This is a genomic window from Paraburkholderia nemoris, from assembly GCF_905221015.1.
GTDB classification, from domain to species: domain Bacteria; phylum Pseudomonadota; class Gammaproteobacteria; order Burkholderiales; family Burkholderiaceae; genus Paraburkholderia; species Paraburkholderia nemoris.
This window is the reverse complement of sequence record NZ_CAJNBO010000020.1, coordinates 1-57,671: the sequence shown is the minus strand read 5'-3', so window position 1 is coordinate 57,671 and position 57,671 is coordinate 1. Positions and strand designations below refer to the sequence as shown.

Below are 57,671 nucleotides of genomic sequence, written 5' to 3'. Positions count from 1 at the left end.
CGGACAATCCTCAACACTTCTCAAATTCACGGAGGTAATCAGATTTGTTGAGGGATATACAAATCGCATTTCGCTAAATTAGGCGAATGCGATCGGTTGCACCCTGTGGGTTGCACTCGTGGTCGCGCTGCTGATTCAGCGGATCGAAATGCCATGGTCGCTCACGCCTTCGGCGTGCGCCCATGCCTTTGGATCGCAAGAACCGGCACATTCACGAGGAGTTGAGCGATGTTCACGGCCGCCTATTTCCCACTCGCGTCCGCACTCACGGTGCGAGGCCTGCCCGATGGCTTTCTCGACAAGGTGTGCGACGGCAATTTCAGTGCAGCCCGCACACGGGCGAGCCGCTGGCTCGAAGACGGCCACCGGAGCGCCGAGCTGCCGTGGTTGCTGCAGCTTCGAGCCGACCTGGAGATGGTGAGCGGGATCGGCGATGACCTGGAGGAACAATATCGACGCGCGCAGAAAGCGATTCGGTCGCCGCGCCATGCGATTCGCGCGGCGTCGTGCCGCAACGCAGGCTGGCAAGCTTTCTTTCGGCATCGGCTCACGACGTCGTTCTCGTGCTTCACGCGCGTCATGGACGAGAAGGAGATCGATCCGTTGCAGCAGTTCGAAGCGCGCTTCGGCATCATCTGCACGCTGCACCAACTCGGCAGCTCCGGCGAGGCGTCCGATGCGCTTGGCGAACTCGCGCAGTTGGTCGAAGCGTCGAGCGAGAGCGGCGCCGATCATTGGCGTGATCTCATCGCGACGCTGCGCTTCGACCTCGCCGTGCAGCGTGAATTGCTCGCTTGCGCGTCACTGGTCGATCACGTTTATTGGCGATCGGGGATGGTCGATGCACGCGCATCGGGCAGTGCCGGTGCGGGCGATAGCGCCGATTTATGCGAGGCGCAAGCCATGCGCGTCACTACGCCGTTGCTGCGCCAGCGGATCGGTTACCTGCGCGGCCTGCGCGAACTCGCGGCCGGCAGTCGTGCAGCGATGGAAGGCGTGATCGCGCATCTGAACTGGGCGCAGCGGGCCGGATTGCATGAGTACGCTTACACGACCCGGCTCGAGGTCGTGCTCGCGGCGCTTGTGCTGGAGGCGCCGCAATTGGCCGAGATGCTGATGGAGCCGCTGCATCGCGTCGATTACGCGGGCGCCATCGGGCGACGCCAGCTCGAATACTTGTACTGCGTCTCGAAGTTGCGCCAGGCTCAAGGGCGCACGCGCGAATCAATGCAGTACTACAGCCGCTACGCATTGATCACCACGCAATGCTTGCGCGACGACGCATTGGCGATCGCGCCGTTCGCGAACCGCGCCGCACGTACGGCGCCGCAACTGGACGACGTTGGCGCGCGGCTACCGGCGAAATACCGGCGCGCGTATCGGTATCTGCAAGAGAATCTCGATCGTCACGATTTGTCGGTGCGCGAGGTGGCCGCCGAGATCGGCGTCACCGAACGCGCGCTGCAAAGCGCATTCAAAAACTTCCTTGGCGTGTCGCCGACCGAATTGATTCGGCGTCAACGCATGGAGCGCATTCGCGCCGAACTGTTGAACGACCCCGCCGTGAGCGATCGCAACGTGCTCAACGCGGCGAACAAATGGGGCGTGCATAACCGTTCGACGCTCGTTAGCGGTTATCGCAAGCAGTTTCAAGAAGTACCTTCCGAAACGCTAGAACGATAAGTCCGGCAGTTCGGCGAAAGGCTTTCGCCGGTTCATTTGCAACGCCGCGGCGTCGGTGTCGCGGTCCACTTTACGATCGGGGAAACAATGAAGCAAAAACGGCTCATGTGCGCAGCCTGGGTGGCGGCGTGCCTTTCGTTGCTCGATATGGGTAAAGTCGCCGATGCGGCGCCGATCAGATGGCATGGCAATATGGTCCACGTGGTCGCGGACGGGCAAGACGTCAAAGACGTATTGCGCGATCTCGCTGCCGGCCAGGGTGTACCGGCAACGGTCTCCAGCGACGTGCACGGAACGGTGACGGGGCATTTCGACATGTCGCCCCAGCGCTTTCTCGATACGCTGTCATCGACCTTCGGCTTGGTTTGGTTTTACGACGGCGTCGTGCTGTCGATCAGCGATGTCAATAGCGTGACGCGTCAGGTGATCAAGCTCGATCATGCCAGCACCGACGAGTTGAGCAGCGCGCTTGCGCAACTGCATATCGAGAGTCCGCGTTTTCCCATCGTCTATGACGCGGGTCAGAGCACGGCGCTCGTGAGCGGGCCGGCGCCCTATGTGCAACTCGTGGCGGATATTGCGAAGCGGCTCGACCAAAACGCCGACCGGCGCTCAGGCTCGGTGATTCGCGTGTTCAAGTTGCAGCACGCGTGGGCGGCCGATCATAAGGTCGAGATAGACGGCAAGTCTGTCACCGTGCCGGGCGTCGCGAGCGTGCTGTCGGGCATGTATCACCCGAAAGGCACGAGCGGCCCGGGGGTTGGCGGCATCGACGGCTTCGACTATCGCGCAGCCAAAGAGCCGACCATGCAGCGCATGCAGCCGATGCAGGATGTCAGCGGCAGCGTGGCCGGGAACGGTCTGACCGGAGGCATCAATCCCCCGTTGCCGAACGCTATGCCCGGCAACGGCAGCGTCGGGACGGGTCTGTCGGGCCTGCTGAGCGGCATGGGAGCAGGAGGTAGCGCCTCGTCCGGCATGCCGATGCTGTCGGGTCTTTCCAACTCGCTTTACGGCGCCGACGGCAGCAGTGCCAGCGCCGACATCTCCGGAGGTGGACCGCAATCGCTGCCGGTGGTGGAAGCCGATCCTCGAACGAACTCCGTGTTGATTCGCGATGTGCCGCAACGCGAGGGGCAGTATCAGGCTTTGATCGACCAGCTCGACGTGAAGCCGAAGTTGATCGAAATCGAAGCGCACATCATCGAGATCGACGACAACGCCCTCAAGCAGATCGGCGTCGACTGGCGCGCGCATAACAGTCACGTCGATTTGCAGACCGGCACGGGCACTGCCCAGCAGAACGGCTACAACGGCAACATCCAGCCGACGTTCGGCACCCAGACCTTGGCGGACGGCACGACCGTCATCGATACGACGCCCGTGGGCGCCTCGCTCACGGCAGTGCTCGGCAATGCGGGCCGCTATCTGCTCGCGAGGATCGATGCACTACAGCAGAGCAATCTGGCACGGGTCGATGCAAGTCCGAAGGTCGCGACGCTGAACAACGTCGAGGCGATCATGGACAACCAAACACGCTTCTTCGTGCGTGTTTCGGGCTATACGTCCGCCGATCTTTACAGTGTGTCGACGGGCGTCTCGCTTCGCGTGCTGCCGCTCGTCGTCGAAGAAGACGGGCGCATGCAGATCAAGCTCAACGTCCACGTCGAAGATGGCTCGCTGACCGGTCAGAGCGTCGACAACATCCCTATCATCACGACGAGCGCGATCAATACCGAAGCGTTCGTGGGGCAGGGCGAGAGTCTGTTGATCGGCGGCTACCGGCTCGACAGCGCGACTAACGGCGAGACCGGTGTACCCGGGTTGTCGAAGATCCCGTTCATCGGCGCGCTGTTTCGCACGCGTAACGACCAGCACAGCCACATGGAGCGCCTGTTCCTGTTGTCGCCGCGCATCATCGAGTTCTGAGTCCGGCGCGGCAGCGCTTGATCAACTATCGCGCCGGTACTGCGAACGCGAGACTTCGGGCCATATGTGACATATGGCCTTTGCCGTCCCGGCACTGCATGCGGCGCGCACGGCCGCCGCTGCGGGATCGGGCCATGACGGCGCGTTGCGCGCGGTCTCGCTGTCGGCGGGGTGGATTTCCGCACAGGCTGCGTGATGCAGCACGCGCTCGGTTTTCTCTGCGCACGCTACGAGGGGCGAAACATTGCCTGGTGCGAGCGCCACCGGCGAAATATCCTGATTAACGTCTTTAACCTCGGCCATTTCGACGCGATAGCCATGGGCATACATCGTGCGCAGATGGATGCCGTGCTGGCCGCTCAAATTGAGCTTCTTGCGCAACTTGTAGATGTGCTGCTCCAGCGTGCGTCCCACGATATCTTCCGAACTGCTCCATACGGCGCCTGCAATATGGCGGCGGCTTGCGTATTCACCGGGACGCGAAAACAGCAGCCACGCAATCGCGAACTCACGGGTTGTGAGTCGGATGGGTTCACCTTCCACGAAGACGGTGCAGGTGCGCCGGTCCAGTCGATAGGCGCCGTACTCGAGGCAGTCGTCCGCGTCGCCCGGCTGCGCAGGCTGAAAGCGTCGCAACGCGATATGCACGCGCAACGCGAGTTCGCGTGGATCGATGGGAGAGAACACGACGTCGTCGGCGCCCGCGTCGACCAATTGCGCGATGCTGCTTCGGTCATCGGATGCGCCCACCACGATGAGCGGCGCGCGACGGTCCGCATAGCAGGCACGCCGAGCAAGAACCGGAAGCATGGGATCAATGCCCGCGGCCGCGTCGACGAGGATTGCACCGTAATCCTCGCGATACACCGCGCGCGCAAGCGCGACGTGGTCGTCAAACCGGCTGCACTGGGTGTCCTCGGCTTCAAGGCACTGGCAGATCAGGTTGAACAAGGCGGTGTCTTGGGTCATTACTGCGAGCATCATTTTTCCTCCGAGTGAATTCGATCGTCAGACGGACTCGCGCGCGAAGAGAACTGCAACCCGGCGATCGAGTTCGGAGCGAACGACGCAATAGTAGAGGCGCCGCATTTATCATGTTTGTAACTCTTTGTAGCATGCTGAGCGCTGCATAAAATCGGTAAAGTTTCGCCGCCGCACCCATATGAATGGGTATTTATTTCGGTTGGCTTATTGTTAGCTTGTCCGCCGAAATGAGCGAAGCGAAGGCAAAAGAATCTACTGTTTTCCGTAGAAAAACTCATCTGAGAATTGTTGAACGTATTGCTACGGCGCCTCCTTATCATGGACGCCACGGATATGCCGCCGCACATTTCTCGATTGGCGCGGCAATTGACGCGGGGTTCACTTATATGGCGTTTCTTCACAATGCTTGGTATGTCGCCGCCTTCAGCAAGGAGGTCACGGCCGGCTCGCCTTTTTCGCGCACACTGCTGGACCGGCCAGTCGTGCTTTACCGCGACGAACACGGCGCGGTGGTCGCACTCGATGACCGTTGCCCGCATCGCTTTGCTCCGTTGTCGCATGGGCGCGTTATCGACGGCGCGCTCGAGTGTCCCTATCACGGGTTGCGCTTTGGAGCCACGGGCAATTGCGTGTTCAATCCGCATGGCGACGGCAAGCTCCCCTCCGCCGCGGCCGTACGGCGATACCCCACGCGTGAGCGTTATGGGGCGGTATGGATCTGGCCGGGGAAACCTGAACTCGCCGATAGGGTGCCGCTACGAGATTTCCCGTTTCTCGATCCGGATCATTACTTCACGAGCGAAGGCTATCTGCTGACGCAGGCAAATTATCAATTGAGCGCCGATAACCTTCTCGACTTGAGCCACTTTCAATATTTGCATCCGAACACGCTGGGCAGCGACGCCATGGCTCGCGCCACGCTGCGACACGCCGACGATAACGACAAGGTGTGGGTGTGTCGCCAAACGAGCGCGGAGTTGCTTCAGCCGTTTGTCGCGCAAGCGTTCAACGTGGCGCCGGGAAAGAGGGCCGATCGCGGGCTGGATGTGCGCTGGGAGCCGCCGGGGCTGTTGACCATCATTGTTCGCGTGCGCGAAACGGATGCGCCGCTCGAGGCGACGCGCGTTGGGATATCGGCGCATTGGCTGACGCCGGAAACGGAGGCCAGCACGCACTACTTCTTTGCATTCGGCCTGCCGCGCGAAATGGGCGAGGCAGGCGCGGCGCTGGTCCAAAACTCGGTCGAGGGCTTGATGGCGCCGTTCCGCGATGAGGATCTGCCGATGCTCGAGGCCCAGCAGCGGGCCATCGGGGCGCGCGAGTTCTGGGCCATGCGCCCCGTGATGCTGTCGATCGACGCCGGTGCGATCCGCGCGCGACGGATCATGGAGCGCCTGATCGCGAACGAGTCGGCTGCGGGCGATGCCGGCGTCTCCGATGTCTTGCAGCGCGTCGTCGTGCGTGCCGATGTGGAGGTGGGTCAATGAGCGAGTCCGCTGCGGTTTTCCACAGTGAAGGTGACGACTCCGCGCAGGCTACGCCGCTGTCGTTGAACGAAGTCTGGTTGCGGTGCATCGTCAACGCGGTGTGTGAGTTCGGTGTCAGGCGCGTGGTGCTTTCCGGTGGAGCGCGGGCATCGCTGTTGTGCATCCTGTTCGACGCCGACACGCGCATGGTTCAGCGGGTGAACGCGGTCGATGAACGCAGCGGTGCATTCATCGCGCTAGGAATGGCGAAAGCGACCAGCGAACCGGTCGCGATCGTCACCACGTCGGGCTCCGCCGTCGGCAACCTGGTTCCGGCGCTGATCGAGGCCCACGCATGCAATCTCCCACTTGTGGTTCTGAGTTGCGATCGGCCGCGCCATCTGCGCGGCGCGGGGTTCGGCCAGATGTGCGATCACATCGGGGCGTGCCGGGCATTCGTGCGCAGCCAGCTTGACTTGCCTGATCCGATCGACGAGCCCGCGGCTATCGCAAGGATGAGAGAGGAGGTGGCGCGCACGGTGGCGGCGTGCGTCGACGGGCCGGTCCACCTCAACCTGCCGCTCGAGGGCGTGTTCGATTCGAGCGAACCTTCGCCGGTGAGCGTACCCACGCGCGACGCCGCAGCGTTGCGTGGCGCGCAGCCGATACGTTGGGATCCACAGGGGAGGCGCAAACTGGGTGTCGGTGAGACGCCAGGTCAGATCGTCGCGCGCGTGCTCGCGCGTTCCTCTGGCGGCAGCGGGTCGCTGCGCGGGTTGATTGTCGCCGGACCGGACCCCGCGGTTGCGCCCGCCGCGATTCTCGAACTAGCGCGCACGAGCGGGTTTCCCATTCTTGCCGATGCGGCGAGCGGGGTACGCGCCGGCCTGGCCGGTCGCCGGCACGACGACGCGCTGGTCGTCAATGGATTCGATGTCGTGGCCCAGGGTTCGCCGCTGGGGAAATGCAGGCCCGAATTGATTATCCGCCTCGGTCTTGCGCCTGTTTCGCCGCCGGTGCTTGCGTATCTGAGCGCGCACCCGGCACCGACAATCAAGATTGCGCGTGGTGCTTGCGAACGTGACTATCTGCATCCGACGCTCGATCCGCGCGACGTGCTCATTGCGCCGTCTGCGAACGATCTTGCTATGCTTGGCGATGCACTGATCGAGCAGATGACCGGAGGCCGCCCCGATGCGGTTGAAGCGGGGTGCGTCACTCGCGAGTGGCGCGACGCCTGGGCCGCGCTTGCCGAGCGCGGGCGCTCGATTCGACACGCGGTAGTGCGAGCCCTACCTTGGGGAGAGGTAGTGGCCGCCCAGGAAATTTTCGCCACGCGCGGCTTCGCGTTCGTTCACATCGGCAACTCATTGCCAGTGCGGCACGCCGATATCCTCTACGACAATCGCGAAGATGCGCAGGCGTGCTACGTCAGTCGTGGCGTATCCGGTATCGACGGCACCTTGTCGACTTTTTGCGGCGAAGTGCTCGGGCGCGGAGACGTGGGGTTGCTCGTGATTGGCGACCAGGCTTTTTTGCACGATTTGCCTGCCTTGAGTAGCGCACAGCGGCTGACCACACCGGCCTGCGTCTGCGTGATGCACAACCGTGGCGGGGCGATCTTCGATTTTCTGCCCATATCGACCGCACCGGGCTTTGAGCGGGCAATCCGCAATCCGTATCGCATCGATTTTGGCGCGCTGGCGCGTGGCTTCGGGCTGAACTATGCGCACGCGAGGGATCGGTTATCGCTGAGGCAAGCCCTTGCAGCGGGCCGCGCCCATGCGGGCGTCACGATCGTCGAAGTCGATGTGCCTGCGCATTCGGCTGTCGAACAGTTGGATGTGCTCGCTAGCACGCTACAAGCGCAAATGCGATGAACGCCCCCCTATCCGAGGTCGCCGATCGGCGATCCGCCGCTTCCCTTGCCGCGCTGCAACGCTACGAGCGCGCAGATCAACCCGAGGCCGTGTTTCTTGCGGATATGCTGGCGCGCATTGAATCCGCACGCGGGCGCTCGCGTCGCGAAGGACTCGCCAACCCGTCGCCAGGCACGAGGCCGGACGGATCCTTGCGCGTGCTATTGCTCAGTTATGCTGGCGCGGGCAACACCGGAGCGGATCTGCGTACGATCGAAACGATTCGCCAATTGCACCATCTGTTTGCGCCGCGTCGCCTGGACCTTGAACTATTCGTGCTCGGCGGCCTATTCGATCATCCCGTGTTGGCGTCGGTCCGCAAAATGCCGCTGCACGCCGCTTACGTCCCCGATGCGCTCGACCACGCGATGCCGGGATATGACCTCGTGATCAACGTTGAGGGGTCGACGTACACCTCGAAGTTTTCAGACGCACTCGCGGGCATCCTGATCGGCGGAACCGCGCTTGCGGTCGCCCATGGAGGGCGCGCTTTCGCGTACGGGGTGGATAGCGGCAAGATGACCGACGCACTCACTCGATTTGCTCAGCAGAGCGCGAACGACGTCGACATCCTCTGTCGGAACGACGCAGCCAGGTGTGATCTGGCCGCGCTCGGTATTGTGGCGCGGTCCGGCGCGGATTGCGCGTGGACGTATGTGCCGTCGCGTACGGCACGCGTTGCGGGGCTCGGTGAGAAGGTCGCGGCGTTATGCCCAACTAATCCGTTCTGGTGGCCGGTGACCGCGCGCGGTGTGCCGGCCGCGGTGGACTTGGTCGAGGGCATCGGTACCCCGCCTCGCTATGCCGGATCTTATTTCCACTCGTGGGACAAGGAGCGCGCGTTCGCGTACCGCGAGTACGTCATCCGCTTCGCACGAATCGCGGTGCAATTGCGCGCCCGAGGCTTCTCGCCGGTACTGGTCGCGATGGAGCAGCTCGACCGTCCCGCGTGCGCCGATATCGCGGCGCGGCTTGGGTTCGAACTGCCGATCGTCGCGCGCGGCGTCGCGACGCTGGAGGATGTAGCCGGCGTCGTCGGGCACGCTACATGCGTGATTACGACGCGATATCACGCGGCGGTGCTGGCGCTGGCGCGCGGCGTGCCGGTGTTCGGCCTGACGTTGGACGAACGCGTGGAACGGTTGCTGATGGAAGCCGGACTAGACGGATGGTATGCCGCGTGTACCGATGCCGACGGTGATGAGAAGGCGCTGGCGCGGCTGTTTGACGATGCGCAGAGCTGGCCCGCGTTGCGGGCGCATTGTTTGGCGTTTGCGAGTGGCGAACGAGCGCGCTTCGCGCAGATGGGCGCCGAGCTGGCCGCTGCCATGGCGCGATGAGTATCAAGGGGCTGCTAACGAGTTCGGCATCGTATCGTCGGACGCGGCTTTGGCCGCACGATAGAAAAGGTACGTCGCAGTGTACGGCACGAGCATCGATTGTCCTTGCTCGCTGCAGGCGGCGACAGGTGGCAGACCACCCGAGGTCAGCACGCGCTGCACCGAGGTGACCTTTGCAAAACGGCCACGATTGCTCCGCGCACCGGCCTCGTCGCGCGCGACGAGGCGTTCCCATGTCAATGCGCCTGCGTTAACGATCTCCTCGCCGGCCGCGGCGCCGACGAATTGACTGCCGTCGTACGCGATGAAATAGCCTCCGGGCGTGACCGTGCCTACGCTGTGCCGCGCCTGATCGACCAGTGTCGCCTCGGAGCCCGTCGGGGTCCAGGACAAGCGCTTGCCATCGCTTCGGCATTCGTACGTCGTCTCGCCGACCGCGCTCAGCGCATCTTGCAAGACTTCCTGCGGCGTCGCCCGCAGCGAGGCAGGCAGCGTGTCGTTCGAAGGGGGAACCCGATCGCTTGAAGGGGGAAGTCGTTGTGCCGAGGGCGGGGCGGTACAGCCGGCGACAGCACTCGCAAGCAGCGCGATCGATGCCGCTCGATTCGCAAGACGAGCGAAGAGGGACGGGGCGCAATGTTTCATTTCCGGCTCGGGCTCATATGGGGACACGTCGCATGTTAACGCGACCGATGTTTTCAGTTCGGTTTTCGCGCAAGAATTTCGTTTTTCCACGCACCGGTGCGCGGGTTGCACCTTTCGCGATCTGGATTGGCCTCATAGTAGGTTGCCCGTGACTTAGAGCCGCGTCGGCGGCGTATGGCAGACCATGCAACGGGACCCTTTAACTACGCCGAGGAAAATTCATGTCAATCGGAGACATTCTCAGTGGCGCAGTGTCGGTGGTGGGCGACGTGACCGGCATCTCGCCAATCGTGAACGGAGCCGAGTCGCTACTAGGCATCGGTGGAGCGGACGGCAGTTCCGGCTCGAGCTCGCTGGACGGAGCGCTGAGCAGTGCGCTGATGACGACGATGATGTCGATGTCGGCGGCAATGGGCAGCGGCGGGGCAGGCGGCTTCAGTGCGGCATTGAAGAAAAGCGGCCACAGCGATGACAGCGACAGCGACGGTGACGAGAGCGCTTAGAACACGGTGGTTTGCGCGCAACGACGCATCGTTGCTTCACTAGTTTTGCATATGCATGCATCCCCGTGCGCGAGCCACGTCGTTCTATCTCGTGAATTGCCGCCGGCTGGAAAGGGTGTTCGTTTTTGTGCCACGCCGACGGATCGCAGCGATCTATCGGGCGCCGGCAGCTTTATTTCATTTAAGGGATAGCCATGGCAACTAGCGCAATTTCGTACCTTCCTGCGACATTCACCAAGACGCCGGAAGCCTTGCAAGAAACGCCGGACTCCTCGCAGGGAGACTTCGCCTTATGGGAAAAAGAGTGGAAGGAAGTCAATTCGTCCTCGGGCGCCAGCGGGAGTTCGAGCGCGAGTTCCGCGGGCAGTTCGCTGGACAGCGGGATGATCAGTGCGCTGTTGCCGATCCTGTCCGCCTTGATCGCCTGGATGAGTAAGGCGATGTCATCGGATGGCGAAAGCGGTGGTGATAACGGTGGCGGCGTCATGCAACCTTTGAGCTACTCCACCGGCGGCAGCGGCGGCCAGGGCGATCCGAACGTTCCCAAAGTCAGCGGAGACAACCCGGCGGCGATTGCTGAAGGTTTGAAGGGGCGGTCTGCCGACTCGATCGTGGCGAATCAAGACGTCATGATGGACCACGGCATCTCCGATCACGAAGACTGCGCGAATTTTGCGTCCGGCTGTCTCGTCAAATCGGGCGAGATTTCAGCGTCGCAACATACGGACAGCGTCGCGACGCTTCATGATGAACTTCTCTACAAGGACGGCTGGCACAAAGAGAGCAAGGGTCAGGTGAAACCGGGCGACATCTGCATCATTGGCGGCGACCAGCACGTGGAGATCGTGGCCGGGATCAAGAACGGCCAGGTCGAACTGGTGGGTTCGAACAATACGCGCGCGGACGGAAGCCAACAGGTCGGATTCGACGCCTCCTCTGGTAACCGGGGCAACGTCGAATTCCTTTCCAAATAGCAGCAGTTCGGCGCGCATCACCCGCGCGCCTGTCACGCGCGACTCCCCGGCCTCGAGACCCGAGTCGCGCGGTAGTAATCGAGGTTGCTACTAGCACTCCATCAGATTTCGAGAACTCAAAAAGGAGACGCGTATGGCGTCGCGAAAAGTTTCTGGTCCGAACTCATCCGGCGCCGCTCGATCGTTGACAACAACTAACGGCTCGACCTCCGACCCGGGTGCTACGCCGCCGCTCATCGCGCCGGAGGTGCCCAGGCGAGCGGGCTTGCTGCGTGGGCTTCGCAGGCACAAGGGCAACGATGTTGCCGACTTTTCCGCTGATTTCGCGCGTGCCGTCGATGCGCATTTCGAAAGCGCGGCCGGTTATTCGTCAGTGCCCTTTGGTGACGAAGGCATATTGGCGGACGAGGAATTAACGCGCCAAACCATCGTTTCGTGCTTCCCGGGATTCGACGAGACGAATCCCGAGCATGCCGAGCTTGCATCGACGCTGCTCGGCATGGAAGCACCTACCGGGCAGCGTTTCTCGAACGCCGTAATGGTCGCATTCGTTCTGGCGAACGCAACGCACCAAGATCCTGATCGCGCAGCGGCGGCCGTGCGCAGTTGGCATCATCCGGAGCATGCCGACGTGACGACGCAGGCCGATATCTTCGAGGCCCACTGTCTGCTAGCCAAAACGCCGTTGGGTTGGAAGGTGCTCGAGCAGATGGCGCCGTCGCCTTGGGTGAAAGCGGACGATACCGACGAACAACGGCTGCGGACGACGACCGCGCTGAGCGCGGCGGGACATTTGCTGGCGCACGGCGCCCCGACCGAGCGCCTGACCGGCCTGGAAGATGCCGCCATATTGGCGCAGCAGGCGCTCCGTCCCGACACCCCGGGATTCGAGCGCAACGCCTTGGCGGCCAGGGCGCTGCTTGCCGCGCAGTCGGACGATCCGACCGATGAGCAACGCGAAGCCACGCTCCTGTTTCGCAGTGAGGGCGTGGCGGACACGGTCACCCTGTCTAACGTGCGCAAAAAGGTGAGGGGAATACTCGGTCGCGGTGGCCAACCGCCGCGGTGGATCGCACGGGCATTCAAAGGTGAGCCGTTTCCGGTCAATGATCAGCGGCTCATGGATGCCCTCGCGCAGCAGACCATGAGCGGCATTTCACAGCATGCGCGAGCCCGATTGCCGTCAGCTGGCCAGACGCCGGTCAACCTGGACGCCGATGCGATTCTCGATGCGGCATGTGTCGCCAAGCTCACCGTCATGAGCGAGCGAATCGACCGCAAGGGGTTTCGTGCCCCCATGAAGGTCGGTCGTCTTGCAGCAGGAAAGATAGAAAAGGCGACAGCCGAGTTGCTGCATGTCGACCGGAAAACGCTGCAAAACCATCCGGTGTGGAAGGACATCGCCGACGATGTTTCCGAGCCGCTTGACATCGAGACGCTTACTTCGTTGGCGCGCGTGCGGGACCTCGACAACGATCCGGTCGTCGGGGATCAGATTAAAGCGCTGACCAGGCTGAACGAGGGCTGGGCGAGCCGGGCCGAAGGGTTTGGCAGCCTCCTCGGCCCTATGGAGCCGGGGTCCGAAATCGAATTTTCGGCGAGTGGCGTTCGCGGCACGAACGTAACGGGATGGGCTAATTTCGTTGCCGACGCGCTTAGCTACTTGCCGTGGGTGCCGAGCGTCTCGCCCTTGCCTACCGTCGCGCGTCTGCGTGGGCGCGAAAGCTCCGTCTCGCTGCGCACGGACGAGGGGCCGGATGGGGCATACGTCGACATCACGGTTCGTTCTGTCGATCGGCGCGTGCGCACCAACGTGATGGGGCTGGTCGCCCAATGGAACCTCCTGCCGAAGGTCGTCACCGGGTATGCGGTTGGCGAAATCGGACTGCATTCGGAGGAAGCGAAAGGCGAAGTGGTGACCATCCGCATCACGGGCGACAAGGGCGATACGTTCGACGAAGTGAAAGCGCGAGCGGGCAAGGCAATCGAAGCGCTCGCGCAGGGATCGTGGGAGGGACTGACCAAAGAGGCATGGTTGGATCCTCACGTTTCGGTCATTCCGGGCAGCGTCGCGGAGAAGTCGAAAGCGAGGTTTGCGTTGTTGACTGGGCTCGCGGGAGTCAATGTCCCTTACCATCCGACGAACGGCTGGCTCGGCCTCGGGCTACAGGCGGGGCTTTCGCGAGGAAACAAGTCCAGCCGGCAGCAGGGCGAGGCAAACATCACCAGTTTGGAGGATGACTTCGCGAAAAGCCGCGGCTTGTTCGGCGTGAGTCAAAACGTGCCGGGGGCGTCGCTCGGCACACACGGTACCGCTGCGGGACCGGTTACCGGCAGCTTCGGGCTCGGCGCGTATTTCCATCCCTTGAAGAGGCGCCATGAAGGGCTGTTCTCCCGCAATCTGACACTCAGCATGGACGACACCGGCCGGGTGTTTCGCCAGGTCACGATGGATCCGGAAACCTACGAGAAATGGCGGACCAATCAGTCTGGCAGCGCTGTGCTGGCGCCGCCGCTCGCTCCCGATTTGGCGCTGCCGCCGGGCATGCCGCTTGAGCGCGGCGCGCGCAGCGTCGAGGTTCGACAGTATGCCAGGCCGGAAGAGCAAAGGAAAATGGCTGATCTTCTCGATCTCGCGAAAACGATAACGGCGGCCGGGGGTGATTCTGGAATGGTTTCGGCCGCCATGCGCGACGCGGTGGCCGGCGAGAATTTCTGGGGCGACTACCAGATCTCGGAGCAGCGCACCGTGCATGCGGAAGTGGCCGGTGGTCCGGCAGCTTATGTCTATTTCCTGAAGGCGATCCGGGGCATGAAGATGCGATCGAGCGAGCGTGTCAGCGCACCGGTACGCCCCAACAGATTGGACGGCACGACGCCGGCGGAAAGATTGACGCCGCCCGAACAACTCGCGCGGTTACGCAAGAAAAACGAGCCCACGCGATTCGCGCCGGCGGCGCCGGGCTTCAAGTTCTCGCCGATGCAGGAGCAGTTGCGCACTGTGTTCAGTCGTTACCCGAAAGCGTGGCGAGTCGAACCGAAACTCGTGCCGACGCATGCGGATACCTACGGCGATCTTTTCAAGTTGGTGCAGCTTCGTACCGACATCCATCCCTCGGACAGCGCGATCGGCCAGCGCCTGAAGGCGTTCTTCGACGGCGATGACAGCATTGCGTTCATTACGTGCGTGCCCAAGCGCGACCCTGCGAACATCATGAGGGACTTCAACAAGCTCAAGGCGGACTATTGGCTCAAGAAGACGGGGCGGCTTGGGGGGGAGGACGTCAAGATCGACGAGCTCGATCTCGACTCGCTTCGAGTCTGGTCCGAGTTCGATCCGACAGACTTCCTCGAGGCGAACTTCACCCGACAGGTGCCTCCGGGTGAGGCCTGGAAGTATGAACCCTATCCGGCCGTGCCGATGGGCGCGCATATCGAACGGATGCGGGAGCAAAACGTCACGGACATGCGTTTTCCGCCGATGGGCGCATCCACGAGAGCGTTGCCTTATCAACCGCAGCCCGTGCCTTCACGCCGGTTCTGGTTTGCTCGCTATGGGTGGGACAGCATTCCCACAGTCAAAGGTCTGCTGGCCGCCGGCAGATTCGACCGCGCCCGCATTTGCCTGGACAACGATGCTTTCGAAATCGAGGAGACGGGGGAGGTGCATAACGGCAACGAAACACAATACAGCGGGCGCGTGCAGCCCATGTCGTTTACGCTCAATGCCGGTGACTATGCGACGGCCCTCGGTGATGACAGTCACCTGGTGCCATACCTCCAGGCCATGATGATCGAATATCGAAATCGTCAGAGAGGGATCGACGAGATCACGGCCGGGCACGTGTTCAACGGTATCGCGATGACGCCGGAGGGCGGGGTCGTACTCAGGAACAGGGACTATGCGAACGGACCGCGTCCGGAGGGCTTTGTCGAGGATGTGAGAGCCGCACGGGAAGGGTTGAAGCAAGGCATCGATCCCGAGTTCGTCTACGCGCACTTCCGACATAGCGCCGCGAGCGGCATTGATATGAGCCTTGCGCATAACAATCCGGACGACGGTCGCCCGGAATTGCCGCTCATGGCCTCCCTGCAGGAAAACGCGCACCTCGCCCAGGCGGAAGGGGTCATCATCCGCGCACTGAAAGCGGCCGGACATCACGACATGGCTGAGCAGGTTCAGCAAGTGCATGACCTGCGAATCAAGGCGCTTCGAGACGCGTTTATCGAGAAGACGCCGGATGGCCGGGTCAATGTCGGCGCCTACCTTCGCCTGCGCGAAAACGAGCTTCACCCGCTAGACACGGCGGAGATCGCCAATGCGCTTTGGGCGGGCATCGCCACAGGCGAGGAAACGCCGGAAGCCGTCGAGGCCATCACGGGCATGCTGGAGCGTCTGACCACGCCAGGCGGTCTTGGATCGACAGCGGCGGACCTGAGCCCGGAACAATGGGACACGCGCAAGCGGATATGGGCAATGCACAACCTGAAGGCCGTCGAGGGTTTCGAGCGTATCGGCGAACACGAGAAGGCCAGGTCGCTTGCAATTGCGTTCACGGAAGGAGCTTGGGCGACCTACGTGCTGACGGGGCATACGTTCGAGAAGAATGGCTACGACGGTACGCCGGGCGGTGGCGGCGAGTACAAGGTCGAAGCCGACATGACGATGACCAACGAGGCGCTCGCCTACTTTGCATCGCGCTATCCGGAGTGCCAGGCGATCCTCGATCGTCCGATGCAAGCCGAATCGACGCTGCAGCACCTGCGCGAATTCCAGGCAAAGACGCATGCCTATCAAAACGCGCATGGCCTGGCTAGATCCGATGACGATCCATTGAATCTCGCCATCGAACAGCTCGATCTCATGGCGCAGCAGCAACGCCAGATGACCGAGCGCATGAGGTCGGCCTTCCGGCGCCCCGGCGAGTAGTAAGCGCAAGCGTTTGAGCAAACGCTCGCTGTTGTCCGGGTTGACCGAAAACAACCTGCCGAAGAGTGAATAGGAGAACGAGATTAATGTTTAAAGCAAAACTGTCAGAGGTCGCCGCGCGGCTGTCGGCAAGAGCGAGTCAGAAACCTGGCTTCTCAGTCGATCAGCACTGAGAGGTTAAGTTAAGCATTCGCATCTGCATCCATTGAATAGAAATTCGGACCGGCCGGCAGTTTCGACGGCCGTCTTGCCGAAGACTTGCGTTATCCATCAACCCTCTCTTTTAAGGATATTTATATGGGAATTGTTAGTCGCCTTGCTTCTGCTGTTACGGGCAGAAGCGGTTCTTCGTCCTCAGACACGAGCGGCACCCAGTCAACCTCGTCCGGCGGAAACCCCACGAAACGGGAAACGCCGGCGCACCTCGCTGATCTGCCGGGTCAGGCTGAGGCGGAGGAAGCCGCAAAGGATCAGTTCAAAGGATCAAGATTCAACAACGGCCATCGCCGTATCTAGGCATGCAGCTAAATGGACGTTGCCACGAGGTAGATGCTCTTAAATGTCCGGAGCTCCGGCCTGAGCAGGTTCGATGAGCGTCGGGAGGTCCGCCTAAGCGTTCACGTTCTGCTCAATCAAGCGAGTTTGAACGTGCGCATTCGGAGGACGGGGCGGGTGCAGGGCTGAGCGTATTGATCGAGCAGCCCGCATCCCTTCGCGGAGGCAGCGCGTGCTTCGCGGCAACCGCATGCACATCGACCATCGACGCGCATGATCTCTCTCTCTGATAAGAGAACTGCGCGATTCGATTCATGCCCTTTTTCATTCCGAATCCCGACGAAAGCCATCCAGCCCCAGGCTTTCCATCGGTTACTTTCTTAAAGAACGCCATTGCGCGCCCCAACATTTTCGTCGGCGATTTCACTTACTACGCGGACCGCAACGGTGCGGACGCCTTCGAGCGAAATGTGCTGTATCACTTCGAATCAATCGGCGACAAGTTGATCATCGGGCGCTTCTGCTCGATCGCCGCAGACGTCAGGTTTCTGATGAACGGCGCCAATCATCGCCTCGATTGGTTCAGTAATTTTCCGTTTCATCTATTTGCGCAGGACCCGCAGGATATTCCCGGAGCGAAGCTCCAAAACAAGGGCGACACCGTGATAGGCAACGACGTTTGGATCGGCAATAGGGCGACATTCCTACCCGGCGTGCAAGTCGGTGATGGCGCCATTATTGGCGCCAATGCCGTGGTCACCGCCGACGTTGCCCCTTATGCGGTCGTGGGCGGCAACCCGGCGCGCGTGCTTCGCTATCGGTTCGACGAAGAGACGATCGCCACGCTCAGGTTGATCGCCTGGTGGAATTGGTCTCCCGGGAAGATTGCACGGCATGTCGCGGCGCTGTGCAGCTTAGACCTCGACGCGCTGGTTCACGCTCAATGAATCCTTTGCCGAACAATGTTCGCAGTTCACTTGCGGCATTCAGCGAGCCGAATTCAACTGTGGACAGCATTATCCCGTTGATTCTAGGCAACGGCACGAACGATCCCTATCCGATCTACGATCATCTCCGCAGGACTGAACCGGTGTATCGAGACGCCAGCGGCGTATGGCTGATTTCGTCCCACGAGATCATCGTCAGAATCCTTCAAAATTCCGACCAGGCGTTTCGCACGCAAGTGACCTCGAAGCACCCGGCTTGCCTGAAGGACATGATTCTGCTGCAAGGTCAGGCGTCGCACGATCGGCTGCGCAGGCTGATGACGCCGCTTTTTTGCGCCGAAGCCGTGAGCGATCTTCAAGCGTTCGTGACTCAGGACGTGGCGCACCTGCTTGCACCGCTTGCGCATTTGTCGCGATTCAATCTTGCCGAGGTCGCGCTGGAGTTGCCGATTCGCACGATTTGCCGGATGCTCGGGATTGCGCCACAACAATCGTCCGTCTGGCTTCGTGCGTCCGGCCCGGCAATGCAATTGATGGGTTCACTGTTCCTGACCGACGCCGAACGTGCGCATCTGGAGCAGGGCACGCAGCACTTCGTCGAGATGTTGGAATCCTATATCGACAGCGTCGATCGGGACGCGACGCCAGACCATCCGGTCAGCCGCTTTCTCCGGCTCGAAGAACAAGGGGAGATCAGCCGCTCGGAAATAGTGGGTAACTTTCTCTTTCTGTTCGTCACGGGTTTCGTCACCACGACGGTGTCGATCGGCAACGTGATCGCGCTTGCACTCAGAGACCGGAGCATTTGGCAAAGGTGGTGTGCCGACCGCTCGTCGATCCGCTCGACAGTACGCGAATTGATGCGCTATGACACCGCCGCGCACGCGATCATCCGATATGCCTCTCGCGATATCGAACTAGGCGGCCGGCAGGTTAGGCGCGGCGACAGGATCTTGTTGTTGCTAGGGGCCGCCAACCGTGACCCTCACGAATTCGAATCTCCAGATGAAATCGACCCGAATCGAAAAGAGGGGCGCTGGTTGACGTTCGGGATAGGGGCTCACGCTTGCATTGGTCGGATGTTGTCGATCATGCAGATCGAGGTGCTCGTCGGCGCGCTCATCGATTGCATGCCCGAGCTCAGCATCGACGAAGACAAGAGCAAGCGTTGCCAAAACGGCCGGGTGCATGGTTATCGAGCGCTTTGGCTGAACAATACGCAGATGGCGGAAATCCCATCGTCCCCTTGATCGAAAGTGCAAGCGGACTCGCGGCTCGGTGATCTTTCGTTCGAAAGGGACTGGCGGATTCAACCGGCCCCGCCAGCGGATGCCGAATGAAGCTGTGCGATTTTTTCTCGTTCTTCGTTCCAGTGAAGCGGCCTTCGTATGCGGAATGATCTAGCGCGTTCTCCCGCGCTAGAGTTTCACGAACCCGTTTCAGGGCTCCATATCACTATTTTTTCGTCATTTATTGGTGCGGCCGGTGATCCCAGCTGAAGAGCGATTTCGAATTCAGGCATTCGTGTATCGCCGCCGTACCAGAACATTCTCTCGACGCCGGTCGCAAGCAGCGACAGATGCGTTCAAGCGGGAAGCTGTAATAGCGACCGCGGAAGAACGTCTGAGCATGCAAGTCGTACTCGTAACGATGGTCGTCGACGAAGCGCTCATCGCGCGAACGCGGCAGCAAACGGAATCGATAATGGATCAACAAACTTCGGGCGGTAATCGAAATGTCCAGGGTTAGAAGAGGTGCTGGCGCAGCGGATGCGGCCGGTCATGGCGCAGGCAATGGCGCCGGAAAGTCAAAATCGGTGAAGGCGAAGGCGTCCAGGCAGGCCAGCTCGCCGGAACTGAGCGGCATGGACGCACAAGCGCTCCAGAGCACGAGTCCTCCCGCGGATGCCTCGCGCGCCACGCGGCGGCGCATGAACATCATCCGCGCGAAAAAGGAAACGGCGCCGGTCGAGACCGCTTCAGTCGGCTTTACGTCGGAGGAGGCGATCGACGCACTGATCGACCACTTGCTGGCTCAACGCGAAGAACTGGGTATCGTGCCGCAGCCGCTTGTCGTGCGCGAGGATCTGAAGGCGAATTTACGCAAGGGAGAACGTTTACCGTTTTTGCCCGACCACGAGGTGTGGACGGGCGTGCTCGAGCGCTCGGGAAAGGTTCAGTCCAACGACCCTCAACTGATTCGGTTAATGGAGCAGGTCGACATGTCGAAGGTTGATCTCACCGACATACCGAACGTGGGTTTGCCTATTGCTGTGCGTGCAAGGACCCCTGCGATAACCGACGAGTTGCAGACGTTTCTCGAGGGAAGAGTCATCGAACACTTCGGCGCGGAAGGCGAAATCCCGCTGAGTAACAAAGGGAAATTCCCGCTGCGCAAGAAGGACGATACGTTCGAGTTTCAGGAAACAGTGGCCTGGCCTTTTTTCCGCGAGCTCATCGCGGGTAGGCCGCCGATGCTAGCCAACCGCCACTTGGTCGACGAAATTGCGGTACTGCCAGCGTATGAGATCGTCGCTCCGGGAGTGGGGCAAGGAACACTTGATGCGTTGACCAAGCAGATGGCGGCAAAGAGACTGCAACTGTTAGGCGTCGATCTTGCCGAATTGCAGTACTCGGGACGCGCCGACCCCATGGATACGGTGCGCGTTCTGTCTCTGTCGACATTGGGCGGCACAGGCGGAGACCTGGTCATTCGAGCGGTGTTCCCCGAGGACCTGCCGCCGGGCACCGGAGCCTACATCGCGGCGAGCGCTGCCCGCACCTTTGTGCTCGTGATCGCGGACGCTGTCGACAACTTCATCGGCGAGTTGGAAACGGCGCGCGGAGATTTGGCCGCGAACAATTTGACGCCTTCGCTCAAGGCATTGACTGGCCAAGAGAGTTTGCGTGACGTCGCGATGAAAGTGGTAAAGCGTGAGGGCATTTTCAATGGCGATGGCGGTATTTTCGCCAGACGCGCGGTCAGGGCCGGCATGAAAGGCGCGGGTACCGGGGCTGCGCTTGCCTTCCCGCTTGGACTCGTGCTTTCCACGCCCGACATGAATCCCGGGTTGAGAGCGGCGCTTGGCGGTGCGTTATCGGTGGGCTCGGCATTGTCGATTCCGTTCGATTTCCGTGAGGCCGTGAAGCAGGTCCAGTCTGCTGCGTTGGCCTTGATGGATGAGGGCAGGATCCCGCAGCCCGAAGGCGGTTTTGCCAACGAGAGCGAGAAAACCGAATACGCTCGCGCCATTGCGGTTCAAGAACTCGTGGCTCGGCAAAGCAACAGTTCTTCCGCCAAGGCGTTTTCGGCGAGTTGGCTCGTCAATGCGGGGATATTGGGAACGGAAATGATCGGTGTTCCCCGCGCGGTGGCGGAGCCGGCGTTTGTGGGGCTTTCGCCCGTCATGGAAAACCTGTTGAAGGCGGGATATACCGTTGCCGATCTCAAGCGAGGGCGTCCCAACAAGATGGACGGCCTGAGGCAAATGGTGCTGGCCAATCCAGGCCAGATCAATGGCGCGGACGAGGAAAAGCATTTGGCGCATGCGTTTGCCGGCCGCTGGCCCAAGGGCGTCGCGCAATTCATTACCAGGGGCGCCAAGGCGCCTCAGCAGGGACCGGCGGATGCGGCGGCATTGTCAACGTGAGCGGAATGGAACGGCCCGACGGCTGGTGTGACGACTATCAGAAAGCGGCCGCCGGATTTTGGATGAGTTCGACTAATTCGCGCCAGGCGACGAATCGGGCAGCGAGATGTTTGCGATAGAGCGAAGCGCGTAGCAGATGGCGCTTGAGTGCGAAATGTTGCCGAATCGGCCGGAAGCACGAGAGAAATTGCTGTGTGCGTTTCGGGTCGCCCAAGCTCAACTGAAAGCGAAAATACCAGCGCACGGCGCAACTGACGACCGCGGTTGGAAAACGGTGGCCATGTTAGAACGATTTAGATTTCTTCATCTCGCCATCTTACGTGACCGGACCGACAACCTGACAATGCCGGACCACGTCACGCGTTGCGCCGACGTAGCGTGGATGCATTGCATTGCATCACCCGGTACGCAGCGGGTCGGCTTGCGCGGAGCACGCGCAGGCAGACGCCCTCAGGTATCCGGTTGCGATCGAGTTTAGCGGGGACAGTCAGGAGAGAACCGAGGGCGCCTCGTAGCGTCCGGGACACTTTGACGGCTGGCGGCGCGCCCGACTACGAAACGCCCAAACGGCGCAGCGTTGCCGCTGCCATGGGTCTCTTACACCGTGACGCGCCGCGCGGCCAGATAGGCGAGTTGCGCGCGGTTCTGCACATTGAAGATGCGTTCGAGCATCTGGATGTGATAACTGACCTTGTGCAGCGAGGTCTGCAACGCGTCGGCGATCTCCTGGTCGGACAAGCCTTGCACGAGCCGCAGGAGTACCGCTTCCTGCTCGGGTTCGAGCGCGATGACATGCGTGGACCTTATGCGCTCCTCCAGAAACGGCTGTGCGAAGCGATGCACGGCGAGGCTGACAGCGAGCGCCGTGCCGATCACGCGATCGTTGATCCAGTCGGAGTCGTGCAGTTCGGAGGTGAGCCCGACGCTGACGTTCAGACCGAGTTGCGGAGCCGACAGGCTGAAGATCACGCCGCTATTCATCGCATGCGCCCGCAGTGCCGCGACGAGTGCGAGCTTGCGCCGGTCGCCGCTGCGTTGCGCGTCCTCGTCGATCTGTTCGAGCCGCCACGCGACAGGGAAACCGCTTTGCTGCACTTCGGCGAAGCGCGGATCGACTTCGTACCACATGCCCTTGAAGTACGGTTGCGCGAACGACACCGGCGCGAGGTCGCGCAGCAGATGAGCGTACAACATGCGGCTGCCGATCATTTCGAAGGCCCCGTAGCTCAATGTACTGAAGCCGGCCTGCCGCAACTGCGTGCGGTATTCGCTGAAGTCGGTGAGTGATGGGTCGAATTTTCCGGCCGCTTTAGTGGAGTCGGTAAAAACGAAGTGATCAGGCGTGCGATTTTTCGTAGTGGCTTGCGTGATGGCAGCATTGTGACGCGGCTTCATGTACGCAAGCACATCGGCCTGCGAAAACCATTCGACCGCGGGAGAGCCGTCTGACGGTGTCATTGGGGTGGGTTTCCTCTTGTTCTAGTGGACTACGAATCAAACCCCGGCACGTCACTGGTCTTTTTTATTGCTTCTTCCACGCGCGCTTTGCTTGCGCTATCGTTCTGCAATGATATTACGATATGTTTCGTGAACGGTCAGTGGCTATTTGAAAACCCTGCGCGCCGCAACGTTTTTCTTATGTTTATCTCGTCACCGTTTTTCGCGCCGTAGTTCGTGCTGAGCGAAATCTGCGCCGCTGCGTTGAGGAACCGATGTCTGACATTGCGCTAAGCGAAGATAACCCTGTAGACATCCCGCCGGCGGCGAGCGCTCCTGGCGCGTCGCGCGACGCGATGCAGCGCGCGCGTGCGATTCCGGTGGTCTGGTACAACGACTCTAAACCGGCGGCGGTCGAGCAGAAAGATGCGCCGCGCCTCGGCGTGGCTGACATGCTGGCCAGTGCGCAGAGCGAGGCGGAGCGCACGCGCATTGTCGCGAGTTTGCTGCATCTGACGGGCTTCTCGACGTTCGCTTATTTCGCGCTCGAATTTTCCCGTGAAGGCGTGCAGCGGCTCTTTTTGCATGAGGCGTTTACGCCCTCGACCTATCGCGGCGAGTATGTGGATCGCCATCATGTCGATGTCGATCCACGCACCTTCGACGCACGCCGCTGCAACATGGCAATCGTGTGGGATCTGCGCAACCTGCGCCGGCCTGGAGGTCACGATGTGTCGGCGCCGCCCGAGGCACTCGACGACTTCCTGCACACCATGCGCGACGACGGCATGTGCAGCGGCATCATGTATTCGATGGCGATGCCGGGCACGCGGCTGCATGCATTCATGAGCTTCACCGCGCCGCGTCGCAGTCGCGAATGGATCACGCGGGTCACCGTGGAGCAGGCGTTGTCGATCGGCTTGTCGGTGCACAAGTTCGGCTCGCCGAAGTTGATCTCGGCAGCGCGCGAACACTCGGCGCACGGACTCACCGTGTTCGAGCAGAAGCTGCTGACCGGCATCGCGGAAGGCGCGTCCGATAAGGAAATCGGCAGAAGACTCGACACGAGCGCACACAACGTCGACTACCACCTGCGCAAACTTCGCAAGCGCTTCGGCGTGGCGAACCGGATCGAACTGACCTATCTGACCTCGAAGATGGAGTTGATTTGAGGGTTTGCCGGGGCGCGCTTTGCTGGCGTCGATTGTCCTGTTGAGCAAGCGGTGGGAAATGATTTGAAGGCATGGAAGAGGGCGCTGCGGCGCCCTTTTTTATGTGTGCCGGGATGCTCAACAACCGCGGTGATCTTGTTGCACCGGCCGGTACTTCCGGCTCGTTGAGCGATTCCACGTTGTCATCGATACTGTATGAATGTACAGTATCGTGCGTGGACGGCCAGTGAGCGGAAATTCATTGGGCGTGAACGGGCGCGAGGACATGGGCTGTGCTGAACCTCGCCTCGTTGGGTCGTGAAAATTTTCAGATGCGTGGGCAAGCCCGCATCGATGCGAGGAGATTCTTCGAAATGTCTGCGTCACCCATTCAGGCGCGCCATGCCTGAGCAACTCTGGCTGCCCGGACTCGAGGCGCCACCTGTGCCAACAGACGGCCTGTTCTTTGCCGTCTTTCCAGATACGCGCACGGCAACGGGGATTTCGAAGCTGGCGCAACAGCTCTGCTCAGAGACGCGCTCGAAGAGCAAACCTCTCGCGGCCAACCGTTTGCACGTCACGTTGCTACACCTCGGGAATTTCGCGGGCGGCTTGCCGCCCGCGCGGGTGGATGCAGCCATGAGCGCGGCTGCATCGATCAGCATGGAGCCTTTTAGCGTCGAGTTCGACAGCGCGGTCAGTTTTGCGCTGAAGCCGCGACCGGGGCCGCTGGTGTTGGGTGGAGGCGAGGGCGTCGTTGGACTCCACGCGCTTCACGATGCACTTGGACTGGCATTGCAGAACGCTGGATTTGAGGATCGCGCAGTCTCGCCGAATACGCCGTACACCCCGCACGTGACCCTCGCTTACGGCATGCCCTGGATTGCAACACGTCCTGTCGAAGCCGTCAGTTGGAACGTGCGTGAATTTGCGCTGGTGCACAGCCTGCTCGGCCGTACCCGGCATGTCGTGCTGGCGCGTTGGGCATTGACGGCCGGGTGAAGGCACGGGTCCGCGTTGGCCTTCGTGATGCGATGCGGTGCAGGGGCGGTTCGTTCACGATGAATCGCGAAGGCGTTGCTGTGGACTAGAACCGCATGCCGGTTGCGCAACCGCCGGCAAAGCCGCCGCCGCTTCCACCCGCACCTCCGCAGAACACGCCGCAGCCTGATAGCGCAACCGACATGGCAATGGCCGTCATTGTCGCGCGTAGATATCGTTTGAAAGCGCATTTTCGAAGCCGCGCTGTCAATGCGCTCAGGCGCGGATCGCAGCGCGCGGCGCAAGCTTGAAGTGCCGTGTCGAAGCGGTGGTCGGTGATTCCGGATTGCATAACGTAAGTGGACTCCATGAAAGGGGCAATGGCAGGGCCGAGTGGCCGTTTTCGCGGTGCAAGCCGAAAGATATTCTTAGGTTTTTGCGGGCGCGAAGCGGCGGCGCCGGCAACCCTCCACCCTAGTCCACACCATGCGCCCCTCAAATACGCAGAATCTGAAAACCAGGGGGATTCGTCGGTCAGACAGCCAGAACCGTCGCGCGCTCCCTGATAGAATGCTTGGGCCGCAACGTAGTGGACTGCAGATGAAATTGCTTGATGCGTTAGTCGAACAGCGTATTGCCGCCGCCGCCGCGCGCGGTGAGTTCGATGATTTGCCGGGCGCGGGCGCGCCGCTGCCTCTCGAGGACGATGCACTGGTCCCGGAGGAAGTGCGCGTCGCCAACCGGATTTTGAAGCATGCGGGCTTCGTGCCGCCGGCTGTCGAGCAGCTACGCGCCTTGCGCGACCTGCAGGCGGAGCTCAATGCCGTGAGCGACCGGAGCACCCGCTGCCGTCTCCAGGCGCGCATGCTGGCGCTCGATATGGCGCTTGAATCGCTGCGCGGCGGCCCGCTGGTCCTGCCGCGCGAGTACTGTCGCCGCATTGCCGAGCGGCTGTCGGAGCGCGTCGGCAACCTTTACATGGCCGATGCGGGTTCGCAGTGAGCGAGCCGCTTGCCCGCTCCGCCTCGCGAGATCCGGGGTCTGTCGAGTCCGGCGAATCGGCTGAGGCGGCAACACTGCCTGCTGGCCACGCCGGGTTCGTTGATCCCGACGCTCTAGCGCCCGCGGCGTGTGATCCAACGCCAACCGCGGCCGCCACGATGCTGATCGATACCCCCACACCTGACGAATCACCCGCACCGCTTGTGTCGGAGCGTGATCGTCGCTTCATGGCGCTCGCCCAAGCCGCAGCCGAAGAGGCTCGCGCAGCGGGCGAAGTGCCGGTCGGCGCGGTGCTCGTGCGGGGCGACGAAGTCATCGCCAAAGGATTCAATCATCCGATCGGTGCGCACGACCCGTCGGCGCATGCTGAAATGATCGCCTTGCGCGCAGCCGCGCAAGCTGTCGAAAACTATCGTCTGCCGGGCTGCGAGCTCTATGTGACGCTGGAGCCTTGCCTGATGTGCGCCGGCGCGATCATGCACGCGCGTATCGCACGCGTCGTGTTCGGGGCGCGCGATCCGAAAACCGGCGCGTGCGGCAGCGTTGTCGATGCATTTGCGAATCCGCAGTTGAACCACCACACCACGGTGACCGGCGGCGTGCTCGAAACCGAATGCGGCGCCGCGCTCAAATCGTTCTTTGCCGAGCGGCGGCGCGCAAGCCGGGAAGCACGCGCGGCAGCACGGAGCGAAGCGCATGTCGTTGCCAGTAGCGAAGCACACGCCGGCGTGCCCGTCGAAACGCACACCGAAACGCACACCACAGCACGCAGCGAAGCACACGCTGAAGCCCATCCCGACTCACGCCTCGACGCACACGCCGATGCACGCAACGAACCGGGGCCGGCTGAGCCGCTCTAAAACAACAACGTCCAACAGGTCTTGCCAATGACCGTCCATCGCACCATTGAGTTGATCGCGCCGTCCGGGTATCCGCATGATGCCGAGGTGTTGCATCGCGCGTTGCATCGCTTGCATGCGCAGGGGCATCGCGTCGAAGGTGTGGAGGCGACGAAGCGCCGTTACCAGCGCTTCGCCGGCACCGACGGCGAGCGTGCCGCCGATCTGAACCGGCTGGCGGACCCCTCGCGTGAGTTGCCCGACATCGTGCTGGCCGTGCGTGGCGGCTACGGCGCAGCGCGCATTTTGCACGGACTCGACTACGAAGGGCTGCAACGGCGGTTGACCGATCAACCGGTCGCGCTGGTGGGGCATAGCGATTTCACCGCGGTGCAGCTTGCGTTGTTGGCACGCGCCGGCGTGAAAACTTTCGGCGGCCCGATGCTGATGAGCGACTTCGGCGCGGAAGATCTGAGCGAGTTCACCATGCAGCACTTCTGGTCCGCGCTGACCCGGCCGACCATGACGGTGACGAGCAATGTGCCGCAAGCGCAGACCGCCGATGTAGCCGGCATGTTGTGGGGCGGCAATCTGGCGGTGGTGACATCACTGATCGGCACGCCATACATGCCGCCGGTACAGGGCGGCATTCTGTTCCTCGAAGACGTCAACGAGCAGCCGTTCCGGCTCGAGCGGATGCTTTATCAATTGCACCTCTCCGGCATCCTCGCGCAGCAGCAGGCGCTTGTGCTCGGCGATTTCTCTGGTGGCAAACCATACGAGTACGACAACGGCTACGATCTGCACGCAATGATCGAGCAGGTGCGCTCGGTGATCGGGATTCCGGTCATTACCGGTCTGCAATTCGGCCATATTCCCAACTTGCTGACGCTGCCGGTCGGCGCGGACGCGCACCTCGTCGCCAACGCGCACGGGTTCAAACTGTCGTTATCGGGCTATCCGACCCTTGCCTGAAACGATGTGGGGTAGGGAAGCGGGCATTTGCCCGCTTTCTTTTTGAGCCACATACGCAACTAACGGTCAATTATTAAGGGCAACTCCTAACAGAACGGCCCCATGGCGGTCTCTCACTTTGTTGACAAAAACCGTCTCCAATAGACGACCATCCCATACATTAATTAAACTGGTAGTGAAGCTGAGTAAGGCCTGCGCTGGCTGTCCGCCAAGCCACAGCACGGCCCGGGCATCACGATTGTCGAAATTAAAGACAAAAATTGTTGACAATCTTTATGTCCATCCTATGATGACAACCATACCGAGACGCACATCATGTCCGACACAGATTCCGCCGCCGCGAATGGTCCGAAAGCCGAAACGATCGCCGAGCGCATCCGCGCCGCGATCCTGGAGCATCGGCTCGCGCCTGGCGCCAAGCTGACAGAAGCACAGTTATGCGAAGTATTCGGCGTGAAGCGCGGCCCGATCCGGCAAGCGCTCGCGCAACTGGCCACCGACCACCTCGTCGACCTCGAACCGAATCGCGGCGCGTTTGTTGCCAGCCCGTCGTTGCAGGAAGTGCATGAAGTGTTCGAAATGCGCCGGATCATCGAACTGGCCGTGGTTGAAAAGATTTGCGGCGGTCATGGCCTGCGTCGTTTGAAGAGCATCGGCAGCATGATCGGCCGTGAACGCAAAGCGTTCGAAACACGTGATTTTCCGGCGTGGATTCGCATGTCGGGCGAGTTCCATACCGAGTTGGCCGGGCTCACCGGCAACGCGGTGTTGTGCGACTGCCTGAACGGACTGGTGGCGCGCTCCACGCTGATTTCGGCACTGTACGAGTCGCTCGGACGCAGCCCTTGCTCGTTCGAAGATCATGAAGCGATTCTCGCCGCGCTCGACGCCGGCGATGCCAAAGAGGCGGCGGCATTGATGTCGCGCCATTTGCAAAGCGTCGAGTTGAAGATGCTGGAGCGCCCCGCACGTGGCGCGGCGGATCTGCATGAAGTGTTTGGCGCCCTTGGCGGCGCATCGAAGGAAGCAGCTAGACCCAAGTCCGCGCCAGGCTGAGGCAAGCGGCCGGTGTGCGCCCGTTGCTGGTGCGCGCCGCACTGAATTGAACTGAACCGAATCAGGCGTTGCAAGGCGGCTCTGCGTGAGCGCTGCCGGCTTGCGCACGCGTGGCCGTCACGGGATGACAGCCTTGGAGTAGTAGCGCATCGCCGGGAATTCGCGGCGACAGGCGGTGCGATAACCACAAGTACATCAAGTACGGAGACATCCGCGGCACGGTTAATCAGTCGGCTCGAAGCTCCCGTTTTCCAATCGGGGAGAAGAGGGTCGCTGGCATGGCCGATGCAACGTCCTTCGATTCGCTATCGATGGTCCCTATCCCAAGGAGGAATCATGGCCCAGTTCAGTGCAGCGCCCGGCAATCCCGCAATTCCCAGTTACGCAGACGGCGGCGCGCCCAGCGATCCGTCGATGCCAGCAGGCTACAGCGAAAGGCTGTACAACGAAGATCTGGCGCCGCTGCGTCATCAGACCTGGGGTGCGTACAACATCTTCGCGTTCTGGATGTCGGACGTGCACAGCGTAGGCGGCTATGTATTCGCGGGCAGTCTGTTCGCGCTTGGGCTGACGAGCTGGCAGGTGCTGATCGCGCTGCTGGTCGGCATTACGATTGTCAACCTGCTCTGCAACCTGATTGCCAAACCGAGTCAGGCGAACGGCGTGCCTTATCCGGTGGCCTGCCGAGCGACGTTCGGCGTGCTCGGCGCGAATATTCCGGCCGTGATTCGCGGCTTGATCGCGGTGGCATGGTACGGAATCCAAACTTATCTGGCTTCGAGTGCGCTGGTGATCGTGGTGCTGAAGTTCGTCCCGCAACTGTTGCCATACGCGGACATGCATCACCATGGTTTCATGGGCCTCTCCACCTTGGGCTGGGCCGGTTTCATGTTGCTGTGGGTCCTGCAGGCGCTGGTGTTCTGGCACGGCATGGAGACCATCAAGAAGTTCATCGACTTCGCCGGCCCGGCGGTCTATGTGGTGATGTTCATTCTCGCGGGCTACATGGTGTATCGCGCAGGATGGCGAAACATCGGCATCAACCTGGGTGGTGTCAAATATCACGGCATGGAAGTGGTGCCGGTGATGATCACGGCAACCTCGCTGGTGGTCTCGTACTTCTCCGGACCGATGCTGAATTTCGGCGACTTTTCGCGCTACGCCAAGAGTTTTCGCAGCGTGCGGCGCGGCAACTTCTGGGGCTTGCCGGTCAACTTCCTCGCCTTCTCGCTGGTGACGGTGGTCACGACCGCGGCAACGTTACCGGTGTTTGGTCAACTGATCACGGACCCGGTCGAAACGGTGGGGCGTATCGACTATCCGACCGCGGTGATTCTCGGTGCGCTGACCTTCACGATTGCAACGATCGGCATCAACATCGTCGCTAACTTCGTGTCGCCGGCCTTCGACTTCTCGAATGTCGCGCCGCGTCTGATCAGCTGGCGCGCGGGCGGCATGCTCGCGGCGGTGGCGTCGATTTTCATTACGCCGTGGAACCTGTTTAACAATCCCGCTGTAATTCACTATACGCTCGACGTACTGGGAAGTTTCATTGGACCGTTGTATGGTGTCCTGATCGTTGATTATTTCCTCGTGAAGCGTCAAAAGATCGTGCTCGATGATCTTTACTCGGTTTCACCGAGCGGCTCGTACTGGTACAAAAACGGTGTCAACTACCGCGCGGTGGCTGCCTTGTTGCCGGCTGCGGTCATCGCCGTGATCTGCGTGATGGTGCCGACGCTCGACGGGCTGGCCAATTTCTCGTGGTTCATCGGGGCTGGATTGGGTGCTGTGTTCTACCGCGTGCTGGCTCGCTGAGCCGGTGCCGCAACAGGAGTCGCTATGCGCATCAAACTGATCAATCCGAATACGACGCAACGCATGACCGAGGCGATGGGCCGCTGCGCGCGCGATGTCGCCGCACCCGGCACCGAGGTGATCGCGGTCAATCCGACAATGGGGCCGCCATCGATCGAAGGCTATTACGACGAAGCTCTGGCGACACCCGGTTTGCTGGCCGAGGTCATCGCCGGCGAACGTGAGGGCTGCGACGGCTACGTGATCGCCTGCTTCGGCGACCCCGGCTTATACGCGGCACGCGAGTTGGCGCGCGGTCCGGTGATCGGCATCGCTGAAGCGGCGATGCACGCCGCAAGCGTGCTGGCGCCCGGGTTCTCGGTGGTGACCACGCTGGCGCGTACCTGCGGCATGGCGTGGCATCTCGCCGAGCGCTACGGCATGAAGCGCTTCTGCCGCAACGTCCGCGCGACCGACGTCGCCGTGCTCGATCTCGACAAGCCCGGCTCGGCGGCGCGTCGCATCATCCTCGACGAATGCCGGCGCGCGCTGGAAGAGGACGGTTCGGACGCGATCGTGCTCGGATGCGCCGGCATGGCCGAATTGTGCGCGGAGATCGAAGATGCGCTGGGCGCGCCGGTGATCGAGGGCGTGACGGCGGCGGTCAAATGGACCGAGGCGCTGGTCGCGCTGCGGCTGTCGACAGCCAAGCGGGGCGACTATGCGCGGCCGCTGGCCAAGCGTTACGACGGCGCACTGGAAGCCTTCAGTCCGACCGATGCGGACCCAAATCCGCAGCCACCGCGCGGCTCAGCCGCGAGCGGCACGGAAAGTGCAAATTCGAGTGGTTTACTGCGGGTAAACACCACGGAACGCCCGGTGGGGCTGGCTTCGCACATACATCCAGTCTGACACGCACTATCTGCCCGGGTGTATGGGCGCACCCGGGTGTTTTCGCTACACTGGTCCCACTCGGCGCTGGTACCTGAACGCTATTTTGCTGCTGCTTCTGGTGCCGCTTTTTCAGGGCTGTTTCCGCCCGCGCCGGTCTGCTTGCGAAGCAACAACAGCAGGAAAACGCACGCAAACCCACGTGCATGTCACGTGAGTGCCGCGCGAATTTTACGGTCCGTCTCCACGCTTTCGTCAAACCATGCCACTCGACTCGAACTATCCACGTGATCTGATCGGCTACGGCCGCCACCCGGTGCAGGCGAACTGGCCGGGTCGCGCGCGTGTCGCGGTGCAATTCGTCCTGAACTACGAAGAGGGCGGTGAAAACTGCGTGCTGCACGGCGATCCGGGCTCGGAGCAGTTTCTGTCGGAAATCGTCGGCGCGGCGTCGTATCCGTCCCGTCACATGAGCATGGAGTCGATCTACGAATACGGCTCGCGGGCAGGCGTGTGGCGCATCCTGCGCGAATTCGAAAAGCGCGGCCTGCCGCTCACGGTGTTCGGCGTCGGCATGGCGATCGAACGGCATCCTGACCTGGGCCGCGCTTTCGTCGAGCTCGGTCATGAGATCGCCTGTCACGGCTATCGCTGGATCCACTATCAGGACGTGTCGCCGGAAAAAGAGGCGGAGCACATGCGCCTCGGCATGGAAGCGATCGAGCGCATCACCGGCGAGCGGCCGCTTGGCTGGTACACCGGCCGCGACAGTCCCAACACGCGTCGGCTCGTCGCCGAATACGGCGGCTTCCTGTACGACTCGGATTACTACGGCGACGATCTGCCGTTCTGGATGGACGTCGACGTGACGGGCGGCGCCAAGACCCCGCAACTGATCGTGCCATACACGCTCGACACCAACGATATGCGCTTTGCAAGTCCGCAAGGCTTCAACACCGCGGACCACTTCTTCACGTACCTGCGCGACGCATTCGACGTGCTGTACGAAGAAGGCGATGAAGCACCGAAGATGCTGTCGATCGGCATGCACTGCCGTCTGCTCGGCCGTCCGGGGCGCTTCCGCGCGCTGCAACGTTTCCTCGACCATATCGAACAGCACGATCGCGTGTGGGTGACGCGGCGCGTCGATATCGCGCGTCACTGGCGCGAACATCACCCTTACCAACAAAACAACCGCGGGGCAGCGGCATGAAGGCGATGCAATACACTCTGGATCAACTCAACAGCACCTCGACCGACGCGTTCGTCGCAGCGCTGTCGGGCATTTTCGAGCACTCGCCGTGGGTCGCGGAAATTGCCGCGCTGCAACGGCCGTTTGCCAGCATCGACGAACTGCATAGCAAGATGTCGAACATCGTCGAGACGGCCGGTGAAGAGAAGCAACTGGCGTTGATCAATGCCCACCCAGAGCTCGCCGGCAAGGCTGCGGTGCGCGGCGAACTGACGGCCGAATCCACGCGTGAGCAGAGCGGCGCGGGCCTTGCCCAGTGCACGCAGGAAGAATTCGACAGGCTGCTGGCATTGAACAGCGCCTACCGCGAGAAGTTCGGCTTTCCGTTCATCCTCGCGGTGCGCGGTTATGACCGCCACGGCATCATCGCGAACTTCGAGGCGCGCGTGAACAACAGCCGCGCCGACGAATTGCGCGCGAGCCTAGATCAGATCTACCGCATCGCACGTTTCCGGCTCGACGACCTGATCGACGCGTAAGGTTTCAACTACGCGTCGCGGACCTCGAACCGAAACGTTTTTTCAGTACCAACAAACATTAAGGAAGACAAAGATGGCACTCCCGATTCTCGACCCCAACGCACCGGAATTCACGCGCCGCTATGTGAACCTGGCGGACCCGCGTCTGGGCGCGCAGGCGCTCGAGGCCAGCGACGATTTCTTCGCACCGAAGGAACGCATGCTGAATCCGGAGCCGGCCGTCTTCATTCCGGGCAAGTACGACGACAACGGCAAGTGGATGGACGGCTGGGAAACACGCCGCAAGCGCGCCAACGGTTACGACTGGTGCGTCGTGAAGCTCGCGCGTCCGGGCGTGATCAAGGGTCTTGACCTCGACACCAGCCACTTCACGGGCAATTTCCCGCCGGCGGCTTCGGTTGAGGCTGCGCGCGTCGTGGACGGCGTGCCGAACCAGTCCACGCAATGGACCGAAATCGTCCCGTCGACCACGTTGCAAGGCAACAGCCACCACTATCACGAAGTCAGCGACACGAACGCCTACACGCACCTGCGCGTGAACATCTACCCGGACGGCGGGATTGCGCGTCTGCGTGTGTACGGCCAGCCGCAAGTCGACTGGGCAGGCGCCAGCCGCACGGAGCAGTTCGATCTGGCCGCAATGGAAAACGGCGCGTATCTGGTCGCGGCGAACAACCAGCACTTCGGCGCTGCATCGACGATTCTGATGCCGGGCCGTGGCGTGAACATGGGCGACGGCTGGGAAACGCGTCGCCGCCGTGAACCGGGCAACGACTGGGCGATCGTCGCGCTGGCGCAACCGGGCGTGATCAGGAAGATCGAAGTCGATACGGCCCACTTCAAGGGTAACTATCCGGACCGTTGCTCGATCCAGGCCGCGTATGTAACGGGCGGTACGGACAGCTCGCTGATCACGCAAGCCATGTTCTGGCCGGTGCTGCTGGGCGAACAGAAGCTGAAGATGGACAACCAGCACTATTTCGAAAGCGAAATCGCTGCGCTGGGTCCGGTCACGCACGTGCGCTTCAACATCATTCCGGACGGCGGCGTGTCGCGTCTGCGTCTGTGGGGCACGCTCGCATCATGAAAACGCTGGCGATCGAACCGTTGACGAAGGAAGCGTTCGCCGCATTCGGCGACGTGGTCGAACTCGAAGGCGCGAAGCAGATTCCGATCAATCTCGGCACCACGATCCGCTATCACGACCTTGCGAAAGTGGACGTGACCGACGAGAACGGCCGCACGCTGGTGAACCTGTTTCGCGGTCAACCGCGCACGTTGCCGTTCGAAGTGAAGATGCTCGAACGTCATCCGCTGGGTAGCCAGGCCTTCGTGCCGCTGAACGACAAGCCGTATCTGGTGGTCGTGGCGCCGGCGGGCGAGCTGGACCCGAAGCAGATTCGTGCGTTCGTGACGAGCGGCTGGCAAGGTGTGAACTACGCGAAGGGCGTCTGGCACCATCCGCTGATCGCGTTGGGCGACGTGAGCGACTTTATCGTCGTCGATCGTGGCGGAGATGGACTGAACCTGAACGAGCAGGATCTGGCCGAGTCGCTCTGGCTTACCGAAGATGCGTTGAGCGCGGTGACCGTTTGAGGTCGTTGCCGCAGGTTGCTTTAGCGTAGTACGTTGAGCAGCTTAGTCATAAAAAAGCCCACAGTGCATGCTGTGGGCTTTTTCATTTGCGGGCTATCGCACTGAGGGGCGCGACTTAGTACGTCGAGCCTCATGAGTCCGCGTCCGGCATGCGTTGTTCAGCCAGAATATCTTCGAGCGTCCGGCCGTGACCGTGGGCGACGAACTTGAGGTCGTAGCCGGCCGCTTCGAGCAGGCGCACGAGCACGGACACGCTCATATCGTTTTTGGCCAGCGTTTCCATACGCGCGACGGTGGTGCGCGCGACGCCTGCGCGGCGCGCCAATTCCTCTTGAGACAGGTGGCTTTCGCGCCGAACGGCCTTCAGCATGTCCGATACGTCGGCGAGATTGGTCATTTGTAGCCCCAGGGCATCAAATTGGCAAATGTTAGCCATATTGTAGCCCATAAGGCACAATGTGTTATTTTTATTTTGTGCCTTATGGGCTACATTTCCTGAGAATTCACAGATCTTGTGTCTCCTGGGCTACAATTTGGATTGTCCTTCTGACAACCCATCCGAATCGAACGATCAACAAAAAAGCGGGCTTCCCGCTCACGCGAAAAGCCCGCTTCATGTTCTGCCAAGGTCCTGCAAAGCCGGGTGCAACACCCGGCCAGTGCCTTACTTCACCGCACCGCCTTCGAACCACGCGGCGATCTTCATCCGCTCGTCGTCAGTCATGTGCGTGACGTTGCCCAACGGCATCGCCTTCAAGGTCACTGCCTGCTGGTAGATCCGCTGTGCGTTCTGCGAGATCTCGTCCGGCGTATCCAGCAACACGCCAGCCGGGGCGCTGCCCATCATCGTCGGATGAGCGGAGTGGCATGCCACGCAGCGTTGTTGCAGCACCGGCGCGATATCGGCCACCTTGATGCTCGGCGCGTTCGCAGCTTGTGCTTGCGGCACGACCGGCTTCGGCATCGTCGAGAAGAGGGCGGCGAACATCAGCACGATACCAACCAGCGGCAGATACCACAGCACCTGGCCACGGTGACGCATCACGAAGAACTGGCGAATCAGCGCGCCGGCCAGCATGATCATCAGCAACACGATCCAGTTGAACTTATTCGTGTACGTCATCGCGTAGTGGTTCGACAGCATCGCGAACACCACCGGCAGCGTGAAATACGTGTTATGCACCGAACGTTGCTTGCCGCGCTTGCCGTAGATCGGGTTCGGGGTCTCGCCCTTGAGCATTGCGGCAACCATCTTGCGCTGACCCGGGATGATCACGAAGAACACGTTCGCCGACATGATCGTTGCCAGCATCGCGCCCATGATCAGGTAAGCCGCACGGCCCGCGAAGATATGGCACGCCAGGTACGCCGCGATCACCACATAAATGCCGACGCAGATGCCGAGCACCTTGTCTTTGTTGCCGAGCAGACGGCACAGCGAGTCGTACACGATCCAGCCTGCAGCGAGGAAGCCGAGTGCCGAAGCAACCGCGACGACCGGGCCCATGTCGAGCACGTTCTTGTCGATCAGGTACGTGGACGGCGAGAGCAGATACAGCACCGTGAAGAGGCTCGCGCCCGACAGCCACGTGGTGTACGACGGCCACTTGGACCAGTGCAGGTCGTCCGGCATTTCCGGCGGCGCGACGGTGTACTTCTGCATGTTGTAGAAGCCGCCGCCGTGCACGTGCCACAGCTCGCCGAACACGCCGCGCTTGCGCTGGTTCGGGTCCGTCGGCGGTTTCAGGCTGTTGTCGAGCGCGACGAAATAGAACGATTCGCCGATCCACGCGATGGCGACGATGACGTGGAACCAGCGCAATGCCAGGTTCAGCCAGTCAGTGATAAAGCCTTCCATGAAACTCCTCCACTTCTGATTCGTTGTACGCGCAACGACGCTTGTGCCTTGATTACGCCTTCGGTGACCCGGCTGACGGGTCGTCGGCATGCACGGTGTCGCTGCGCAGACTGCGGGGTGAGAGACGCGGTGCGCTCAGTTCGCACAGCGCCGTTTTTTATTGGAACTTCGGGTCGAGTCGCTCGCGTTCGATTGCGCTTCGCGGGTGTCTCCAAAGATCCGCACAGTGCAATCGGGCGCGCTCGCAAATACAGCGCGACTTCAACCTCGTCTTCCTCCAACGCCTATCGATACGCTCCGTTCAGCTTAGCTGCCCCGATAGGTGCTGTACGACCACGGCGACACCAGCAGCGGCACGTGATAGTGCGCACCGGCATCGGCCACGCCGAAGCGCAACACGACGCGATCGACAAAACGCGGCTCCGGCACTTTCGTGCCGATCGATGCAAAGTAGTCGCCGGCGCCGAATACGAGTTCGTATTCGCCCGGGACCAATGCGTCGCCTTCGAGCAGCGGCTGGTCGCAGCGGCCGTCGTCATTGGTGGTGGTGGTTTTGAGCGCGCGGCGGGTGTCGCCGGAGAGCGCGAAGAGTTCGACCTTGATGCCCGCGCCGGGACGGCCGTTCGCGGTGTCGAGCACGTGGGTAGTGAGCTTTCCCATTCGCAATTTTCCTTATGTGAATGCGAGGTTTCGGCGGCGGCCCGATCCAGAATACGTTGCGGCGGATCGAGGCTCCACGTCAGTGGCTACATACCCGTCGGCGAATTGAAGCGAGCGCCGTGGCAGCCATTGTAAAAAGGATGTTCACGTCAGCGCGCGCGAGATAGGAAAGATAATACCTGGCGCATGACAGACAGCCTGTTGAAAGCCACATTGAGTCGATTCATTCGACTATTACCGTGCAATTCGATCGTACCGGCGCCAAAAAAGGCCCACTATATCGGCAGCGTGAGGTTGGGTATCGCACTGGTGCGAGTTGTCAGCATTATTTTGACCGTTGAAGGTTACACCTGTGCGCCGCAGCAAACACAAGCGAAGCGCGGCACACCCCGAAGACGGCGGAAACACGCTGGGTAACCGGGCCAACGGCGTTCGACGGGACGCGGCGGCACGGTTGGCGTGCCGTCACATCGCGTTCGAACGGCTTTGCACGGAAGCAATGAAGCGGAGAAACGAATGACGATGGAGCAGGCGGCTATCAAGCCGAAGAAAACGATGTTGGTGAAGCACGCGGACGTGCTGGTCACGATGGACGGCGCCCGGCGCGAACTGCGCGACGGCGGCATGTATATCGAGGACAACCGCATCGTCGCAGTCGGACCGACGGCGGAATTGCCGCAAACGGCCGACGAAGTGCTGGACATGCGCGGCCACCTGGTGATCCCGGGTCTGGTGAACACGCATCACCATATGTATCAGAGCCTGACGCGCGCGATTCCGGCCGCGCAGAACGCCGAGCTATTCGGCTGGCTGACCAACCTCTACAAGGTGTGGGCGAACCTCACACCGGAGATGATCGAAGTCTCGACCTTGACGGCGATGGCCGAGCTGTTGCTGTCCGGTTGCACGACTTCGAGCGACCATTTGTATATCTACCCGAACGGCAGCCGCCTCGACGACAGCATCATCGCGGCGCAACGGATCGGCATGCGTTTTCATGCGGCACGCGGCAGCATGAGCGTGGGGCAGAAGGACGGCGGTTTGCCGCCGGATTCGGTGGTCGAGCGTGAAGCGGACATCCTGAAGGACACGCAGCGGCTGATCGAGACGTACAACGACGAAGGACGCTACGCGATGTTGCGTGTCGTGGTCGCGCCGTGCTCGCCGTTCTCGGTGAGCCGCGATCTGATGCGCGAATCGGCGGTGATGGCGCGGCATTACGGTGTGTCGATGCACACGCACCTGGCGGAAAACGTCAACGACATCGCGTACAGCCGCGAGAAGTTCGGCATGACGCCGGCCGAGTATGCGGAAGACCTCGGCTGGGTCGGTCACGATGTATGGCATGCGCACTGCGTGCAACTCGACGATGCGGGCATCGAACTGTTTGCTCGTACGGGTACCGGTGTTGCACATTGCCCGTGCTCGAATATGCGGTTGGCGTCGGGAATTGCGCCGGTCAAGCGGATGCGCCTGGCCGGTGTGCCGGTGGGCCTGGGCGTCGACGGTTCGGCCTCGAACGACGGCGCGCAAATGGTCGCCGAAGTACGTCAGGCGTTGTTGCTGCAGCGAGTCGGCTTCGGGCCGGATGCGATGACCGCGCGTGAGGCGTTGGAGATCGCAACGCTAGGCGGCGCGAAGGTGCTCAATCGCGACGACATCGGCGCACTGGCGCCGGGCATGGCAGCGGATTTCGTGTCCTTCGATCTGCGTCAGCCGCTGTTTGCGGGCGCGTTGCACGATCCGGTTGCGGCGCTGGTGTTCTGCGCGCCGTCGCAGGTGAGCCATAGCGTGATCGGCGGCAAGGTGGTGGTGAAGAATGGTCAGCTGACGACGCTGGAACTCGGACCGGTCATCGAGCAGCACAACCGGTTGGCGAAGACGCTGTACCAAGCGGCCGCCTGATGACGGAGTAAGGGCAAAGTAGAAGAAGCAGCTCTATCGGCATCCGCAAAGATGCCGATAGAGCGCAGAGAAAAGATTAAGGCTTGTCGATCAACGTCTTGGTCGCCTCGGCAACCAGGCTGCGCAGCCAGCGTACTTCATCGGAGTAATGCACACGTTCGTGCCACAGCTGGTAGTACTGCATCGGCGGGAAATCGAGCGGTGCGGGTACCACGGTCAACGGCAGGAACTTGGCGTAGTAGTCGGCAAACAGGCGCGTCGTCGTGAAGATCAGATCGGACTTGATCAGCACGTAAGGCGCCAGATTGAAGTACGGCAACGTGACGACCACGTGACGCTTTAACCGCTCGCGCGCGAGATGCACGTCGATCGCGCCGCGTTGGCCCACCGAGTAAGGAGTAGGCGCAAGATGCGGGGCATTCAGGTACTGGTCGAGCGTCAAGCCGCCGCGTTTGGCGAACGGATGCGCATTGCTCATCAGGCAGACGATCTGATCGACGAACAGGTTCGACAGGTGCAATTGCTCCGGCGGTTCCGGCCAGTTGCCGACCACGATGTCGAGCTTGCCGTCCTCGAGCGCGAGTTCGTAGTCGAACGCCGGCCCGAGCGAGTGAAACTCGAGCGTCGCGTTCGGCGCCGCCTGACGAAAGCGTTCCACCACCGTCGGCACGAACAGCACGTTGAGGTAGTCCGGGCAGCCGATCCGGTAGCAACGAATGGACGTGGCGGGATCGAAGTTGTGCTGCTGGAACTTGATGCGTTCGATTTCGCGCAGCGCGTTTTGCACCGGCTCGAGCAGGCGCAGGCCGTACTCGGTCGGCACCATGCCGGATTTGCCGCGCACCAGCAGCGGGTCGCCGGTGATGTCGCGCAAACGGCGCAGGGCCGCGCTGATGGCGGGTTGCGATTGATTCAGTTTGACGGCCGCGCGCGTGACGCTGCGCTCCATCAACAGGGTGTGCAAGACGCGTAATAGATACGTATCGATCGCCTCGCGTTGCTGACTCATGACTTCTCCGAAATATATGTTCTGGCTGATCGAGCGGGCGTGGGTGTATATGGCTTTTAATATGAACACAAAGCCACGTCAAGAGTGGGATACCCGCAGAGCACGCTGCGACGGGGGTTTGCGGGGAATTTTGACGGCTCGACTGAGCCGGTCGATTTAGGTATTGTCATCCGGTTGTGGTGACGGATCGTCCGCTGACAGGGTGGACGGACGCGCTGCAACCGGCAGTCTCTGACGTACTACGGAATCACATGAGCGACTCTTCTTATAGCGACGGCGCCGCCGCGCAGCCGGCAAACAGGCCGGAACAGGCGGCGCCCCGGTTGATGCTTCAGGGCATCACCAAACAGTACCCGGCCGTACGCGCCAACGACGACGTCACGTTGATCGTCGCGCCGGGTGAAATCCATGCCGTGCTCGGCGAAAACGGCGCCGGCAAAAGCACGTTGATGAAAATCATCTACGGTGCGGTGCGGCCCGACGCCGGCGAGATCCAATGGGAAGGTCAGCCGGTCGAGATCGCGAGCCCGGCGGCGGCGCGCAAGCTCGGCATCGGCATGGTGTTCCAGCATTTTTCGCTGTTCGAGACGCTCACGGTCGGCGAAAACATCGCGCTCGCGCTCGACGAACCCTTCGATCTGAAGACGCTCTCTAAACGCATCCGCGAAGTCTCCGCCGACTACGGCCTCGACATCGACCCGCAACGTCACGTGCATAGCCTGACGGTGGGCGAGCGGCAGCGCGTCGAGATCGTGCGCTGCCTGCTGCAGAATCCGCGTCTTCTGATCATGGACGAACCGACTTCGGTGCTCACACCGCAAGCGGTCCGCAAGCTCTTCGCGACGCTGCGGCGTCTCGCGGCGGAAGGTTGCAGCATCCTCTACATCAGCCACAAGCTCGACGAGATCCAGGAACTGTGCGACACCGCCACGGTGATGCGCGGCGGCCGCGTGACTGGTCACGTGAAGCCGAAAGAAGAAACGCATGCGTCGCTCGCGCAGTTGATGGTCGGCCATTCGCTGCCGGATTACACGCGCCGTGAACATACGCCGGGTGCGGTCCTGCTCGACGTGAAGCAACTGTCGGTGGAAAGCGACGATCCATTCGGCACGTCGCTCAATAACGTGTCGTTCGGCGTGCATGCGGGCGAGATCTTCGGCATCGCGGGTGTGTCGGGCAACGGCCAGGCCGAATTGCTATCGGCGCTCTCGGGTGAAAAGCGCGGCGTGCGTGCCGATGCGGTCACGATCTGCGGCAAGGCGGCAGGGCGCCTCGGCGCTGGCGGCCGGCGCGCGCTCGGTTTTGGTTTCGTGCCGGAAGAGCGTCTGGGTCGAGGCGCAGTGCCGGCGATGACCTTGTCGGAAAATGCGCTGCTTACGGCGCATCGTCAGCAGATGGTGAACTCCGGCTGGATCAAGGCGGGCGCAATGCGTGCCTTTGCCAAGCGTTGCATCGAAGCCTTCGACGTGCGTTGCGGCGGCTCGGAAGCGTTGGCGCAAAGCCTCTCCGGCGGCAATCTGCAGAAATACATCATGGGCCGCGAGATTCTGCAGGCGCCCAAGGTGCTGGTGGTCGCGCAGCCGACCTGGGGTGTCGACGTCGGCGCGGCGGCGTTCATTCGTCAGCAGTTGCTCGATCTGTCCGCCCGCGGCGTGGCGATTCTGGTGATCTCCGAAGAACTGGAGGAGTTGTTCGACATCTGCGATCGCATCGCGGTGCTGGCCGGTGGCAGACTCTCGCCGGTGCGTGCCACGGGAGCGACCAATGCCGAGGAAATCGGCCGCTGGATGGCGGGCCTGTTCGGCGACCGCGAGGGCGCGGCGCCGTCGGCGGAACAGCCGGCGCATGCCTGAACGGATCGATGCGCGATCGGATAGCTGATCGACGCTAAAGCTCCATAAGCACCAGAACCAGATACAAGCACTCACATAAGCACACGCTCCCATGATTCTTCCGTATCGACTCGAAGCACGCACGACGCCCTCGCGCACGATGCAGGTCGCCGTGCCGCTGATCGCCGCGTTGCTCACGCTCGTGATCGGCTTCCTGATCTTCAGCCTGGTCGGCCGTGATCCGCTCGCAGCCATGCACGCGTTTTTCATCGAACCGCTCTCCAGCGTGAACGGCTGGTCCGAACTGCTGCTGAAGGCTTCGCCGTTGTGCCTGATCGGGCTTGGCCTCGCGATCGGTTATCGCGCCAACGTCTGGAACATCGGCGCTGAAGGGCAGATGCTGCTTGGTGGCATTGCCGCCAGCGGCGTCGCGATCTATTTCGATCAGGCCACCGGCTGGTGGATTCTGCCGACCATGATGATCGCAGGCGTGCTCGGCGGCATGGTGTGGGCCGCGATTCCGGCGCTCCTGAAAAGCCGCTTCAACACCAACGAAATTCTCGTCAGCCTGATGCTCACGTATGTGGCCACGCAGTTGCTGATCTATCTGGTGAGCGGTCCGTGGCGCGATCCGCAGGGCATGAATTTCCCGCTTTCGGAGATGTTCAGCGGCGACGCGCTGTACCCGACCTTTTCCGGCGACTGGCACTGGAAATGGCTGCGCGGCACGCGGCTGAACGCATCCGTGTTCATCACGTTGATTGCGATTCCGTGCGTGTGGCTGTTCATGCGCAAGAGCTTCGCGGGCTACCGGATGAACGTCGGCGGTCTCGCGCCGCTCGCTGCGCGCTACGCCGGGTTCTCCGACAAGAAAACCATCTGGACGTCGTTGCTGATCAGCGGCGGTCTGGCGGGTCTCGCCGGGATGGGCGAGATCGCCGGTCCGATCGGCCAGTTGCAGGCGACATGGTCGCCGGGTTACGGCTTCACCGCGATCATCGTGGTGTTCGTCGGACGGCTGCATCCGGTCGGCATCGTGCTCGCGAGCTTGCTGATGGCGCTGCTGTACCTCGGCGGCGAAGCGGTGCAGACCTCGATGCAATTGCCGCAGGCGCTCTCCGGCGTGTTCCAGGGGCTGCTGCTGTTCTGCCTGCTGGGTGCCGACCTGTTCGTGAACTACCGCGTGCGCCGGCGCTCCGCCGCCGCGCAGGCCCACTGATTTTCCCGGCGGATCTCCATGGATATTCAACAAGCCAGCGCGCTCACCTCGAGCGCCGTCACCGCCGCAATTCCGCTGATGTTCGCGGGCGCGGGCGAACTCGTCACCGAGAAGTCGGGCGTGCTTAACCTCGGCGTCGAAGGCATGATGCTGATGGGCGCCGTGACCGGCTACGCGGTCACCGCCATTACCGGCAACCCATGGCTCGGCGTGGTCGCCGCGATCGGTGCGGGTCTTGCGATGTCGTTGCTGTTCGCGTTCCTCACGCTGACCATGCTTGCCAACCAGGTTGCCACCGGCCTCTCGCTGACGATCTTCGGCATCGGCCTGTCAGCCTATGTCGGCAAACCGTACACGTCGGCCGCGGTGCGCGCCACGATCGACACGTGGACCATTCCGGGGCTCTCGAAGATCCCGGTGCTCGGACCCGCGCTTTTCAGCCTCACGCCTCTCGATTACCTCGCGTTCCTGATGTTCGCGGTGATCTGGTGGTTCCTGTATCGCACGCGTGCGGGCCTCGTGCTGCGTTCGGTCGGCGAATCGCCGCAAGTGGCGCACTCGGTCGGCTTTCCGGTGGTCGGCGTGCGTTATGGCGCGGTGGCCTTCGGCGGCGGCATGGCGGGTCTCGCCGGCGGCTATTACTCGATCGTCAACCTGCACTTGTGGCAGGAGCAACTTACGTCGGGCCGCGGCTGGATCGCGCTCGCGCTGGTGGTGTTCGCGACATGGCGGCCGGGGCGTCTCCTGATCGGCGCGCTGCTGTTCGGCGCTGTGACGGGTCTGCAGTTTTACGCTCAGGCCATCGGCGTGCCGGTGCCGACGCAGTTTCTGGCGATGCTGCCGTATGTTGCGACCGTCGTCGTGCTCGTGCTGATTTCGCGTAACCCGAACACAATTCGTCTGAATGCGCCCGCGTCGCTTGGCAAGCCGTTTTTCTCGGCGGGATGACACGCTTGTCGCTTCATACGACCGACCACACGTTTCAAATCAATCGACAAACACGACAGGAGAAAACATGAAGAGAAGAAATCTGCTGACCGCCTTCGCGTGGGGCGCGGCCTCCCTGGCGCTTGCCGCGCCGCTCGCGCAAACCGCGCAAGCGGCCGATGCACCGGGCGTCGCGTTCGTCTACCTCGGCAATCCGGGCGACGCCGGCTGGACCTTCGCGCACGATCAGGGCTCGAAGGAAGCCGAAGCGAAGTTCGGCAACAAGATCAAGATTACCCGCATCGAGAACGTGCCTGAATCGGCCGACTCGGAACGTGTGTTCCGCGATCTGGCGAACAAGGGCAACAAGATCATCATCGGTTCGAGCTTCGGCTACCAGGACTTCGAACTGAAGGTCGCAAAGGACTTCCCGGATACGGTGTTCCTGCACGCAACCGGCTACAAGAAGGCGCCGAACTTCGGCACCTATGACGTGCGCATGTACCAGGGCGCCTACCTGGCAGGCGTCGCTGCCGGTTATGTGACGAAGACCAACACGCTCGGCTTTGTCGCATCGGTGCCGATTCCTGAGGTGATCCGCAACATCAACGCGTACACGCTCGGCGCGCGTTCGGTGAATCCGAAGATCCACACGAAGGTCATCTGGATCAACAGCTGGTTCGATCCGGGCAAGGAAAAGCAGGCTGCTGAAACGCTGATCGGCCAGGGCGCCGACGTGCTGCTGCAAAACACCGATTCGAGCGCGACGCTCGCGACCGCATCGGAAAAGCACGTGCATGCGTTCGGCTGGGATTCGGACATGAAGAAGTTTGGTCCTGATGCGCACCTCGGTTCGGTGGTCGCGCACTGGGGCGTGTATTACAACGCGGCTATTCAGCAGGTGCTGGACGGCAAGTGGAAGAACGATCCGGTGTGGTGGGGCATTCCGCAGAAGGCCGTCAATCTTGAAGACCTGAATACGTCGGCGATTCCGGCTGATGCGCAGAAGCAGGTGGCGGCGAAGCGCGACGACCTGGCGGGCGGCAAGTGGGACGTGTTCACGGGCCCGATCAAGGATCAGTCCGGCGCGGTGAAGGTGCCGGCAGGCAAGACGCTGACCGATCCGGAACTGCAACGCCTGAACTGGTATGTGGAAGGCGTGGACGGTACGCTGCCGAAGTAAACCGGCTCGCGCGGTCGTCTAGAACGAATCGCGGAAGGATCGACCGAGTCGCGAATGACCGGGTAACAATCGACCAGGCGGCGGTCTCAGCAACCGCTGCTTTAAGACGCTGCGTCCAGTACGGACGCAGCTTTTTTTTGCTTCAGATTATGTGTTGGAGATGTTTCGGGCGAAGCGCTAGTCGATGCGCAGGCCGACCTTGATGGTCACCTGCCAGTAGGCGACCTTGTCGTTCTCGATCTGGCCCCGCGTTTCCGTCACTTCGAACCAGTGCAGATTGCGCAGCGTCTTCGACGCTTTTTTAATCGCGGTGCTGATTGCGTCGTCGATCGATTTGGTCGATGAGCCGGTCAGTTCGATTTGTTTGTAAACATGTTCTGACATGAACTTCCTCCTTTGACCTTCGTTGGTGTGCAAAAAAAAGTATAGGCAATGGATTGCTGTCGACGTCGCTCGTATGGGTAAGTCATCCCGCACATCGCGTGCCCGATATGCCGCGGCGGAGCGAGGCCGTTATGATGTCCGCGCAACTCAATCCGAAACCTGACGAGGCTTGAAAGTGGAAATTGGTTTTTGCGGTCCCGGTCTGATGGGCGCGCCGATGATCCGGCATCTGCTGCGCGCGGGGCATGCCGTGCATGTCTGGAATCGCACGCGGGCCAAGGCGGAAGCGTTGCTGGCGGACGGGGCCAAGGTGGTCGATACGCCGCGCGAACTGGCCTCGCGGTGTGAGGTGGTGCTGTTGTGCGTCGCGGATGCTGCGGCGGTTGAAGAAACGGTGTTCGGCGCCGAGGGACTGCTGAGCGCGGATGCCACCGCGCCGAGACGCGTGCGCTTGATTGTCGATCATTCGAGCATTCCGCCGGCGGCCACGCGCGCGTTCGCGCAGCGCGCGGCGGCGGTGGCGGCAGTTGCGGCGGAAGGTCTGAGTGCTGCTACGGGCGAGGGTGGGCGACAGCGAGATGCGGGCACAGGCACTGCAGGCGTCGGCTGGATCGACGCGCCGGTATCCGGCGGCGTAGCGGGCGCGACGGCGGGCACGCTGGCGATCATGGCGGGCGGCGCCGCAGCGGACGTCGAGGCTGTGACGCGGCTCCTCGCCGCGTATTCGGCCCGCGTCACGCACATGGGCGATGTAGGAGCGGGGCAGACCGCCAAGCTGTGCAATCAGACGATCGTCACCGCGACCCTGGCGGCGATCGCCGAGGCCGTGAGCCTTGCGCAGCGCAGCGGCATCGACGCCTCAAAACTGACACAAGGTCTCGCTGGCGGTTGGGCCGATTCAGTGCTGCTGCAGATTTTCGTGCCGCGCATGACGCAAAGCGGTCTCGCGCCGATCGGCGCATTCCGTACGTTCCAGAAGGACATCGACACGGTCGCCGCGACGGCGTACGAGACCGGCACGCCGATGCCGGTTTCGTCGACGGTCCAGCAACTATTACGGCTCGGCGCGGCGATGGGGCTGGGCGAGGCCGATCTGTCGGCCTTCATCGACGTTTTGCAGACGCCGCGCGGCGACTAGAAGGTAGGCGGGGAGGCGAAAATCGGGCGCAAACGGGGCGCAAACGGGACGAAAAAGCGGCGTCGAAACGCACGAGCACAGCGCTCGCGTGGGTTGAATTCGCGATAACCTGCTAAAATATTGGGTTGTTCGCCGATATCACCTTAAAGGACGCGCCGTGCTGTCTACCGCCAATATCACCATGCAATTCGGGCCAAAGCCCCTCTTCGAGAACATCTCGGTCAAATTCGGGGAAGGGAACCGCTACGGCCTGATCGGTGCGAACGGCTGCGGCAAGTCTACCTTCATGAAGATCCTGGGTAGCGATCTCGAACCGAGCTCCGGCAACGTGATGCTCGAACCGAACGTTCGCCTCGGCAAGCTGCGTCAGGATCAGTTCGCGTACGAAGACGTGCGCGTGCTCGACGTCGTGATGATGGGCCACACGGAAATGTGGGCTGCCATGACCGAGCGCGACGCGATCTACGCCAACCCGGATGCCACCGACGACGACTACATGCACGCCGCCGAACTCGAAGCGAAGTTCGCCGAGTACGACGGTTACACCGCGGAAGCGCGTGCCGGCGAACTGCTGCTCGGCATCGGCATCGCGATCGAAGACCACAATGGCCCGATGAGCAACGTCGCACCGGGCTGGAAACTGCGCGTGCTGCTCGCGCAGGCGCTGTTCTCGAAGCCGGACGTGCTGTTGCTGGACGAACCGACCAACAACCTGGACATCAACTCGATCCGTTGGCTGGAAGACGTGCTCAACCAGTACAACTCGACGATGATCATCATCTCGCACGATCGTCACTTTTTGAACCAGGTGTGCACGCACATGGCCGACATGGACTTCGGCACGCTGAAGGTCTATCCGGGCAACTACGACGACTACATGCTGGCCAGCACGCAGGCGCGCGAGCGTCAGCAGAACGCCAACGCCAAGGCGAAGGAACGCGTCGCCGACCTGCAGGACTTCGTGCGCCGCTTCTCGGCGAACAAGTCGAAGGCGCGTCAGGCCACCAGCCGTCTGAAGATGATCGACAAGATCAAGATCGAGGAATTCAAGCCATCGTCACGGCAGAATCCGTTCATCCGCTTCGAGTACGAGAAGAAGCTTCACAACATCGCGGTGGTCGCCGACAAGATCTCGAAGAAGTACGAGCGTCAGATCTTCAACGACTTCAGCGTCAGCGTGCAACCGGGCGAGCGTATCGCGATCATCGGCGAGAACGGCGCGGGTAAGACTACGCTGCTGCGTTCGCTGCTCGGCAAGCTCACGCTCGATCACGGTACCGTGAAGTGGGCTGAAAACGCGAACGTTGGCTACATGCCGCAGGACACGTATGAAGAGTTTCCGACCGACGTCACGCTGATGGACTGGATCGACGGCTACCGCCAGGAAGGCGACGACGAGCAGATGGTGCGCGGCACGCTCGGCCGTCTGCTGTTCAATGCCGACGACATCCGCAAGTCGGTCAAGGTGCTCTCCGGTGGTGAGAAGGGCCGCATGATCTGGGGTAAGTTGATGCTGGGCCGTCACAATGTGTTGCTGATGGACGAGCCGACCAACCACATGGACATGGAGTCGATCGAATCGCTGCAGATCGCGCTCGACAAGTACGAAGGCACGTTGATTTTCGTGTCGCACGACCGTGAGTTCGTGAGTGGCCTCGCGAACCGGATCATCGAAGTGAAAACCAACGGCACGCTGAACGACTTCGGCGGCAACTATGAAGACTTCCTGTTGAGTCAGGGCGTGCAGTAAGCGTTCTGCTTCACGGTGTAGTGCTAGGCAAAGCCAGCTTCTTCGAAGCGGGCTTTTTTCATGGTGGGCGTCTTGCACGCCGGGGGGGGGCGGGTTGGTCCGTCCGTACGAATCAATCTCACCGTGAAGTGACCAACGTCAACCAACCGGCCTCAAAAACAAACCCGCAAGCAGCCTCATTGACCCAAAGCAACGCATGTCGCGCCCGACGATCGATTATCACCGTTTCGATAGTCCACCCATCGGGTCGTCAATGCACACCTCTCACTCTTTCCCACCACTCGTTATCCGCGGCCGCTCGCTGCTTCCGATCGTGCAAGGCGGCATGGGCGTCGGCATCTCGGCCCACCGGCTGGCCGGCAGCGTCGCCCGCGAAGGCGCACTCGGCACCATCGCCAGCATCGACCTGCGTCATCATCATCCCGATCTGATCGAATGCTGCCGGCAATCCCCCGACCGGTCTACGCTCGAACAGGCGAACCTCACCGCGCTGGCGCGTGAAATCCTCGCCGCCAAGGCACTTAGCGAAGGTCGCGGCATGATCGCCGTCAACGTGATGAAAGCGGTCAACGCGCAAGCGGAGTACGTGCGGGTCGCCTGCGAAAGCGGCGCCGATGCCATTGTCATGGGCGCTGGCTTACCGCTTGATTTGCCGGACATGACCGGGGGCCACGACATCGCGCTGATCCCCATTCTGTCGGATAGCCGCGGCGTCGCGCTGGTGCTGAAGAAGTGGATGAAAAAGGGCTGTCTGCCCGACGCCGTCGTGATCGAGCATCCGGCCCACGCAGGCGGCCATCTCGGCGTGACCAATCTCGCTGACATGCACGACCCGCGCTTCGAATTCTTGCGTGTGCTTGAGGATCTCGACGCGGTATTCACGTCGCTCGGTTTGAGTCGTCAGGACGTGCCCTTGATCGTCGCAGGCGGCATCAACAGTCACGAAGCAGTGCGCGAACTGCTGAACGCCGGTGCCAGCGGCGTGCAGCTCGGCACGCCGTTCGCTGTGACTGAAGAAGGCGACGCGCATCTGAACTTCAAACGCGTACTAGCCGAAGCGACACCCGACGACATCGTCGAATTTGTCAGCGTGACGGGGTTGCCTGCGCGCGCGGTGAAAACACCGTGGCTGATGCGCTATCTGCGGCACGAAACAAAAATCCGCGAGAAGATCGGCGCGCTCAAACACGTCTGTCCGACCGCGCTCGAATGCCTCAGCGTGTGTGGTTGGCGCGACGGTGTCGAGAAGTTCGGCCACTTCTGCATCGACACGCGACTCGCCGCGGCATTGCGCGGCGACGTGGCCAATGGCCTGTTCTTTCGCGGCCGCGAAGCGTTGCCGTTCGGCACGGCCATCCGCAGCGTCCACGACCTGATCGAACTGCTCCTGACCGGTGCGACGCGACCCGCTGTCGCAGGTCGTTGGGCGTTCTCGCTGGGTTGATACGGGTCAACGTGAAACCTGACAGGACCTTCGACAATCCCCGCACGCAAACAACACTCGGGGAAGCACATGAAGCACTTGCTCAGGAACAGAATCAAGGCCGCAGTCGTCGCGACATGCCTGCTAGGCGCGGGCGCGCTGGCCTCACCAGCGCAGGCTGCCGGCGACGACCAGATGAGCGGCATTCACGCCGGCGACGTGCTGGTGCGTTTGCGCGCAATCAGCATCATGCCGAACGTGGGGACCAACCAGTCGCTTTCGGCGCTCAATGTGGACGTCAATAACGCCATCGTGCCGGAGCTGGATCTGACCTACATGATCCGCGACTACCTCGGCGTCGAGCTGATTCTCGGCACGTCGCGGCATCAGTTGACGTCGAGTCTCGGCAATCTCGGCGGTGTGAACGTGTTACCGCCCACGCTGCTGCTGCAGTATCACTTCAACCACGCTGGGCGCATCCGTCCGTACGTCGGTGCGGGGTTGAACTACACGTTGTTCTATAACAACGGCCTGAATGCTGGCGGTCAGCCGATCTCGATCACCAACCATAGCTTCGGCCCTGCGTTGCAGGCAGGTGTGGACGTGCAGGTGACCAAGTCGCTATTCGTCAATGCGGACATCAAGAAGATCTGGATGCACACCGACGCAACGCTTGGCGGTCAATCGCTTGGCCGGCTGAACATCGACCCGGTGGTGGTCGGTTTGGGTGTCGGTATGCGGTTCTGATTGCCGCGCTCGAGAATCTGCGTTCTTCACGCAAAAAACGCCGGAATGTCCGGCGTTTTTTATTGCAACTGCGATCCGAGTCGGGAGACGAACTTTCCGGCAGGAGGGCCGATGCGCGTGGTCACGGCGTGCGGGTGTCTACAGCTTGTCGTTCTTGAAACGCATCGCGGTGCCGTCTTGCTCGATGCGTACCCACACCGCGCGTTTTTCCTCGTCGCTCAGGAACACCCAGTTGGATACTTCGGTGGCGGTGCGGCCGCAGCCTTTGCAGACCTCGTCGAAAAGCGTGGAACAGACACCGATGCACGGGCTGTCGGGAAGATCGTGGAGATTCGAAGCCATCGGAAACCTTGGGGCGGAGAAGCAAAGTTCCGCTATGTTAACCGATAGATCAAACAAGCCTGCCTTATCCCCCGAACGCCAACTGCCACAACAACGCGCCGTTGAGCACGACGATGAACGCCGCCGACAGCCAGGCCAGGAGAAGTGGTAGGCCGCGCACGTGCCAGCCGTGCATCAGGCTGGCGTCCGACGTGTAGCGGATCAGCGGCACGACCGCGAGCGGCAGTTGCAGGCTCAACACCACCTGGCTCGCCACCAGCAGTTGATTGGAGCCGTGCTGACCGAACAGCGCGACGGCGAGGAGGGCGGGCCCGATCGCCAGCGCCCGGGTGAGCAGCGCGCGCTTCCAGCGCGGCAAGCGCAGACGCAGAAAACCTTCCATCACCGCCTGACCGGCCAGCGTGCCGGTGACTGTCGCGCTCAGGCCGCACGCGAGCAGCGCCGCCGCGAACAGGATGCCGGCCCAGTGCGTGCCGAGGAGCGGGGCGATCAGCCGGTGCGCATCGGCGAGATCGGTGACGTCGCGATGGCCGCTCGCATAGAACACCGCGGCCGCTACGATCAGCAACGCCGCGTTGATGACGAAGGCAAACGAAAGCGACGCAAAGGTGTCCAGATTCACGACCTGTAACGCTGCCTTGATCTGGGCGTCGCTGCCCTCCGGCGCATGGTGCTTGACGAGCGCGGAGTGCAGATACAGGTTATGCGGCATCACCGTCGCGCCGACGATGCCCGCCGCCAGCCACACCATGCCCACGTTGCGCAGCAGATCGAGGCTCGGCGCGGTGCCGGCCAGCGCGGCGTGCCAGTCGGGCCGCGCCAGCGCCAGTTCGACGACGAAGCACAGGCCGACAAAGCCGATCAGCGCCGCGATCACCGCCTCGAGCCGACGCCCGCCTGCCTGCTGGAGCGCCAGCAGGGCGAACGTGCAGACCGCCGACATCAGCACGCCGACCGTCAGCGACACGCCCAGTAGCAATTGCAACGCGACGGCGCTGCCGACCACCTCGGCGACGTCGCACGCGATGATCGCGACCTCGCTGGTCAGCCACAGGAACAGCGTGACGCGGCGGCTCGAGCGCTCGCGGCAGATCTGCGCAAGGTCGCGCCCAGTCACGACGCCGAGGCGTGACGACAGCCACTGCAGCAGCATCGCCATCAGGCTCGCCAGCAGCACCATGCTCAGCAGCCGGTAGCCGTAACCCGCGCCGGCGGCGAGCGCCGTCGCCCAGTTGCCCGGATCGATATAGCCGACCGCGATCAAGGCCCCCGCGCCGACGAACGAAAACCAGTGCGCGGGGCGTGCCGGCCCGCCGTCCGGCAGACGCCGGCGGCGGTTCGGTCGCAACGCGGACGGATTCGTGTTCATCGACGCCTGGAGGTTTAAGACTGCACCCGTGTGCAAGTGACGTGCCCGCAGCGAAGCCGGCACGCGACGCAGCGAGGCCAAGGGGCCAAGACGCGCTCGCGTGGTTGGCGCCGCGCTGTCTACAAGTCTCTCTGCGCTATTGTGCACCGTGGCGCGACGGGTGGCTTACGCTCGCATCGAGGTTAGCTCGAGGTTAGCTGTAAGGCATAAGATTCGCGGAAAGCGGCCTCCGGCTGCCGCCTGGATGCGAACCCGGCAGGGCGCGGCCGCCGCAACTTGACAAAGAGATAACAACGGGGCCGCCACTGGTGTTTTTTTCGGGTAGACACGCGCCGATAACCCGCTAAAATTGCGCCCATTTTGTAGCGGCGCGGCTTACGCTGTACCGTTTGCGCGACAGCCTGGTATTTTTTTTGGTGCGCGCAATAATTAATGGTAGTTTTCGGATTTTTCAGGGGAGCCGCGTGCGGTGTGCCGCGGCGTGGTTGAAGACAGCCGGCGCGGGCCGGTCAGGATCGGAGAACGGGATGAAAAGACGGGTAGTGGGACAAGTGGCGGCACTGGTTCTGTGCGCGACACCGTGGTTGACGGCTGCTGCGAAAGACACGCAGCTCAACGTGTATAACTGGTCCGATTACATCGCCAAGGACACCATTCCGAATTTCACCAAGCAGTCCGGTGTCCAGGTCAAATACGACAACTACGACAGCGACGACACGCTGCAAGCCAAGCTCCTCACCGGCAGTTCCGGTTACGACATCGTCGTGCCGACCAGCAACTACGCCGGCAAGCAGATTGCCGCGGGCATCTTCGCGCCGCTCGACAAATCGAAGCTGCCGAACCTGAAGTACCTCGATCCCTCGCTGATGGCCCTCGTGGCCGGCGCCGATCCGGGCAACAAGTACACGGTACCGTGGGCATACGGCACGACCGGCCTCGGCTACAACGTGACCAAAGCGCAGCAGATCCTCGGCAAGAACGTGCCGCTCGACAGTTGGGACGTCCTCTTCAAGCCGGAAAACATTTCGAAGCTGAAGACCTGCGGCGTGTCCGTGCTCGACGCGCCGGACCAGATGTTTGCCGCCGCGTTGCACTACATCGGCAAGGATCCGATGAGCACGAACCCGGCCGACTACCGCGCCGCGCTCGAGATGATGAAGAAGATCCGCCCGTACATCACGCAGTTCAACTCGTCGGGCTACATCAACGATCTGGTCGGCGGCGACGTGTGCTTCGCGTACGGCTGGTCGGGCGACGTTGTGATCGCCAAGCATCGCGCGGTCGAGGCGAAGAAGGCCTTCAAGATCGAGTACTACATTCCGAAGGGCGGCGCCCCGGTGTGGTTCGACGTGATGGCGATTCCGAAAGACGCGAAGAACAAGGAAGCCGCGCTCGAGTGGATCAACTACATCGAAACGCCGCAGGTTCACGCCGCGATCACCAACGCCGTCTACTATCCGAGCGCCAACCTCGAAGCGCGCAAGTACGTGGACAAGGACGTGGCGAACGACCCGGCCGTGTACCCCTCGCCTGAAGTCATCAAGACGCTGTTCCTGCTGAAGCCGCTGCCGCCGGAAATCCAGCGTCTGCAAACGCGGCTGTGGACTGAATTCAAGTCCGGCCGCTGATTCGCAGCCAGAGTGAACGCGTAAGTATCATCAAGAAGCCCTCGGTGTCCACCGGGGGCTTTGTTCGTCAAACGCCGGAGTAAAGCATTGTGATGAGTAGTGACCAGTCGGGCGCGATGGCAGGGACCGCCGTGCCGTCCCCGGGCCTGAACGCCGCAGCAGGCGATGCCGCAGAGAATTTCGTCCAGATCGTCGACATCGTGAAGAAGTTCGGCGAGACCGCGGCGGTCAAAGGGGTCAACCTGTCGGTGAAAAAGGGCGAGCTGTTCGCGCTGCTCGGCAGTTCCGGCTGTGGCAAATCGACCTTGTTGCGCATGCTGGCCGGCCTCGAATCGATCACGTCCGGCAAGATCCTGATCGACGGCGAAGACCTCGCGCAATTGCCGCCTTATCGCCGGCCGGTCAACATGATGTTCCAGTCATACGCGCTGTTTCCGCACATGACGGTCGAGGCCAACGTCGCCTTCGGCCTGAAGCAGGAAGGCGTGCCGAAGTCTGAACTGAAAGACCGCGTGCAGACCGCGCTCGATCTCGTGCAGATGGGCCGGTTTGCGAAGCGCAAGCCGCATCAGCTCTCCGGCGGTCAGCAGCAGCGTGTGGCGCTCGCGCGCTCGCTCGTCAAACGGCCGAAGCTGCTGTTGCTCGACGAACCGATGTCCGCGCTCGACAAGCAGATCCGCCAGCGCACGCAGATCGAACTGGTCAACATTCTCGACAAGGTCGGTGTGACCTGCATGATGGTGACGCACGACCAGGAAGAGGCGATGACGATGGCGGACCGTCTTGCCGTGATGAGCGAAGGCGAGATCGTCCAGCTCGGCACACCGCACGAGGTGTACGAATATCCGAATAGCCGTTTTTCGGCCGAGTTCATCGGTTCGACCAATCTGTTCGACGGCAACGTCGTCGAAGACGAACCCGATCACGTGTTCATCGAAACGCCCGACTTGCCGGTCCGTCTCTACGTGAGCCATGGCATTACCGGGCCGCTCGGCATGCCGGTGACGATTTCCGTGCGGCCCGAGCGCATCGCGCTCACGCGCAAACCGCCTGAGGGTGCGTACAACTGGGGCAAGGGCGTGGTAACGAATATCGCCTACATGGGCGGCTATTCGCTGTACCACGTGAAACTCGACGCCGGCAAAACGGTGATTGCCAACGTGACGAGCCTTGCCTTGACCGAGATCGATCCGCCCACCTGGGGCGACGAGGTGTATGTGCGCTGGAGCGCATCGGCTGGCGTGGTGCTGACGTCATGAAGCGCTCGATCAGTTCTTTCGCGTCCTGGCCGGTGCGCCGTTTCAATCTGACTGCCCGCACAGCGGTGGTGGCCGGCCCGTTCATCTGGCTGCTGCTGTTTTTCCTCGTGCCGTTCCTGCTGGTCGTGAAGATCAGCTTCGCCGATTTGCAGCTTGGCATTCCGCCTTATACCGAACTCGCCAAATACACCGATGGTGTGGTTCACGTCGCGCTAGACCTGTCGCACTATGCATTTCTGCTGACCGACAGCCTCTATTTCGCGACCTATGTGAATTCGGTGGTGGTGGCGGGGATATCCACGTTGCTGTGTTTGCTGATCGGTTATCCGATGGCGTATTACATTGCCCGATCGAATCCGGCGAGCCGCAATCTGCTGATGATGGCGGTGATGCTGCCGTTCTGGACGTCGTTTCTGATTCGCGTGTATGCATGGATCGGAATCCTGAAGAACAACGGCTTGCTGAACAACTTCCTGATGTCGACCGGGCTGATCCATACGCCGATCGAGTTGTATCACACGAACACCGCGGTTTATATCGGCATGGTGTATTCGTACCTGCCGTTTCTCGTGATGCCGTTGTATGCGCATCTGGTGAAGATGGACATGACCTTGCTGGAAGCCGCCTACGACCTCGGTGCGAAGCCGTGGCGGGCGTTCTGGCAGATCACCTTGCCGCTGTCGAAGAACGGCATTATTGCCGGGTGTTTGCTGGTGTTTATTCCGGCGGTAGGCGAGTACGTGATTCCGGAATTGCTGGGCGGCGCGAACACGCTGATGATTGGCCGCGTGATGTGGAATGAGTTTTTCGACAATGCCGATTGGCCGATGGCGTCTGCCGTGACGTGCGCGATGGTGTTGTTGTTATTGGTGCCGATGGCGTTTTTCCAGTACGCGCAGGCGAAGGCGATGGAGGAAAGGCGCTGATGAAGCCGAACCGGATTTTGCAGATCATTGCTTTGGGGATCGGGTTTCTGTTCCTCTACGTTCCGATCGTGAGTCTGGTTGTGTATTCGTTCAACGAATCGCAACTGGTCACGGTGTGGACGCGGTTTTCGACGCGCTGGTATGCGGCGCTGTTGCAGGACGACGAGTTGATCGCGGCGGCGTGGTTATCTTTGCGCGTGGCGTTGCTGACGGCGTTTGCTTCGGTGATTATCGGCACGTGGGCCGGGTTTGTTTTGGCCCGCATGGGGCGGTTTCGGGGCTTTACCCTTTACACGGGGATGATCAATGCGCCGCTGGTGATTCCCGAGGTGATTCAGGGGATTTCGCTGCTGCTGCTGTTCATCGAAATGGCCAAGTGGTTGGGGTGGCCCGCTGGGCGCGGTATTTTCACGATCTGGATCGGGCACGTGATGCTGTGTATTTCGTATGTGGCCATCATCGTGCAGTCGCGGGTGAAGGAGTTGAATCCTTCGCTTGAGGAAGCCGCGCTGGATCTTGGGGCTACGCCGCTGAAGGTGTTTTTCTTCATTACGTTGCCGTTGATTTCGCAGGCGCTGATTTCTGGGTGGTTGTTGTCGTTTACCTTGTCTATCGACGATCTGGTTTTGTCGGCGTTTTTGTCGGGGCCTGGGTCGACGACGTTGCCACTGGTTGTTTTTTCTCGTGTTCGGCTTGGGTTGAATCCTGAGATGAATGCGTTGGCTACTTTGTTTATTGCTGTGGTTACTGTTGGGGTTGTTTTGGGGAATTATTTTATGCAGCGGGCTGAGAGGAAGAGGGCAGTGATGGCTGTGTAGGTTTTTTTGCCTGCGCGGCGCTTTTGTCAGTGTTCCTGGGGCGTTGGCCTTTCCTTGATTTGTTAGTGGTCTATTAGCGTTGCCCCTGTGCGGGGCGGCACCTACTTTTCTTTGCCGCCGCAAAGAAAAGTAGGCAAAAGAAAGCGGCTAGAAGCCCCTGCTAAGTGGGCACCGTAGTCTGCAAGTGGTAGTGGTGCGACTGGAATCTGTGTTCGTGCCGCTGCACGTGCTTGTGACAAGGGCGTCATACTTCCGGCGGCGCTGAACCTGTCCGCATTTTTGTGTGCGAGGCGGTTGGCGGAGTTACCCGCGTGCGTTGGTAAAACGCTCTCCAAACAGAATAGCGAACTGGTTCATGGCGGAGGACCAGTCGA

General features: G+C 61.6%; 46 protein-coding genes and 2 pseudogenes. 36 read left to right on the top strand and 12 right to left on the bottom strand.

The window, feature by feature from the left end; all coding sequences use genetic code 11:
- Window positions 1-228 precede the first annotated feature (228 nt).
- Complete coding sequence (locus KHO33_RS27775) at window positions 229-1,683, top strand: helix-turn-helix transcriptional regulator (RefSeq protein WP_200566107.1); 1,455 nt, start codon at window positions 229-231, stop codon at window positions 1,681-1,683.
- An 87-nt stretch (window positions 1,684-1,770) separates the two neighbouring features.
- Window positions 1,771-3,612 carry a type III secretion system outer membrane ring subunit SctC gene (gene sctC / locus KHO33_RS27770; protein ID WP_200566106.1) on the top strand — a complete coding sequence of 614 codons (1,842 nt, stop codon included), beginning with the start codon at window positions 1,771-1,773 and terminating at the stop codon, window positions 3,610-3,612.
- Window positions 3,613-3,633: 21 nt separating this feature from the next.
- Here sctC and KHO33_RS27765 read toward each other — a convergent pair whose 3' ends face one another.
- Window positions 3,634-4,596 carry a response regulator transcription factor gene (locus KHO33_RS27765; RefSeq protein WP_200566105.1) on the bottom strand — a complete coding sequence of 321 codons (963 nt, stop codon included), beginning with the start codon at window positions 4,594-4,596 and terminating at the stop codon, window positions 3,634-3,636.
- Window positions 4,597-4,982: 386 nt separating this feature from the next.
- On the opposite strand from KHO33_RS27765, the gene KHO33_RS27760 reads away from it, so the two are divergent.
- The 3 genes from KHO33_RS27760 to KHO33_RS27750 are packed head-to-tail and all read left to right on the top strand — an operon-like array spanning window position 4,983 to window position 9,321.
- Window positions 4,983-6,083, top strand: coding sequence for an aromatic ring-hydroxylating dioxygenase subunit alpha (locus tag KHO33_RS27760; RefSeq protein WP_200566104.1), 1,101 nt, complete (start codon window positions 4,983-4,985; stop codon window positions 6,081-6,083).
- On the top strand, window positions 6,080-7,942 hold the full coding sequence (gene menD / locus KHO33_RS27755) for a 2-succinyl-5-enolpyruvyl-6-hydroxy-3-cyclohexene-1-carboxylic-acid synthase (protein ID WP_200566103.1): 1,863 nt from the start codon (window positions 6,080-6,082) through the stop codon (window positions 7,940-7,942). Before KHO33_RS27760 ends, menD begins: the two co-directional genes overlap by 4 nt.
- Window positions 7,939-9,321, top strand: a complete 1,383-nt coding sequence (locus KHO33_RS27750; RefSeq protein WP_200566102.1) for a polysaccharide pyruvyl transferase family protein — start codon at window positions 7,939-7,941, stop codon at window positions 9,319-9,321. Before menD ends, KHO33_RS27750 begins: the two co-directional genes overlap by 4 nt.
- Before the next feature lie 3 nt (window positions 9,322-9,324).
- Here the strand turns inward: KHO33_RS27750 and KHO33_RS27745 are convergent, their stop codons facing one another.
- Window positions 9,325-9,777 (bottom strand): DUF3455 domain-containing protein, encoded by a 453-nt coding sequence (locus tag KHO33_RS27745; protein ID WP_236074701.1) that lies wholly within the window; start codon window positions 9,775-9,777, stop codon window positions 9,325-9,327.
- 410 nt (window positions 9,778-10,187) lie between these two features.
- On the opposite strand from KHO33_RS27745, the gene KHO33_RS27740 reads away from it, so the two are divergent.
- From KHO33_RS27740 to KHO33_RS27715, 6 genes are all read left to right on the top strand, one after another.
- Window positions 10,188-10,469 (top strand): hypothetical protein, encoded by a 282-nt coding sequence (locus tag KHO33_RS27740; protein WP_200566100.1) that lies wholly within the window; start codon window positions 10,188-10,190, stop codon window positions 10,467-10,469.
- A 251-nt stretch (window positions 10,470-10,720) separates the two neighbouring features.
- Window positions 10,721-11,443 (top strand): hypothetical protein, encoded by a 723-nt coding sequence (locus tag KHO33_RS27735; protein WP_211629236.1) that lies wholly within the window; start codon window positions 10,721-10,723, stop codon window positions 11,441-11,443.
- A gap of 133 nt (window positions 11,444-11,576) precedes the next feature.
- On the top strand, window positions 11,577-16,373 hold the full coding sequence (locus KHO33_RS27730) for a trehalase family glycosidase (protein WP_200566098.1): 4,797 nt from the start codon (window positions 11,577-11,579) through the stop codon (window positions 16,371-16,373).
- A gap of 809 nt (window positions 16,374-17,182) precedes the next feature.
- Window positions 17,183-17,815, top strand: coding sequence for a CatB-related O-acetyltransferase (locus tag KHO33_RS42825; RefSeq protein WP_200566097.1), 633 nt, complete (start codon window positions 17,183-17,185; stop codon window positions 17,813-17,815).
- Window positions 17,816-18,084: 269 nt separating this feature from the next.
- Window positions 18,085-19,065 carry a cytochrome P450 gene (locus KHO33_RS27720; RefSeq protein WP_211629235.1) on the top strand — a complete coding sequence of 327 codons (981 nt, stop codon included), beginning with the start codon at window positions 18,085-18,087 and terminating at the stop codon, window positions 19,063-19,065.
- A 680-nt stretch (window positions 19,066-19,745) separates the two neighbouring features.
- Complete coding sequence (locus tag KHO33_RS27715) at window positions 19,746-21,464, top strand: hypothetical protein (protein ID WP_200566095.1); 1,719 nt, start codon at window positions 19,746-19,748, stop codon at window positions 21,462-21,464.
- 37 nt (window positions 21,465-21,501) lie between these two features.
- Here the strand turns inward: KHO33_RS27715 and KHO33_RS42190 are convergent.
- The 3 genes and pseudogenes from KHO33_RS42190 to KHO33_RS27705 all read right to left on the bottom strand — a co-directional run.
- A pseudogene (locus KHO33_RS42190) lies at window positions 21,502-21,672 on the bottom strand (IS6 family transposase); the annotation flags it as partial.
- Window positions 21,670-21,771, bottom strand: a pseudogene (locus KHO33_RS43115) (IS6 family transposase); the annotation flags it as partial. The pseudogenes KHO33_RS42190 and KHO33_RS43115, both read right to left, overlap by 3 nt.
- A 290-nt stretch (window positions 21,772-22,061) precedes the next feature.
- Window positions 22,062-22,922 (bottom strand): helix-turn-helix transcriptional regulator, encoded by an 861-nt coding sequence (locus KHO33_RS27705; protein WP_200566094.1) that lies wholly within the window; start codon window positions 22,920-22,922, stop codon window positions 22,062-22,064.
- A 254-nt stretch (window positions 22,923-23,176) separates the two neighbouring features.
- Between KHO33_RS27705 and KHO33_RS27700 the strand changes: the two genes are divergently transcribed.
- The 12 genes from KHO33_RS27700 (at window position 23,177) to KHO33_RS27645 (ending at window position 34,920) form a co-directional block, all read left to right on the top strand.
- A complete protein-coding gene (locus KHO33_RS27700) occupies window positions 23,177-24,073 on the top strand; it encodes a helix-turn-helix transcriptional regulator (RefSeq protein ID WP_200566093.1) in 897 nt (298 codons plus the stop codon).
- A gap of 381 nt (window positions 24,074-24,454) precedes the next feature.
- Window positions 24,455-25,054: a 2'-5' RNA ligase family protein gene (locus tag KHO33_RS27695; RefSeq protein ID WP_200566092.1), complete on the top strand. Its 600-nt coding sequence runs from the start codon at window positions 24,455-24,457 to the stop codon at window positions 25,052-25,054.
- Between the two features lie 579 nt (window positions 25,055-25,633).
- Window positions 25,634-26,035 (top strand): DnaJ family domain-containing protein, encoded by a 402-nt coding sequence (locus KHO33_RS27690; protein WP_200566091.1) that lies wholly within the window; start codon window positions 25,634-25,636, stop codon window positions 26,033-26,035.
- 158 nt (window positions 26,036-26,193) lie between these two features.
- Window positions 26,194-26,895 (top strand): tRNA adenosine(34) deaminase TadA, encoded by a 702-nt coding sequence (tadA, locus tag KHO33_RS27685; protein WP_234480664.1) that lies wholly within the window; start codon window positions 26,194-26,196, stop codon window positions 26,893-26,895.
- 27 nt (window positions 26,896-26,922) lie between these two features.
- Window positions 26,923-27,849 carry a muramoyltetrapeptide carboxypeptidase gene (gene ldcA, locus KHO33_RS27680; RefSeq protein WP_200566090.1) on the top strand — a complete coding sequence of 309 codons (927 nt, stop codon included), beginning with the start codon at window positions 26,923-26,925 and terminating at the stop codon, window positions 27,847-27,849.
- A 315-nt stretch (window positions 27,850-28,164) separates the two neighbouring features.
- Window positions 28,165-28,905 (top strand): GntR family transcriptional regulator, encoded by a 741-nt coding sequence (locus KHO33_RS27675; RefSeq protein ID WP_200566089.1) that lies wholly within the window; start codon window positions 28,165-28,167, stop codon window positions 28,903-28,905.
- A gap of 336 nt (window positions 28,906-29,241) precedes the next feature.
- Window positions 29,242-30,723 (top strand): NCS1 family nucleobase:cation symporter-1, encoded by a 1,482-nt coding sequence (locus KHO33_RS27670; protein ID WP_200566088.1) that lies wholly within the window; start codon window positions 29,242-29,244, stop codon window positions 30,721-30,723.
- Between the two features lie 24 nt (window positions 30,724-30,747).
- Window positions 30,748-31,614, top strand: a complete 867-nt coding sequence (locus tag KHO33_RS27665) for an aspartate/glutamate racemase family protein (RefSeq protein ID WP_200566087.1) — start codon at window positions 30,748-30,750, stop codon at window positions 31,612-31,614.
- Between the two features lie 241 nt (window positions 31,615-31,855).
- A complete protein-coding gene (gene puuE, locus KHO33_RS27660; RefSeq protein WP_093639823.1) occupies window positions 31,856-32,806 on the top strand; it encodes an allantoinase PuuE in 951 nt (316 codons plus the stop codon).
- Window positions 32,803-33,324, top strand: a complete 522-nt coding sequence (gene uraD, locus KHO33_RS27655; RefSeq protein WP_054035318.1) for a 2-oxo-4-hydroxy-4-carboxy-5-ureidoimidazoline decarboxylase — start codon at window positions 32,803-32,805, stop codon at window positions 33,322-33,324. The genes puuE and uraD overlap by 4 nt, the downstream gene beginning before the upstream one ends.
- Window positions 33,325-33,397: 73 nt before the next feature.
- Window positions 33,398-34,411 carry an allantoicase gene (gene alc, locus KHO33_RS27650; RefSeq protein ID WP_054035319.1) on the top strand — a complete coding sequence of 338 codons (1,014 nt, stop codon included), beginning with the start codon at window positions 33,398-33,400 and terminating at the stop codon, window positions 34,409-34,411.
- Window positions 34,408-34,920 carry an ureidoglycolate lyase gene (locus KHO33_RS27645; RefSeq protein WP_154566196.1) on the top strand — a complete coding sequence of 171 codons (513 nt, stop codon included), beginning with the start codon at window positions 34,408-34,410 and terminating at the stop codon, window positions 34,918-34,920. The genes alc and KHO33_RS27645 overlap by 4 nt, the downstream gene beginning before the upstream one ends.
- 130 nt (window positions 34,921-35,050) lie before the next feature.
- Here the strand turns inward: KHO33_RS27645 and KHO33_RS27640 are convergent, their stop codons facing one another.
- The 3 genes from KHO33_RS27640 to uraH all read right to left on the bottom strand — a co-directional run bounded on the left by KHO33_RS27640 (window position 35,051) and on the right by uraH (window position 37,438).
- Window positions 35,051-35,317 carry a helix-turn-helix domain-containing protein gene (locus KHO33_RS27640; protein ID WP_054035321.1) on the bottom strand — a complete coding sequence of 89 codons (267 nt, stop codon included), beginning with the start codon at window positions 35,315-35,317 and terminating at the stop codon, window positions 35,051-35,053.
- A 267-nt stretch (window positions 35,318-35,584) separates the two neighbouring features.
- A complete protein-coding gene (locus KHO33_RS27635) occupies window positions 35,585-36,778 on the bottom strand; it encodes a urate hydroxylase PuuD (protein ID WP_054035322.1) in 1,194 nt (397 codons plus the stop codon).
- Window positions 36,779-37,084: 306 nt separating this feature from the next.
- Window positions 37,085-37,438: a hydroxyisourate hydrolase gene (uraH, locus tag KHO33_RS27630; RefSeq protein ID WP_074283346.1), complete on the bottom strand. Its 354-nt coding sequence runs from the start codon at window positions 37,436-37,438 to the stop codon at window positions 37,085-37,087.
- Between the two features lie 516 nt (window positions 37,439-37,954).
- Between uraH and KHO33_RS27625 the strand changes: the two genes are divergently transcribed.
- Window positions 37,955-39,343, top strand: coding sequence for an 8-oxoguanine deaminase (locus KHO33_RS27625; protein ID WP_200566086.1), 1,389 nt, complete (start codon window positions 37,955-37,957; stop codon window positions 39,341-39,343).
- A gap of 76 nt (window positions 39,344-39,419) precedes the next feature.
- On the opposite strand, the gene KHO33_RS27620 is transcribed toward KHO33_RS27625, so the two are convergent.
- A complete protein-coding gene (locus KHO33_RS27620) occupies window positions 39,420-40,352 on the bottom strand; it encodes a LysR substrate-binding domain-containing protein (protein ID WP_012433318.1) in 933 nt (310 codons plus the stop codon).
- Window positions 40,353-40,603: 251 nt separating this feature from the next.
- On the opposite strand from KHO33_RS27620, the gene KHO33_RS27615 reads away from it, so the two are divergent.
- The 4 genes from KHO33_RS27615 (at window position 40,604) to KHO33_RS27600 (ending at window position 45,513) form a co-directional block, all read left to right on the top strand.
- Window positions 40,604-42,205, top strand: a complete 1,602-nt coding sequence (locus KHO33_RS27615) for an ABC transporter ATP-binding protein (protein WP_200566085.1) — start codon at window positions 40,604-40,606, stop codon at window positions 42,203-42,205.
- Between the two features lie 91 nt (window positions 42,206-42,296).
- Window positions 42,297-43,403 (top strand): ABC transporter permease, encoded by a 1,107-nt coding sequence (locus KHO33_RS27610; protein WP_200566084.1) that lies wholly within the window; start codon window positions 42,297-42,299, stop codon window positions 43,401-43,403.
- An 18-nt stretch (window positions 43,404-43,421) separates the two neighbouring features.
- Window positions 43,422-44,351, top strand: a complete 930-nt coding sequence (locus KHO33_RS27605; RefSeq protein ID WP_200566083.1) for an ABC transporter permease — start codon at window positions 43,422-43,424, stop codon at window positions 44,349-44,351.
- A 67-nt stretch (window positions 44,352-44,418) separates the two neighbouring features.
- The gene (locus tag KHO33_RS27600) at window positions 44,419-45,513 is read left to right on the top strand and encodes a BMP family ABC transporter substrate-binding protein (protein ID WP_200566082.1); all 1,095 of its coding nucleotides are present in this window, start codon (window positions 44,419-44,421) and stop codon (window positions 45,511-45,513) included.
- A 177-nt stretch (window positions 45,514-45,690) separates the two neighbouring features.
- On the opposite strand, the gene KHO33_RS27595 is transcribed toward KHO33_RS27600, so the two are convergent.
- Entirely contained in the window at window positions 45,691-45,897 is a 207-nt protein-coding gene (locus KHO33_RS27595; RefSeq protein ID WP_054035325.1) for a dodecin, read from the bottom strand.
- A gap of 175 nt (window positions 45,898-46,072) precedes the next feature.
- Here KHO33_RS27595 and KHO33_RS27590 point away from each other — a divergent pair, with 175 nt between their 5' ends.
- The 4 genes from KHO33_RS27590 to KHO33_RS27575 all read left to right on the top strand — a co-directional run bounded on the left by KHO33_RS27590 (window position 46,073) and on the right by KHO33_RS27575 (window position 50,955).
- On the top strand, window positions 46,073-47,035 hold the full coding sequence (locus KHO33_RS27590; protein ID WP_200566081.1) for an NAD(P)-dependent oxidoreductase: 963 nt from the start codon (window positions 46,073-46,075) through the stop codon (window positions 47,033-47,035).
- A 157-nt stretch (window positions 47,036-47,192) separates the two neighbouring features.
- Window positions 47,193-48,785: an ABC-F family ATPase gene (locus KHO33_RS27585; RefSeq protein ID WP_054035326.1), complete on the top strand. Its 1,593-nt coding sequence runs from the start codon at window positions 47,193-47,195 to the stop codon at window positions 48,783-48,785.
- Between the two features lie 253 nt (window positions 48,786-49,038).
- Complete coding sequence (locus KHO33_RS27580) at window positions 49,039-50,229, top strand: NAD(P)H-dependent flavin oxidoreductase (RefSeq protein ID WP_200566080.1); 1,191 nt, start codon at window positions 49,039-49,041, stop codon at window positions 50,227-50,229.
- A 69-nt stretch (window positions 50,230-50,298) separates the two neighbouring features.
- Window positions 50,299-50,955 carry an OmpW/AlkL family protein gene (locus tag KHO33_RS27575; RefSeq protein WP_200566079.1) on the top strand — a complete coding sequence of 219 codons (657 nt, stop codon included), beginning with the start codon at window positions 50,299-50,301 and terminating at the stop codon, window positions 50,953-50,955.
- Window positions 50,956-51,093: 138 nt separating this feature from the next.
- Here KHO33_RS27575 and KHO33_RS27570 read toward each other — a convergent pair whose 3' ends face one another.
- Window positions 51,094-51,297, bottom strand: coding sequence for a DUF1289 domain-containing protein (locus KHO33_RS27570; RefSeq protein ID WP_028199276.1), 204 nt, complete (start codon window positions 51,295-51,297; stop codon window positions 51,094-51,096).
- Window positions 51,298-51,361: 64 nt separating this feature from the next.
- Window positions 51,362-52,666: an Nramp family divalent metal transporter gene (locus tag KHO33_RS27565; RefSeq protein WP_200566078.1), complete on the bottom strand. Its 1,305-nt coding sequence runs from the start codon at window positions 52,664-52,666 to the stop codon at window positions 51,362-51,364.
- A gap of 527 nt (window positions 52,667-53,193) precedes the next feature.
- On the opposite strand from KHO33_RS27565, the gene KHO33_RS27560 reads away from it, so the two are divergent.
- From KHO33_RS27560 to KHO33_RS27545, 4 genes are all read left to right on the top strand, one after another.
- Window positions 53,194-54,294: a polyamine ABC transporter substrate-binding protein gene (locus KHO33_RS27560; RefSeq protein WP_200566077.1), complete on the top strand. Its 1,101-nt coding sequence runs from the start codon at window positions 53,194-53,196 to the stop codon at window positions 54,292-54,294.
- Window positions 54,295-54,386: 92 nt separating this feature from the next.
- Window positions 54,387-55,553: an ABC transporter ATP-binding protein gene (locus KHO33_RS27555; protein WP_200566076.1), complete on the top strand. Its 1,167-nt coding sequence runs from the start codon at window positions 54,387-54,389 to the stop codon at window positions 55,551-55,553.
- Entirely contained in the window at window positions 55,550-56,479 is a 930-nt protein-coding gene (locus KHO33_RS27550; protein ID WP_054035328.1) for an ABC transporter permease subunit, read from the top strand. The genes KHO33_RS27555 and KHO33_RS27550 overlap by 4 nt, the downstream gene beginning before the upstream one ends.
- On the top strand, window positions 56,479-57,297 hold the full coding sequence (locus KHO33_RS27545; protein ID WP_054035329.1) for an ABC transporter permease subunit: 819 nt from the start codon (window positions 56,479-56,481) through the stop codon (window positions 57,295-57,297). Before KHO33_RS27550 ends, KHO33_RS27545 begins: the two co-directional genes overlap by 1 nt.
- Window positions 57,298-57,671: the final 374 nt, after the last annotated feature.

Bases quoted from the DNA above. Each gene is read 5' to 3' on its own strand.
- KHO33_RS27665 (WP_200566087.1), top strand. From the start codon at position 30,748: ATGCGCATCAAACTGATCAATCCGAATACGACGCAACGCATGACCGAG.
- KHO33_RS27740 (WP_200566100.1), top strand. From the start codon at position 10,188: ATGTCAATCGGAGACATTCTCAGTGGCGCAGTGTCGGTGGTGGGCGAC.
- tadA (WP_234480664.1), top strand. From the start codon at position 26,194: ATGCTGATCGATACCCCCACACCTGACGAATCACCCGCACCGCTTGTG.
- menD (WP_200566103.1), top strand. From the start codon at position 6,080: ATGAGCGAGTCCGCTGCGGTTTTCCACAGTGAAGGTGACGACTCCGCG.
- KHO33_RS27615 (WP_200566085.1), top strand. From the start codon at position 40,604: ATGAGCGACTCTTCTTATAGCGACGGCGCCGCCGCGCAGCCGGCAAAC.
- KHO33_RS27765 (WP_200566105.1), bottom strand. From the start codon at position 4,596: ATGATGCTCGCAGTAATGACCCAAGACACCGCCTTGTTCAACCTGATC.
- KHO33_RS27565 (WP_200566078.1), bottom strand. From the start codon at position 52,666: ATGAACACGAATCCGTCCGCGTTGCGACCGAACCGCCGCCGGCGTCTG.
- KHO33_RS27625 (WP_200566086.1), top strand. From the start codon at position 37,955: ATGACGATGGAGCAGGCGGCTATCAAGCCGAAGAAAACGATGTTGGTG.
- KHO33_RS27670 (WP_200566088.1), top strand. From the start codon at position 29,242: ATGGCCCAGTTCAGTGCAGCGCCCGGCAATCCCGCAATTCCCAGTTAC.
- KHO33_RS27595 (WP_054035325.1), bottom strand. From the start codon at position 45,897: ATGTCAGAACATGTTTACAAACAAATCGAACTGACCGGCTCATCGACC.
- KHO33_RS27575 (WP_200566079.1), top strand. From the start codon at position 50,299: ATGAAGCACTTGCTCAGGAACAGAATCAAGGCCGCAGTCGTCGCGACA.
- uraH (WP_074283346.1), bottom strand. From the start codon at position 37,438: ATGGGAAAGCTCACTACCCACGTGCTCGACACCGCGAACGGCCGTCCC.
- KHO33_RS27730 (WP_200566098.1), top strand. From the start codon at position 11,577: ATGGCGTCGCGAAAAGTTTCTGGTCCGAACTCATCCGGCGCCGCTCGA.
- KHO33_RS27620 (WP_012433318.1), bottom strand. From the start codon at position 40,352: ATGAGTCAGCAACGCGAGGCGATCGATACGTATCTATTACGCGTCTTG.
- KHO33_RS27645 (WP_154566196.1), top strand. From the start codon at position 34,408: ATGAAAACGCTGGCGATCGAACCGTTGACGAAGGAAGCGTTCGCCGCA.
- KHO33_RS27700 (WP_200566093.1), top strand. From the start codon at position 23,177: ATGTCTGACATTGCGCTAAGCGAAGATAACCCTGTAGACATCCCGCCG.
- puuE (WP_093639823.1), top strand. From the start codon at position 31,856: ATGCCACTCGACTCGAACTATCCACGTGATCTGATCGGCTACGGCCGC.
- KHO33_RS27640 (WP_054035321.1), bottom strand. From the start codon at position 35,317: ATGACCAATCTCGCCGACGTATCGGACATGCTGAAGGCCGTTCGGCGC.
- KHO33_RS27570 (WP_028199276.1), bottom strand. From the start codon at position 51,297: ATGGCTTCGAATCTCCACGATCTTCCCGACAGCCCGTGCATCGGTGTC.
- KHO33_RS27580 (WP_200566080.1), top strand. From the start codon at position 49,039: ATGCACACCTCTCACTCTTTCCCACCACTCGTTATCCGCGGCCGCTCG.
- KHO33_RS27760 (WP_200566104.1), top strand. From the start codon at position 4,983: ATGGCGTTTCTTCACAATGCTTGGTATGTCGCCGCCTTCAGCAAGGAG.
- KHO33_RS27775 (WP_200566107.1), top strand. From the start codon at position 229: ATGTTCACGGCCGCCTATTTCCCACTCGCGTCCGCACTCACGGTGCGA.
- alc (WP_054035319.1), top strand. From the start codon at position 33,398: ATGGCACTCCCGATTCTCGACCCCAACGCACCGGAATTCACGCGCCGC.
- KHO33_RS27550 (WP_054035328.1), top strand. From the start codon at position 55,550: ATGAAGCGCTCGATCAGTTCTTTCGCGTCCTGGCCGGTGCGCCGTTTC.
- sctC (WP_200566106.1), top strand. From the start codon at position 1,771: ATGAAGCAAAAACGGCTCATGTGCGCAGCCTGGGTGGCGGCGTGCCTT.
- KHO33_RS27610 (WP_200566084.1), top strand. From the start codon at position 42,297: ATGATTCTTCCGTATCGACTCGAAGCACGCACGACGCCCTCGCGCACG.
- KHO33_RS27720 (WP_211629235.1), top strand. From the start codon at position 18,085: ATGATTCTGCTGCAAGGTCAGGCGTCGCACGATCGGCTGCGCAGGCTG.
- KHO33_RS27690 (WP_200566091.1), top strand. From the start codon at position 25,634: ATGAAATTGCTTGATGCGTTAGTCGAACAGCGTATTGCCGCCGCCGCC.
- ldcA (WP_200566090.1), top strand. From the start codon at position 26,923: ATGACCGTCCATCGCACCATTGAGTTGATCGCGCCGTCCGGGTATCCG.
- KHO33_RS27605 (WP_200566083.1), top strand. From the start codon at position 43,422: ATGGATATTCAACAAGCCAGCGCGCTCACCTCGAGCGCCGTCACCGCC.
- KHO33_RS42825 (WP_200566097.1), top strand. From the start codon at position 17,183: ATGCCCTTTTTCATTCCGAATCCCGACGAAAGCCATCCAGCCCCAGGC.
- KHO33_RS27695 (WP_200566092.1), top strand. From the start codon at position 24,455: ATGCCTGAGCAACTCTGGCTGCCCGGACTCGAGGCGCCACCTGTGCCA.
- KHO33_RS27600 (WP_200566082.1), top strand. From the start codon at position 44,419: ATGAAGAGAAGAAATCTGCTGACCGCCTTCGCGTGGGGCGCGGCCTCC.
- KHO33_RS27555 (WP_200566076.1), top strand. From the start codon at position 54,387: ATGAGTAGTGACCAGTCGGGCGCGATGGCAGGGACCGCCGTGCCGTCC.
- KHO33_RS27750 (WP_200566102.1), top strand. From the start codon at position 7,939: ATGAACGCCCCCCTATCCGAGGTCGCCGATCGGCGATCCGCCGCTTCC.
- KHO33_RS27545 (WP_054035329.1), top strand. From the start codon at position 56,479: ATGAAGCCGAACCGGATTTTGCAGATCATTGCTTTGGGGATCGGGTTT.
- KHO33_RS27715 (WP_200566095.1), top strand. From the start codon at position 19,746: ATGAACATCATCCGCGCGAAAAAGGAAACGGCGCCGGTCGAGACCGCT.
- KHO33_RS27675 (WP_200566089.1), top strand. From the start codon at position 28,165: ATGTCCGACACAGATTCCGCCGCCGCGAATGGTCCGAAAGCCGAAACG.
- KHO33_RS27635 (WP_054035322.1), bottom strand. From the start codon at position 36,778: ATGGAAGGCTTTATCACTGACTGGCTGAACCTGGCATTGCGCTGGTTC.
- KHO33_RS27560 (WP_200566077.1), top strand. From the start codon at position 53,194: ATGAAAAGACGGGTAGTGGGACAAGTGGCGGCACTGGTTCTGTGCGCG.
- uraD (WP_054035318.1), top strand. From the start codon at position 32,803: ATGAAGGCGATGCAATACACTCTGGATCAACTCAACAGCACCTCGACC.
- KHO33_RS27705 (WP_200566094.1), bottom strand. From the start codon at position 22,922: ATGACACCGTCAGACGGCTCTCCCGCGGTCGAATGGTTTTCGCAGGCC.